This is a genomic window from Achromobacter maghribensis (assembly GCF_057334215.1).
The window spans coordinates 1-56920 of record NZ_JBHFII010000004.1; the positions used below are offsets into that span (position 1 = coordinate 1).

The window sequence follows — 56920 nt, forward strand, 5'->3', positions numbered from 1 at the left end:
GAGGCCTCTGACCGCGTAAACGATGATGTCAAACAAGAGTACCGGCAGAACCAGGCGAAAGATGCGGCGGTCGCCGGGATGGTGGTGGGCGGCTCCCGGCAGCGTCAGGATCGCCGCGAGACGGCGCAGACCAATGCGGCCGTCTCCTCCGCCTATAGCAGTTGCATGCAGCAGCGCGGGTATCAGGTCACCACGCCCTGAGCGGCCTTCTCGCAATGCCGTAGCGCCTGGCGCAGGGCGGTGTCTACCGACCGCAACGACATGCCTAGCCATTCTGCGGCATCGGCGCGGCTGCGCCCTTCCACCCGCAGGCGATCAGCACGGCGCACTGCCGGCGGGGCAATCCCTCCATGACGTGCGACAGCGCCGACAGCGCCGACCGGCCCTCGGTCACGGCCTGGGGGGCCCGGCGTCTCGTCGATCAACTCGGGAAGCCCCGCGCCACAGGCTTGCTGAACGCAAGCGCATCGCGTCAAACGGCTGACCAGGCGGGTTTCGCCCCGCAGGCCTAGAAGCCCTTTGGTTTCTGTTATTTCTGTCTTGACAGAAATAACAGAAACCTCCTACAGTGGCCCCATGAAACTGACTCCGATCGCCGAACGATTCATCCTCCACTGGGGCGAGATGGGCTCGCGCTGGGGCGTGAACCGCACCGTCGCCCAGATCCACGCCCTGCTCTACCTGCTGGGCCGTCCGGTGCCCGCCGAGGAAATCGCCGACACGCTTGGCGTTGCGCGCTCGAACGTCAGCAACAGTCTCAAGGAATTGCAGGCTTGGCGCCTGGCCCGGGTCGTCCACGTCATGGAAGACCGGCGCGACCACTTTGAAACGTCCACAGATATCTGGGAGCTGTTCAAGCTGATCGTCGAAGGCCGCCGGCAACGCGAAATCGATCCCACGCTGACCATGCTGCGCGACAGCCTGGCCAGCCCGGAAATCGAAAACGAAAGCCGCGCCACCGAACAGCGCGTGCGGGAAACACTGGAATTCCTGGAAATCCTGACGACCTGGTCCAACGAGATGCTTCGCATGAAACCCGAGACGTTGATGAAGACGCTGGGCATGGGCGCAAAGATCAGCAAGACCATGCGGCGCACCAAGGCTTGATCTCCGGGGCGGGACCAAAAGTCCCGCCTTTTTTTCAGCGTCAATTTCTGTCTATACAGAAATAGCAGAAACAAGAGAAAGACATGAACGACTTACCCATCAAGGCGGCGGCATGAACATCCTGGTCTGCGGCGCGAACGGATTTGTCGGCCGGGCGCTTTGCGACGCCTTGGCGCGCGACGGCCACCGGGTGCTGAAAGGCGTGCGGGTAGCCGCCCGGCCGGACGAAATCGCTATTGATTACATGAAGGACACGCATCCGGCTGCCTGGACAGACCGGCTGCGCGGCATCCATGTGGTTGTCAACGCCGTCGGCATCCTGATCGAGAACGCGGGTGCCACCTTCGACCGGGTCCACCGGGCGGCGCCAATCGCCTTATTCGACGCCGCCCGCATTGCCGGTGTCCGGCGCATCGTGCAACTGTCGGCATTGGGCGCCGAGCACGGCGAGACGCCCTACTTCCAAAGCAAACGCGCGGCCGACGATCACCTGCGGTCGTTGCCTGTGCCGCACCATATCTTGCGTCCGGCGTTGGTCTATGGCGAGCAAGGCGCGTCGGCGCGGTTCTTCCGCGCGCTGGCCACATTACCGATACATCCGCTGCCGGGCGGCGGCCGCCAGTTACTGCGTCCGATCCTCGTGGACGAGCTGGCCGAAATCGTCGCGCGGTCGCTGCGCGCTGACGATGTCGACCCTTCCGTGCTGAACCTGGTCGGCGGCACCGAGGTCGAGTTTCGCCAGATGCTGGCCACCTACCGGGGCGCCATGGGCTTTGCACCGGCGCGGCAAATTTGCGTGCCGGCATGGCTGGTATCGGCCGGCGCGGTGCTGCTGAACCGATTGCCGGGGTCCTTGTTGACGCGCGACACCTGGCAGATGCTGCGCGCCGGCAATACGGCCGCCAGCGCGACGACGACCCGGGCGCTGGGGCGTCCGCCCGCCGGCCTCGAATCCTTCATCGAACCCGCCAATGCGCTGACCCTGCGCCATCAGGCGCTGGCGGCATGGCGCCCGGGCCTGCTTCGCGGCGCATTGGCGCTGATCTGGCTATGGACGGCCCTTTGCAGCGCCTTCCTCTATCCCGTGGCCGGCAGCCTGGCGTTGCTTGAACCGGTTGGCGTGCAAGGCGCCGCAGCACTTGCGGCGCTGTACCTGGCCGCGGGGCTGGATTTCGCGCTGGGTGTCGCCACGCTGTGCAAGCCCGGCCGGCGCCTGTGGGCCGCGCAGTTGTGGCTGGTGTCGGGCTACACGGCCGTGATTGCCGTCGCCTTGCCCGAGTTCCTGTGGCACCCGTTCGGCCCGGTCCTGAAAAATGCCGCCGTCATTGCGCTGTTACTGCTTCTGCTTACCGAGGAACCCAAGCCATGAACGTATATCTGACAGTCAAGACCCTGCATATTCTGTCGTCGGTGCTGCTGGTGGGCACCGGCTTCGGCACGGCCTTCTACCTCTTCTTTACCAACCGGACGGGTTCCATCCCGGCGATCGCCGCCGTGTCGAAACTGGTGGTCCGGGCCGATCTGTGGTTCACCACGCCTGCCGTCGTGTTCCAGCCCCTGTCGGGCCTCTGGCTGGCGCATGCCGCCGGCTGGCAATGGACCACGCCCTGGGTCAGTCTGTCGATCGCCTTGTATCTGCTGGCGGGCGTGTGCTGGCTGCCGGTGGTGTGGCTGCAATACGAGATGTCCAAGATGGCCGCCACCGCCCACGCCTCGGGTCAGGCCACGTTGCCGGCACGCTACTGGCGCTTTGCGCGGTGGTGGGAATGCCTGGGCTACCCCGCCTTCCTGGCCATGGTCGCGGTGTACTTCCTGATGGTCCTGAAGCCGGCGTTATAAGCCCGCGCAAGCCTCGTTGTTTAACCGCCGTTGTTCAACCAGCGTATTTGGCCGTCATACGAACAACTCAGGATACCCTCGCCCATGGCCATGACATCCGTCGTGAAGTTCCGGCTGCGCTCGGCGTGAAGCGGTGTGCAGCCGGGCATCGCCCACAGCCGTGTCTGGTTGTCTTCGCCTGCGGACGCAAGCAGCGTGGGGGACAACCACCGCACTCGGCGCACAGCGGCGCCGTGCGCGGCGAACGAACGCAATGTCGTCCAGGTGTCGCCATGCCGCTGCCACAGCACAAGACTTCCGTCGATACCCGCGGTCGCGATGTGCCTCTCATCGTCGGATACGGCCAAGGAACGCAGGGCAACCGGCCCCGGCAATACGTGCAGGCATGCGCCGGTTGCCGGGTGCCAGATCCTGACATCGCCGTCTTCGGACGCCGATGCCAGCCGCCCATCCGGCATCTTGTCCACGGCCCAGACCCAACCGTCATGCCCTTTCAGCGCGCCGCATGCGCCCCCTTTCGCGTCCCACAGGTTGATGTGCCGGTCCGCGCCAGCCGTGGCGATCGTGCCGCCGTCCAGCGCCACCACGCTCAGCAGCGCGGCCGCATGCGCCGAGTCCACAACATGCAGGCAGCGTCCCGATTGCCAGTCCCAGATCCGCAACGCGCGGTCGCGAGAAACCGATGCCAGACACCGGTCGGACAAGCGCGCCAACCCCAGCACGGACTGCGTGTGCCCATTCAGGGTGCGCAGCAACGTGCCGTCCCGATGCCATACGCGGATCGAGGTATCGCGCCCGCCGCTGGCGAAGATTTCCGGGCTTAGTGGTTCCAGCGTCCACACATACCCCTGGTGTCCCGATTCAAAGGTCGCCGCTGCGGCGTGACCCGCCCCTTCCGGTGCGCGATAAACGACGTCGCTGCGCAAGATGTATTTCGTCCCCGCCGTCACGCGCGCGCCAGCATGCCAAAGGCGGTGATCGAAAACGATCAAACTGCCTGCCTGTGGCGTCACCGTGGCGATCGGTTCGCCGTCGCCGGCGTGCGCGGCTTCATAGAACTGGGTGTCGCCTCCCTCGCATGACGCGCCATCGCTGAGATAAACCAGAAAGGTCAGGCGCGATTGCAGGCTCCGGCTGCGATGATGCACGCCATCCTGATGCATGTGAAACACCTGCCCGGGACGATAGCGGCACAAGCGGAACCGTTCATTGATCGAATCCAGCGTCCAGGGCAAGGCCGACGGTTCTGTCTCCGCCAGCGGCATGGACGCGGGCACGAAACCTTGCAACCGCGCGAACATTCGAGAGGCCAGATCCGGGGAATCGAGCACTTGGCGATCGTTGTTCCGGTAGGACGGCGGGTAATCGCTATCGGCTCCTGCGTAGCCCCGAGCCTCGCTTTCCGCGATCAGGCGGTCGCACTCTTCCGTGGAAAGAAAGCCGGGTATCACTTTGCAGAACAAGCTGCCGTAGGGCAGCGGGAAAAAGGGTTTGGCGGCGCGGTGGGCGGATGGGTTAGACATGGCTATGGCCCGATCAATGGCATTGTTTTATAAATTGGTTGAACAACCAATATTGAAAAATTACACCTCTACGGCGCTTCGCGCAACTAAAATTGGTTATCTACCCAACTATGACACCCCCGCCATGGCCCGAAGCCCCAACACCGAAGCACGCCGCGCTGAAATTACGCAAGCCCTGCTCACCGTCATTGCACGGCATGGTTATGAGAAGGCGACGATCCAGTCCATCGCAAGCCAGGCCGGCCTGGCGCCAGGTCTGATCCACTACCACTTCAAGAACAAGCAAGAAATCCTGTTGTCGCTCATCGACATGCTGGCCGAGGTTGCGCGTAGCCGTTTCACGCGTATCTGCGATGCCGCCGCGGCGCCTGGCCTGCGGCTGGATGCCTACCTTGAAGCCCGCCTGGGCAGGGGCGAAGGCGCGGCGCCGGATGCGGTCGCGGCGTGGGTCATGATCAGCGCCGAGGCCGTGCGCCAGGAAGAGGTGCGCGCGGTGTACAGCCAGGTGATCGCGCAGGAACTGGCGATGGTTACGGAATTGGTGGTTGCCGCCTTGCGCGAGCAGCAGCGCGACACTCGGGGCGCACGAACGCTCGCGGCGGGCGTGCTTGCCCTGATGGAGGGGGCATTCGGGCTATCCAGCGCCACCACCGCCGTGATGCCGGCCGGGTATGCCGCGAAAGCGGCCAAGGACTTTGCGCATATGGCTATCGCGGCTGCCCCCCCGGCCCGGCACGCCGGCCGTTAACGCTTCATCCGGCCTTCGCCGCCAGCTTGACCGGCGCATCGACAGCCTGCTCCGCCGGATCGGCATCCACGGAAACCAACCGTTGCTTCGCATGCTTGGCGCGGTAATCGCCCAGGAACTTGGCGATGCGGCCGATGGCTTCCCGCAGATCGGCCTCGTGCGGCAAGAACACAATGCGGAAGTGGTCGGGGCGCGACCAGTTGAAGCCCGTGCCCTGCACCAGCATCACGCGCGTGGCTTCGAGAAGCTGCAGGAAAAACTGGCGGTCGTCCTGGATGGGATAGACCTCGGGGTCCAGCCGCGGGAACATGTACAACGCGGCCTGCGGCTTGACGCAGCTGACGCCCGGGATGGCGGTGATCAGCTCGTAAGCCAATTCGCGCTGGCGGTGCAATCGACCGCCCTCGCGCACCAGGTCATTGATGCTCTGATAGCCACCCAACGCGGTCTGGATCGCCCACTGGCCCGGCACATTGGCGCACAGCCTCATGTTGGCAAGCATATCCAGGCCTTCGATGTAATCACGGGCCGCGCCCTTGTCACCCGAGACCACCATCCAGCCGGCGCGGTAGCCACAAGCCCGGTAGCTCTTGGACAGCGAATTGAAGGTCAGCGTCAGCACATCGGTGGACAGGCTGGCCAGCGCGGTGTGCTGGACGTCGTCGTACAGCACCTTGTCATAGACCTCGTCGGCCAGGATGACCAGTCCGAATTCACGCGCGATGTCGACGATTCCCCGCAGCACGTCATCGGGGTAGAGCACGCCCGTCGGGTTGTTCGGGTTGATGACCACGATCCCCTTGGTGCGCGGCGTGATCTTGGCGCGGATGTCGTCCAGGTCGGGAATCCAGCCGTTCGCCTCGTCGCACAGGTAATGCACGGGCGACCCGCCGGACAGGCTCGTCACCGCCGTCCACAGCGGGTAGTCCGGCGCGGGCAGCAGGAGTTCGTCGCCATCATCGAGCAGCGCGTTGGTCGCCATCGCGATCAGGTCGGAGGCGCCGTTGCCCAGATAGATGTCGTCCAGTGTCACGCCCTGCGTGCCCTGCGCCTGGGTGTAGTGCATGACCGCCTTGCGCGCGGCGAAGATGCCCTTGCTGTCCGAATAACCCGCCGAGTTGGGCAGGTTGCGGATCATGTCCAGCTGGACTTCTTCCGGGGCATCGAAGCCGAACGCGGCCAGATTGCCGATATTGAGCTTGATGAGGTGCTGGCCTTCGTCCTCCATCTGCTTGGCCCGATCCATGATCGGGCCACGAATGTCATACAGGACGTGAGCGAGCTTGCTCGATTTTTTAAGGGTCTTCATGGACGGGTTACCGTGAGATGCGCGCCTCGCAGGGTCGGGCGCTTGATCAACCAGGTCATTAATCACCGGATGGCGACCAATGATAGCCGCCTGACGCCAACCGCCGCTGATGTTCATGGGCCGCGCGGTCCCACACCCTTAAGAATCAATGACTTAGGCACTTTTCATGGTCAATGGTGCGGCCCGCATCGACATGGCGGCTGGCTAACGCGATTCCATGAGCCGTTCGAGAAACCACCGGCCTGCCGGGCCAGGCGGCGTGTCCTTTCGGTAAACCGCGAACATCGCTATTGGCGGCGTGCGAACTTCGAAGGCCGCCAGCCGCAGCCGGACAAGCGCGCCGGCATCCAGGTCAGCCTGCACCATCGCCAGCGGCATGTGCCCCCACCCGAATCCGGCGCGCAAGAACGCGTGCTTGGCACCAAGGTCCGCAAGCCGCCATGTTTGCGGAGAAAAAACGCCGAAGGTCGTGCCGTCGGTCAGCGCCGTGCGGTCGGTCAGCACCAACTGCACGTGCTCCTTCAAATCGCGCGGCTGGATCAGGCCATCACGAGACGCCAGCGGATGTGAAGGCGCGGCAACCGTCACCATGGGCACGTCCAGCAGTTTTTCCGCTTCCATGAGGTCTGGAATAACCGGCATTGAACCGCTGATGCCAATCCGGCACGTTTGTTCAATAACCGGTTGCATGACGGCGCCCAGCGCTTCTACGTAGAGCCGAAGAGGCGTGTGCGGAAACACTTTTCGGAATGCGCCGACCGCATCGGTCAGCGATGACATCGGGTACATGACGTCGACCACTACGGACAGTTCTGGCTCAAGCCCTTCCGCCATCGCGCGCGCCTTCGATTTGAAGCCGTCCATCCCACTGACCACCGTGCGCGCCTGAATCAGTAGCGCGGCGCCTGCTTCGGTCAAGCGTGGATAGCGCCCTGTGCGATCAAAGAGCCGCACGCCCAGCTGACCCTCCAAGTTCGCCAGGGTATGACTGACGACGGATTGGGCGCGCCTTAGCTTCCGGCCCGCTGCCGAAAAGCTGCCCTCGTCGGCGGCGGCGATGAAGGTGCGAAGCTGATCAAGCGAGACGGCGTCGAGCATGTATCTGCCAATTAGATAGATAGCATCGAAAAATATAGGCTTCATGGATAGGAGTCAAGATCCTAAGCTTCGAACATCAACTTCTACAAGGATGTTCACCATGAATTCGGCCCCCAACGCCGCTACCGCACTTCCCTTCATCGGCCGTGTCTTGATGGCCACCATTTTCTTGTTCAGCGCGCTGGGCAAGATCGTGGCTCCCGATGCGAATCTGGCATACATCGCATCGATGGGGCTCCCGGCCCCCGTGCTCGGCCTCGTGGCTGCGGTGATGCTCGAACTGGTCGGTTCAGTCCTGCTTGGGCTTGGCTATCGGACCCGTCTGGTGGCAGCTTTACTCGCGGCGTATGCCGTCGCCACCGCTCTCATCTTTCACCATGCGCTGGCGGACCAGAACCAGTTGTTCCACTTCCTCAAGAACTTGGCCATGGCAGGCGGACTTTTGCAGGTGGTGGCGTTCGGCGCAGGCGCGTTCAGTCTGGACAACCGTCGCACGCCCGTTGCAACGGCCGCCGTTTGATAATCGCTTCTCGGGAACACGATCATGCATAGCGCAGCGACTTTGTTGGAACAACATTTCCAGTGGCTGGTTGACGACAACCAGCAATGGCAAACACTGATCCATGACGACATCGTATGGGACTTGCCTTATGCGCCCAGCCTGGGCCATCCGTTGCAGCTTGACGGCCGCGAGGCGGTCGTCAGGCATGCGAACTGGTTCAAGGGTGCCGTCACCCATTTCCGCTTCTTCGATATTGAAGTCACTGCAAGCGACGATCCGCATAAGGCCGTTGCACGGGTGCGCGCCGAAGGACGGGTCCCCGAAACGGGCCGCATCTACCAGCAAGAGTATGTCGTCTTCCTGACAGCGCGTGACGGACGCATCGCCCATTTGCGCGAGTACTTTGATCCGGTCAAGGCCGCGCTGGCATTCGACGCGCCAATCGCCGGCGTCGCGGCAAAGCGCGGTTGATGTCCCGGCATGCCAAGCCCTTGAAAAGAGCATGACCGCCACGTCCCAGGATGGCTATCCTGGGCGTGGCCCGATAGCAAGAACTTAGCCGCCGAAGCGGACCGCGGGAGAAAGCGTGAATGATTCGCGCATGTCGCGGACTTCATTCAACGGCGTCCGCCCAAACAGGCGCTTGAACTCACGGCTGAACTGCGGCGCGCTTTCGTATCCAACGCGAGCCGCTGCCGCGGCGGCTGTCACCCCGTCACGTATCATCATCAGCCGCGCCTGATGAAGGCGAGTCGACTTGATGTACTGGATCGGCGAGGTCTGCGTCACCGTCCGAAAGTTGGCGTGGAACGCAGGCACGCTCATCCCGGCCTCCTGCGCAAGACCTGCAACGTTCAGCGGCTTTGCGTAATCCGTGTGGATACGCTTGAGGGCCCGCGCCACACGCCCAAATCGGCCGTGGTGGGCAAGCGCGGCACGCATCGCGCCGCCTTGCTCGCCAGTCAGTACCCGATAGCAGATCTCGCGCACCAGGCTGGGCCCCAGCACCTGTGCGTCAAGCGGGTCCGTCAAGGCCTCCAGCAACCGTAACGTGCCGCTCTCAAGGTGCCCCGCCAGCCGCGTGGAGGTAATGCCGGCGGGCGGCGCATCGGGATGATTGCCGGCCGACCCGATCTGTGTGATCAGGTCGCTAAGTTCCAGCAGGTCCAGGCGGATGGACACGGCAAGCATGGGTTCCTCTGGCGAGGCCTGCGTTTCGGTGGAAAACGGTAACGGCACGGACAGCACAAGGTAATGCTGCGCATCGTAGACATATACCTCGTCGCCCAGGAAGCCTAGCTTTCGCCCCTGGCAAACGATCACGATGCTGGGTTCATAAAACACGGGCGTGCGTCCTAGCGGGCGGTCCGACCGCATCAGCCGCACGCTGTCCAGCGCGGACTGCGTGTAGCCCTCGTTGGGCGCCAGCGTCTCCAACAAGCGAACCATCTTGATCGAAGCGGCACTTCGAACCTTGCTCACCGCCTTCTCCCCTTTATCGCGTCACGCGCCATTCTAGCGTTTCCCTGGCGGCCTGCACCAGCCAAGGACGATAGGAATAGGCAATAACGGGATCGGTCCGTGTATTCGCCCAAAGCGCGGAATTCCCTAACATTCATGCACCGGATGATGAATGAACAAGCTGTAGCGCGGATCAAAACCTCTCAGGCGCGACGCCGCCATTCCATCCCGGGTACACCCGAAGATTCCCATCGAAAAATAGGATTATTCAACATGGCACATTCCTCGAACGAATCGAAAGTCATCCTGATCACCGGCGCCAGCAGCGGAATCGGCGAGGCAGCCGCGCGCTTGCTTGCCGCGCAAGGGCATCGGCTGGTTATTGGCGCGCGCCGCACCGAACGGCTGGCCGAGCTGGCGAAGTCGCTGCAGGAAGCAGGCGGAATCGTCCAATACCGCGAGCTCGACGTCACGTCGGCCGAGAATGTCGCGGCGTTCGCGCGCAATGCGCTTGATGCGTTCGGCCGCATCGATGTGCTGATCAACAATGCCGGCGTGATGCCGCTTTCGCCGCTAAGCGCGGTGAAGGTCAATGAATGGGACCGGATGATCGACGTGAACATCCGAGGCGTGCTGCATGGCATCGCGGCCGTCCTGCCGACGATGGAGCAGCAGGGTAGCGGCCAGATCATCAACATTTCTTCGATTGGCGGTCTTGCCGTGTCGCCCACCGCGGCCGTCTATTGCGCCACGAAGTTCGCCGTCCGCGCCATTTCCGACGGACTGCGCCAAGAGACGGACAAGATTCGCGTCACGGTGATCTGCCCCGGCGTCGTGGAATCCGAGCTGGCCGATTCCATCTCCGACGAAACGGCGCGCTCGGCCATGCAAGCGTTTCGCCGTATCGCCATCACCCCCGATGCCATCGCTCGTGCAATCGCCTACGCGGTCGAGCAGCCGGCCGACGTCGACGTCAGCGAGATCGTTGTGCGCCCCACCGCCAGCCCCTTCTGAACGCACGGCGGCCATCGTTCACTTTGACAAGGAAGATCACCATGACTTCACGCAGTACTGAAACCGGCGCCTTCGCGGGCAAGGTCGCCATTGTTACCGGCGCGGCCAGCGGTATTGGCCTGGCCACCACCCACCTGCTGCATGCCGAGGGCGCCAGCGTTATCGCGGTTGATCGAAGCCGCAATATCGAGGCACTGGCACGGCCGGGCATCATCCCTCTCGTGGCCGACGTGGCGCACGAAGAAAGCGCCGTGCAGGCCGCATCAATGGCGGTTGAACGCTTTGGCAAGCTCGACATCCTGGTGAATAACGCGGCCATCATCATCAACAAATCCCTTGTGGATATGTCGTTGGAGGACTGGAATCGCGTTCAGTCGGTAAACGTGACCGGCGCATTCCTGTTCTCACGCGAGGCGATGCGCGCGATGGTCCCGGCGGGAAAGGGCGCCATCGTCAACGTGGGTTCTTACGCCTGCTATCAGGCTTTCCCGCAGATCTCGGCGTATGCCGCCTCCAAGGGCGCGTTGGCGCAGCTGACGCGCGCCCTGTCGCTGGAAGCCATTGAGCACGGCATTCGCGTCAACGCGGTGGGCTCCGGTGACGTCATCACCAACATCACCAACCATATCCACGCAGACGGTCAGGCGTTCCTTGCCGAGCATGGCAAGAAAGCGCCCATCCGCCGCGCGGCGCAGCCGCAGGAAATCGCGGAAGTGATCGCGTTCCTTGCTTCGGACAAAGCCAGTTTCATCCTTGGCGCCGTCGTCATGGCTGACGGCGGCATGAGCGTGGCGCTTGCCTGAATCCCCGCTGGGTCATCCTCATGAATACGCCCCGCGGCCGGAATCCACCGGTATCGCCGACTACAGCGCCGCGGGGCTTCCCTTCAGCTTGATCTCGGCCACGGTACGGTCACCGCGCTGATCCAGCGAGAACGCGTATCTGTCGGCGTACCGCAGGGCCAGGCGGCGGCAGAGATTGCCCAGCCCGCCCCCGCTCTCGACCAGATCGAACGGCGCCTGCAACTGACCCGGGTTATCCACCTGGATGATCAGCTCGTCGCCATGAAGCCGGGTGCGGATGTGGATCACGAACCGGTCATGCTCGGCCCGCATGCCGTGCTTGACCGCGTTTTCCGCCAACCCCTGCAGCGTCATATGGGGAATGTTGATCTGCAGCGTGGCCGGGTCGATCTGGCATTGGCAATCAAGCTGCTTGTCAAAGCGCAGGGCCTGTATCCGTATGTAGGCTTGGGCGGCCTCGATCTCTTCTTCCAGCCGGCTCAGCCCGCGCCCGCGCCGGTCCAGCGAATACCGCAGGTAGTCGGCCAGGCGGCGCGTCATCTCTTCGGCGATGGCCGGGCGTTCGGCGATTTCGGCGACGATGGTGTTGAGCGAATTGAAAAGAAAATGAGGCTCGATCTGCCGCTGCAGATGCTCCAGCTCCAGCTGCAGCGAGCGGGTCTCGGCCTTCATCTTGGACATGCGCTCGGTGCGCGCGGCCAGCTCGGCCGACACACCGAAGTAGATCAGCGTCCAGATGGAGAGTATCCCCATGTAGTAGATGAATCCCAGGCGGTACTGATTGCCTGGCAGCACCCGCATCGATCCCGGCGGGAACAAGTGATGGATGGCGTAGGCGACCGAGCCCAGCAACGCCGAAGCGGCCAGGCACAGCAGCACCGCGCAGGCAAGCACCAGGATGGGCGCGTCGCCCTTGCCCGACCGATGGCCATGCAGCGCGGCCGCGGCGCTAGTCAATACGAATGCCAGCGGCTCCAGTGCCAACGTCAGCCAGAACGCGGCGACGGCATTGCCGAACACCGCCAGGCGGATGGAATACCCGACCAGCGCAAGAAAGATCCACCCGACGATCTGGGCACGCCAGAAGCCCGGCGAAGACTCCCCTTGGCTCAGCCCCTGGCTGACGGATGTGAAGATCATGGACACGGCTGTGGCCTTATATTTACCCGCGTATCGGACCGAGAGAATATACTCGCCCCAACCCGGGCGCCTGAGAGGAACATGCTACGCGTGCTTATCGTCGACGATGAAGCCCCGGCGCGACGCTACCTGCGCCGGCTGCTCGAAGCCGCGCCCGGCGTCCAGGTGGCGGGCGAAGCCGCGACCGCCGAGCAGGCCCGCGGGCTGATCCGGGACCACAATCCGGACGCCCTTTTCCTGGATATCGAACTGACGTCCGGCACCGGATTCGATCTGCTGGACAGCCTGGACCCCGCGCCCGCCGTGGTCTTCGTCACCGCCCACAACGACTACGCCACGCGCGCCTTCGACGTCGAGGCGGTTGACTACCTGCTCAAGCCGGTCAGCCCCGACAGGCTTGAACAAACGCTGGCGCGGCTGCGCCCGCGCGCCACCGGCTACCTGTCCATGCGGACACGGTCCGGCACAAAGCTGATCAAGGTTGAAGAGCTGACCATCGTGCAGGCGCAAGGGGACTATGTGCGCCTGTGCAGCGCCGCCTACGCGAACGAGCTGATGCACATCACGCTCAAGCGCCTGGCCGCGCAGCTTCCCTGCCCGCCCTTCTGCGCCCTGTCGCGCTCGGTCATCATCAATCTGGCGCATATCTCGCATTTATCGCAACTCCCTGGCGCGCAGACCGAAGTGATGTTCATCAACGGCGTCGCACCCATCATCCTGGGCCGCGTTGCCTCGCTGCGCCTGCGGCGGGCGGTGGCCCAGGCGTAGGGCCCGCGCCGTCGCGGCGGCCCACCGCCCCCGCGTGCGCTCAGAACGGCACCATCACCTTCAGCGCCGCGCTGTGGCTGCTTACGTGCTCCGAGAAGCGGCCTTCGTATTGCAAGCGGAAATTCACGCTACCCGCCTTCATCACCTCGAGCCCCGCGCCTACCTTGCCGACCACGTCATCGACCGGCAGCGAGGTGTCGAAGGCGCCAGTGCCCTGCGGCGCGCCGCGCAGGCGCGCACTGGAAGTCCAGTCGTCCTGCGACAGGAAGGACGCGCCTGCATACAGGAATGGACGCAGCATCGCGCCGTTCTTCAGTTCCGCGCGGCCACCGATTTCGATCATGGGCGACAGGCCCATGACGAACTGGTCGCTGCCGTCGACCGCCAGCGCCAGCGGATTGGAACCCGACTCCGTGTACGCGGGCATGCGGCTGTAGCTGAAGTCCAGGTCCACGTAGGGCTTCACATACATATTGCTATGCGCGAAGGTGCGGGCGGCACGCAGGCGCGCATTGAAGCCGTAAACGTCGGGCCGGCTGGTCAGGGTCTCCTGATAGCCGGCAATGTCGATGCCGCGGTCCATCCGATAGCTGCCATAGCCGCCGCCCAGGGCCGCCGAGAAGACCCACTGTCCCGCTTCGCGCTTCAGCACTACGCCCGCGTAGCCGCTGTCGCCATTGCCGCTGACGTTGCCGTCGCGGGCGCGCACATGGCTGCTTTCGTACGCCATGGACCCGCCAAGGAACCAGCCGGGGCCAAGGCTGCGCTGGCCGCCGAATTGATACGTGACGGTGTCGAAACTGAAGCCCGAGGTGCCGCGGCTGCCATCCTGATTGGTGGCGCGGCCGCTCACCTGGCCCCAGAAGCAATTCTGCTCGCCGGTCATCGCATCGGCGCCCGTGAAAGTGGGGCACGACATCATGGTGTTGGTGAACTGCCCCAGGTTGGCCGCGGACTGCGCTGCTGGCGCGAGGGTCACGCCCGGCGACAGGTTGGCGACGCTGTCACGGTAGGCGCCAGCGCCCTGGCGCGAGGCCAGGTCCAACTGCGCGAACAGCGGTGCCAGCGCCGAGTTTCCGCCCGCGTCCCAAATTCGCTGCAGATTGTTCGCGACCTGCCCCTGGTTCGCTTTCAATCCCATGGAAGAGGCGTTGAAATCCGCCGATTCGACCCGAATGCGGGTTTCCGGCCCGACCTGGCGCGTTTCGTAGTCAAAGACCGGGCTGTCCACCGCCGTAAGCGTCCCCTGCGAGCGCCCCTGCACCGTCAGCACGGACAGTTCGCGCTTGGGCAGCAACGCCTGCGGCAGCACGTCCATGCCGCCGGCAAGGTTGGCGTCGCCCTCAACGACCATGTGCGAGGCGCGTAGCGTGTCGAAGTCCACGTCGGCACGCAGCACGCCGCTGCCGGACTGGGTCAGGCTGCCGCTGACCGTCAGGGTCTGAAACTGGCCAGGCTTGCCGATCACGATCAGCCCGTCGTTGCGGACGTTGGCGTTGTAGGCAACGGCGTCGGTGGCCAAGGCGCCGGCGTTATTGTTCAGGACGCAGGCATTGCTGCCGTCGGCATTGGCGCACAACGTGCTGCCGGACAGCGTGCCGTAGTTATCGATGGTCAGCATGGAACCCGATCCGGTGCCGTACTTTCCGTCGTAGCGCGCGGCCACGCCCGACAAGGCGCCCAGCGAGGCGCCTGCATTCACGACCAGCTGGTTGCTTTTTCCGGACGCAATCCAGACGCCGCTGCCGGATCCCGTGCCACCCAGCACGTCGCCGCTGACGACGACGGAAACCGCGCTGTTGGGGGCAGTGCCGCTGTCGCTTTGGGCGAATATGCCCGCCGACCCCGCGCCCGTGGCCAGCAAGGCACCCGACTGCTGGACCTTGACACTACTTGAATAGCCGCCCTGCTGCCCGATGGATCCCGCGAATCCGCCTTGGGGTCCCCCTGCAAGACCGCCGCCGCCACCGATTGATTGCGCGATGATGCCATGCGAATTGGCGCCGGCCGTCGTCAGGCTGCCATTGAAAGCAACGCTGACCCAGTTGCCCCCGCCGCCATTGGCGTTGACCGTAAGCGACTGCCTGGCGAACCCCGCCGGATTGAATTGAATCGCTTGGGACACGTCGCCCAAGATGCCCCCGCCCCCGCCGATGGATTGGGCGACGATGCCGTGCCCGCCGGCGCCTCGCGTCGCAATGCTGCCGTTCAGATCAAGCTGCACCGGGCTGGCGTTCGCGCCAGCGGAGCTGTTCAGCAGGCTGCCCAGCTGTATCGTGCCCATGCCGCTTGCCGCGCCCGTGGTGGCGATGCCGCCGCCGGCGCCGATGGACTGCGCGACGACGCCCATCGCCCTGGCGCCATAGGTGTTCAGGTTCAGGCCAGCGGAAACCGTAACGGAGCCGCCGATACCGTAACCACTGGCGTTGCCCGCGATCATGCTGAACTGTTGGGTGCCGGGATTGGCCGCCGAACTGGCGCTGCCCGCCATGGCGATGCCTCCGCCGCCGCCGATCGATTGCGCGACCAGGCCGTAGGCGCTGTCGCCCTTGGTCACGATGGAGGCCCAACTCCCGCTGGTGACGGTGATGGCGCCGCCGTTGCCCTGCACGCCGCCCAGCAGCATCTGGCCGCGCGCTTGCGGCGAACCCGAACCCGCCATCCCGCCACCGCCGCCGATGGACTGCAGCACTACCCCCGCCGCGCCATAGCCTTCAGTGTTGAAGGCGTTGACGCCGTCGCCGTTCAACCAGGCCGTGATCGCGCCGCCCGTGCCGCCGCTGCCGCCGCTGCCCCCCACCGCCAAGGTCACATTGGACCGGGAGACGCTGGAGGACACCGTGGATGCGCCGCCCACGCCGCCGCCGCCGCCGATGGATTGCACCACCGCCGCGTCGGCATAGTCGCCATAGGTCTGGGTCGAGGCGCCCAGGATGGCGGGCGCGCTGCTGCTTCCGATGGCGCCGCCGTTGCCGCCCGCTCCGCCCGTTCCGCCCACGGCCACATTGAACTGGTAAGTGGTTCCGGAATCGTTCACCCGGGGCAGCGAAGAGGACGCGCCGCTATCGCCGCCCACGGCGCCGCCCAGGCCGCCGGAGCCGCCAATGCTCTGTGCCAGCAGGCCGTCGGCGTCGGCGCCATAGGTAGTGATATTGCCGTCGCTGTTCAAGTTGACGGCGCCCCCGCTGCCACCGGCGCCGCCCCCGCGGCCGACGGAGACCGAGCCGTGGACGTCCGTCGTGCTGTCCTCTTCAGTGGCGCTCACCTCCAGGCCCACCTGGCCGCCCTGTGACGCCCCGCCGCCGCCGCCGATGGACTGCACCAGCGCGGCGCGCGCGCCGTCGCCATGCGTGATGACCGAGCTGGTCGGGTCTATCGTCAGGCCGGCGGTACCGCCATTGCCGCCCGAGTTGCCGGTGCCGCCCAAGGCCAGCGTCATCGATACATTGGCATCGGTGTTGACGCTGCGCCCGGTGGCTGATCCCACGCCTCCCGCGCCGCCGCCGCCACCCACGCTTTGCACCAGGATCGCATTGGCGGAATCGCCCGATGTCGTGATGTTGCTGCCCTGCATGACCAGCGTGGCGGTGCCGCCCGAGTTGCCGCTGCCTGCGCTGCCGCCCAGCGCCGTCTGCAGCGATCCCCCGACCGAATCGCCGGTGCCAATCACCGTCGACGTAGCGGAAGCGCTTCCCCCCGCGCCACCGCCACCCCCGATGGATTGCACGATCACGCCCTGCGCGTTCGCGCCGCCCGTCGTAACGCCGGCATTGGTCAGCGTGGCCGTGGCCGTGGACCCTGCCCCGCCCGTGGCGCCCGAACCGCCCATGGCGAAACTGACGGCGACGCCGAACGAGGCGTCCTCATCGGGAACGGCAACGGTCAAGGCCTTGGCCACCGACGCGCCGCCCGCGCCGCCGCCGCCGCCCAGCGATTGCACAAGCACGCCATGGGCGTCGCTTGCGCCGGTCGTCACGCCAGCGTTGGAAATGTTGGCGACTGCGGTGCCACCGGCGCCACCGTTGCCGCCCGTGCCGCCGATCGCGACCGCCATGGAAAATCCCACGCCGGCATCGTAGGCGGACGCGGCGCCACCTGTACCGCCGCCTCCTCCGATCGCCTGCGAAACGATGCCGTAGCCATGATCGCCCCAGGCATAGATGGAATTCCCGGTCAGGTTGACCGTGGCGTGGCCGCCCGCGCCCCCACCGCCGCCCGTGCCACCGATCACGGCCACGCCGTTGGCGCTGCCGCCGTCGCCGCCGCCCCCGCCAATGGATTGGGCCAGCATGCCGATGGCCGCCGAACCGTTGACGCTCAGGCTCCCGTTCTGAGTGATGGTCACCGTGCCGCCGGCGACGGCGCTGCCGCCTCCGCCCCCCACCGAGACAAGCCCGGCGCTGGCGCCCGCCGTGCCCCCGCCCCCGCCGATGGCTTGCGCCACGATGCCGTGCGACGAGGTGCCAAAGGTGGTGATGGCGGTGCGGCTATCGATATTGACCGTGCCGCTGTTGCCGCCGTTGCCGGCATCGGCGCCGGCATTGCCGAACATCTCGAAGTTTCCCGTGGTGGTGCCACCGATGCCCCCCATCGACTGGCCGAGGATGCCAATCGAATAGTCTCCCTGGGTTCTGATCGTGCCGCCGGCCGCTCCCGTCGAGGCATCGCCGGTCGTCACACTGATCGCGCCGCCGGCGCCGCCCACGCCGCCGTTTTCCGGCGTGAAGTCGACCAGGCCGCTGCTGGTCTCCACGCCGCCGCCCGTGCCGCCCACGCTGCGCGCGGCAACGCCGTGGGATTGCGTGCCATCGGTGGTGATGCTGGCGCTGCCATTCAAGCCGACCAGGACGCTGCCGCCGTTGCCGCCATTGGCGCCGTTGCTGTTTTCGCGTCCGGGGCCGCCGTTGCCGCCCTGGCTGATCACGCTTACGCCGGGCAGGTAGTTGCCGCTGGTCGTAATCGACGAGCCGTTGTTCAGCGTGACGGTCGCCGACGAAAGCGCCGCGCCTCCGTTGCCGCCGCGCTCGCCCGTGGTGTTGGTGCTGGTCATTGGCCCGCCGCCGCCGTCTCCCCCCAGGCCCACCATCACGATGCCGCCAGACAGCGACGCCAAGGTCGTCGGTTGCGACAGGGAATAACTGGTGACCGAAATCTGGCCGTTGTTGACGGCCGCCATGGTGCCGAACCCGCCCCCCTGCCCGCCGTTGTCGCTGCCATCGCTGGAGGTAAACCCCGCATTGCCCTGGCTTGCGACATACAGCCCGCGCACGCCATTGGTCAGGAGGTTGCTGGTGGCGCCGCCAGAAACCCCCACATTGACCAGTACCTTTCCGCTGTTCGTGATGATCGTGGCGGCCGCCGGGTTTCCGCCGCCGCCCGTGCCGCCCCAGCCGTTATAGACGCCCCCCGCGCCGCCCAGCGATTCCGCGCCGATGCCCCAGGCGTAGCGGCCCGCGCTGCCGGACGACACCGAAACCGAGCCGGTATTGGTGATATTGACGATATCGCTGTTGCCGCCGTTGCCGCCCACCTGATCGCTGCCCACCGCGCTCATCTGCGTACCGCCGGCGCCTCCGATGCTGGCCCCGTAGATGCCCACGCCGCCATAAGGCAGGTTCTGCATCTGGACCTGTCCGCTGTTGCTGATATTCACGGCCGATCCATTGCCGCCGCCGCCCCCGCTGCCACCACCGAAGTTATCGGGCGGCGTGCCACCCGTGCCGCCCACCGACGCGCCGTAGATGCCGAACTGCGCGCTGTAATCGTCCCAGACACCCGGCGCGGTCCCCTGCGGGGTCTCCGCGGGAGAAACGTTGGTCTCGGCCGATCCGTAGTTGGTGATGGTGATCGCGCCGCCCCAGCCGCCAAACGTGCCGGCGTCCTTGCCATCCGGTGACCCTGTGCCGCCCTTCAGGCGCACCAGCAGCGCCGCTTGCAAGGGGTTAGGCCCCAGGTAGCCGCTGTTGACGACGATGTAGTTGCCGCCATAGCCGCCGTTGTTGGTGCCGGTGCCCGTGCCCCCGGTGTAGTCAACGGTCAGGTTGCCGCTCTGGTTCGAGGCGACCGTGCATGTCGTCGTGCTGGAAGAGGACGAACTTGGCGACGGACAGGAAATGTCGGCCATCGCCGGCTGGGCCAGAATCAGGCCGATGGCGGTCATCGACATCGAAGAAAGCAGCCCAAGAGCGGAGCGCGCGGGCCGCGCGGGCCGCGCGGGCCACGGGCTCGGCTCGAATACGGCGGCGACACTTCTGCGCGCCGTCAGGTTGGCAGTCAGCTGCTTCATCTCTGGTCCTTTGCGGGCAGCCGCTCGGCACAATCGGACCGGCGGCTATTTCAAATTAAGTCGAAGACGTGTCGATTTAATTCGGGGCCCAGAGATAAGGCATTATTTTTTCGACGAATCGTGGATTTTCTTCGTCGGAACGGATCGCCGCCGCAGCAAGCGCAGGCGTTGGCGGAAAATTCGTACGTATGGATTCAATTGCGCGTCAACGCAAGTAATCGAATACGACTGGTCTTGGGCGGAGCCCGGCCAGGAAATTCGATCCATGCTCCCGCTTTGAGTCACCCGCCAGTCATAGGCCGTCAAGAAGTAGTGCTTGTCGCAAACATTCGAATATCTGTTCGACTTGAACAGGGCTGATGATCAGCGGCGGCGAAATGACGATCATGTCACCGGATGCGCGCACGAGCACGCCGTGGTCAAAGCAATAGCGTGCGACATCTGCGCCCCGCATGCCGGCTGCGCCGGCTCGCGGCGCCAGGTCTACAGCGCACAACAGGCCGATGCTACGCACGTCGTTGACATGCGGCAGGCCTTTGAGCGCCAGCGCGCAAGACTGCCAGAAGGGACTGATCTCTTGCACCATGGCGTTGATGCCCAGTTCCTGATGCAAACGCAGCGTCGCCAGCCCGGCGGCGCAGGCCAGCGGGTGGGCGGAATAGGTGTAGCCATGCATCAATTCCACCACTTGCGGCGGGCCGGCCATGAAGGCCTCATAGACGCCGCCGCTGACGATGACGCCCCCCATGGGCACCGCACCGTTTGTCAGCCCCTTGGCCACCGTCATCAAGTCGGGCGTAACGCCAAAGACCTGCGAGGCGAAGTTGCGGCCAACGCGCCCGAAGCCGGTGATCACTTCGTCAAAAATCAGCAACACGCCGTGCTGGGTGCACAGCTCGCGCAAGCGCTGCAGATAACCGACCGGTGGCGGATAAACGCCGCCCGAACCGGTTACCGGCTCGACGATGACGGCGGCAACCGTGCTCGGGTCCTGGATATCCAGCAATTGCGCGAGCGCTTCCGCATAGCTGGCGCCCTGCTCGGGTTGCCCGGCGCTAAAGCGCATGCTGGCGTCATAAGGCAGCGGCAAATGGCTGACTTCACCCAGCAGCGGGCCGAAGTCGCGCTTCTGGCGGCCGATACCCGAGACGGAAAGGCCGCCAAAGCCCATGCCGTGATAGCCCTTGGCCCGGCCGATGAACTTGATGCGGCGGCTGTCGCCGCGTGCCTGATGGTAGGCGCGCGCGATCTTCAAGGCCGTGTCGACGGCTTCGGAGCCAGAGTTGGTGAAGAACACCCGGTTCATGCCTTCGGGCGCCAATTCAATCAGGGCGTCCGACATGGTCTGCGCCGCCGGGTGGCTCATCTTGAACGAGGACACAAAGTCCAGCCGAGCGGCGGCCTGTTGAATGGCCTGCACGATGCTGGCCTGGCCGTGACCGGCGTTGACGCACCACAGGCCGGCCATGGCGTCCAGAATCTGGCGGCCGTCGGACGTGCGGTAGTACATGCCGTCGGCGCTATCGAACATCATGGGCTGCTGTTGAAACTGCCGCATGGGAGTGAAAGGCGCCCAGAATGCATCGGAAACGGAACTGGCGTCGGTCATGGAATCTCCTTGAATGATTGAAACGGGGGCCGGCTCAGGGTTGCGCCGAGCGGATGCGATAGCCACCGTTGGCTAGCCGTTCCAGCGGGCTGGCAGCGGCCAGCAATTTGCGTGTATAGGGGTGTTGCGGATGGTCGAACAAGGCATCGCGGCCGGCGACTTCCACTATTTCTCCCTGGCTCATCACCGCGACGCGATGCGCGATCCGTTCAACGGCCGCCAGATCATGCGAGATAAACAAGCAGGCAAACCCGTATTGCTTCTGCAAGCGCTCGAACAGATCCAGAATCTGCTTCTGGATGGTCATATCCAGCGCCGAAATCGGTTCATCGGCAATGACCATCTTCGGCCGCCGCACCAGCGCACGGCCGATGGCCACACGCTGACGCTGGCCGCCAGACAGCTGATGCGGGAAGCGGTCACGGAACGACGGATTCAAGCCGACATCGTTCAGCGTTTCCGCTACCCGTGTGCGACGCTGCGAGGCGTCCAGGTCATCACTATGACGCAAAGGTTCGTCCAGAATCTGCCCTATTCGCATACGAGGGTCCAGCGAAGAATAAGGGTCCTGAAAGATCATCTGGCATTGCAGGCGGGCGCTGCGGTGGACGGACCTGAGCAGATCCACGCCATCGAACTTGATGCTGCCCGCGCAGGGTTTGACCAAACCCGCCATAGCGCGCCCCAGCGTGGTCTTGCCCGAGCCGCTGCCGCCGACCAGGGCCAGCGTTTCACCTGGCGCGATGCTGAGATCCACGCTGCGCACCACGCGATAGGCGGCGCTACGAGACCAGAAGCTGCGCTGACCGGGGTATTCGATGCACACGCCTTTGACCTCGACCAGTGGTGCGCTGGCCTGGGGCAAAGGGGGTAGAACGCCACGGCGCGGCAGCGCCTCCAGCAACTGACGGGTGTAATCGGCTTGCGGGTTGAGCAGGATGGACGCCGTCGGCCCCTGCTCGACCGCCTGTCCATTACGCATGACAACGACCTTGCTGGCGTAGCGCGCCACCAGCGAAAGATCATGACTGATGAAGAGCACGGCCGTGCCCTGCTCCCGGGTCAGCTCCAGCATCAGTTCGATGACATCCAACTGCGCCAGGCAGTCCAGCGCCGTGGTCGGTTCATCGGCGATCAACAGGGCCGGACGCAGCAGCATGACCGAAGCCAGCATGATGCGCTGGCGCATGCCGCCCGAAAATTCGTGCGGATAGGCGGTCAGGCAGCGCACTGGATCCTTGATACCGATGCGCTCCAACATGGTCAGGCAGCGTTGGCGTATATCGGCGGCGCTGAGTTGGGTATGCAGTTTGAGTGCTTCACTCATCTGCCGGCCTATGGTCAAAGCCGGGTTGAGCGAGACCATGGGTTCCTGGAACACCATGCCGATCTCGGCCCCGCGCACACGACGCAAGGCTCTGGCGTTCCGGGTGTCCAGAGCCTGACCCTTGAAGCCTATGCTGCCGCCAACCACCTGCATGGGAGCGGGCAACAGGCCGATCACGGCGCGGGCGGCCATGGTTTTGCCGCTGCCCGACTCGCCCACCAAGGCCAGGATCTCGCCTGGCGCAAGCTCGAAACTGACATCGTTCACGGCCAGCGGGCCATCCAGGCCGGCACGGATCTTAAGGTTCTTCACAGACAATAGCGGCGCTTTCTCGGTCATGCTCACTTCCTCATGCGCGGATCGAGGCGATCGCGCAAGGCATCGCCAAACAGATTGATACCCAGCAAGGCCATGCTGATCAGCACACCGGGAAACACGCCCAGCCAGGCGGCCGAAGCGATGTAAGGCCGGCTAGCCGCCAACATGCTGCCCCAGGTGGCGGCAGGCGGCGGCACGCCCAGACCCAGAAAGCTCAATGCGCTTTCGGACAGCAGTGCCCAGCCGAACATGCTGGTAGCCAGCACGCACACCGGCGCCAGGCAGTTGGGAACAATGTGGCGGAACATCGTGTACAGCTCGGAATTGCCGATGACTCGGGACGCCTCGATGAACTCGCGCTCACGCAGCGACAACACGCTGCCGCGGACCACACGCACCACCGACGGCGTATAGGCCATGCCCAAGGCAAGCACAATGCTGTATTGGCTGGCGCCCAAGACGGCCATGATGCCCAACGCCAGCAGGATTCCCGGAAAGGCCAGCAAGGCGTCGTTGAACATCATCAGGATGCGGTCGGTCCAGCCACGAAGGTAGCCGGCCAGCATGCCTATCATGGTGCCGCATGCCAAGGCCACCGCCACGGACAGGAGGCTGATCCACAAGCTGGTCGAGGCGCCAATGATCAGACGGCTCAGGATATCGCGGCCGAACTCGTCCGTACCCAGCCAATGAAGCGCGCTCGGCGCCTGAAGGCGGACGCTCAGATCCAGCTTCAGCGGGTCATACGGCGTCCACACCAGGCCCAGCAGGGCCAGCGCGACCAGACCCAGCAGGAGGCCACCGCCGATCAAGGCATTGAGCGCCGGCAGGCTGCGGCGCCGCGCAGGCACTGCCGGCAGAGAGATGGCGTTGCCATTCATAGTTTCACCCTGGGATCAAAGACCGGATACAGCAGGTCGACGATCAAATTCACCACGACATAGATGCTGGTGATCAACAAAAGACACCCTTGCAAGACCGGATAGTCGCGCGCAAAAATCGAATCCACCATAAGCCTGCCGATGCCCGGAAGCGTGAAGACGGTTTCCAGCACCGCGATGCCGCCCAGCAGATTGCCCAGAATCAGGCCCACCAGCGTCCAGGTCGGCGCAAAGGCATTGCGCAAGGCATGGCCCCACAGCACCGCCGTTTCCGACAGGCCCTTGGCGCGGGCGTGGGCGATGTACTCCAGCCGCAGGACCTCGATCGTGCTGGCGCGCGCCATGCGGGCAATCGAGCCAAACTCCACCAGCGTCAGCGTCACCACAGGCAGGACCAGGTAGCTCAGCCCTCGCAAGGGATCTGCGCTGACGCTGACGTAGCCAACGATTGGGAGCCAGCCCAACTGCATGCCGAAGAAGTACAGCAGCAGCAAGCCCAGCCAGAAGGCCGGAATCGACAGCAGCAAGGTCGCGCTGGCGACCAAGCCCAGATCCATCAGGCTGTTCTGCTTCCATGCCGCGTAGAGGCCAACCGGCACGGCCAGCAGCACGGCAAGGCCAACCGAAATCAGGACGATGACGGCGCTGACGCTGAAGCGCTCGACCAGCAGATCCAGCACCGGCTGGCTGCTGCTGATGGACAAGCCGAAATCGCCGCTCAACACGGCCCGGATCCAGATCAGGTACTGGGTCACGATAGAGTGATCCAGACCCAGAGCCTTGCGCATCTCAGCCAGGCTGTGCGCGTCTGCCATATCCCCCAGCATCAGCAAGGCCGGGTCGCCGGGGATAAAGCGGATCAGGCCAAACACCATGATGGAGATCAGCAGCAAAGTGGGCAGCGCCATGCCCAAACGCTGAAGGAAGAATCGCAACATGACGGGCCTATTTCGCGGTCGCGGCCAAAGACACACCCCACAGACGCGGCTTCGATATCGGCCAGGTCCGATAGCCCTGAATGCCGTCACGGAAGGCGCCAATGGCGGTGCCGTTGTAGATGATGACCATGGGCACATCCTGGATCAACATGCCATGCAGCTGATCAAACAGCGCCTGGCGCTTCGCTGGTTCGGCTTCACGCATGGCTTGGCGCAAGACGCCGATGGCGTCAGCGTTGTCCCAGACTTTGCGGGCTTCCTTGGACTTGTCGCCCAGCAATTGCTCAAAACTCAAGGCCGGGTCGAACCGCGGCGAATAGGAGAACGACATCATTTGGTAGTTGCCGCTCTGGTAGCGTTCCAGCTGCGTGCCCCATTCCAGCGTTTCCATCTGGATGTTGATGCCCACGGACGCCAGCATGGCCTGGCTCAGAATGCCCATATCGAACATCTGCGGGTAACGCTTGTTCACGATCATCTTGATCGGCTGGCCGCGATAGCCCGCAGCGCTTAGCAAGGCGCGCGCCTCGGCCAGATCGGTGCCATAGCCCTTGGCAGTGGCCGCGTCATAGTAGGTGCTGCTGCTGGGTACGGCCGAGTTGTTGACCTGGGACAGTCCGCTGGACAGCGTGGCCACCATCTGGCCGTAATCCAGCGACAGCGCAATGGCGCGGCGAATGCGCACATCTTTCAGCAGCGGGTCACGGGTCTGGAACAGCAAGCCGTTGATGGACATGGCAGGGCTGACCTGGATGGTCACGCCCTTGGCCTGCTTCAAATCAGCCGCGTCCGTTGCCGTCACGTCGGGCAGCAGGTCGACGCCACGTGCCATCAGCGCGGCCTTTGCCGTGGCACTGTCAGGAATCACGACAAAGCGCACTTGGTCCACCAGCGCCTGCTTGTTGCCGGTATAGCCATCCGGCATGGCCTCGGCGCGTACGGCGTATTCGGCAAAGCGTTGCAGGTCAATATATTGCCCGCGTTGCCACTGCCCCAGTTTGAAGGGCCCGGTACCGACCGGCGCACGCCACGCCCCCTCGGGCGTCAGCGAGTCCGGATGCAGAATGCCGGTGCCGCCGCAATCGGTCCTGGCCATGGTCGCCAGAAACAGGGCATTGGGCTGCTCCAGCGTGAAGACCACGGTCATCGAATCCGGGCTGCTGATGTCCTGCACCTTGAGCAGGCCACGGCCATCAAAGTCGGCCAGGCAGCGCCATTGCGTCTTGGGATCCAGGTAACGGTGCCAGGTCCACAGGACCTCGGCCGCTGTCAGCGGTGCGCCATTATGAAAGCGCACGCCGTCGCGCAATTTGAAGCGATAGCTGCGTCCATCGTCGGAAACGCTGATCGACTCGGCCAGCATGGGGCCCACGGTCGCGTCTTCGCGGTAGGCCACCAGGCCCTCCACCACATGCATGACGACGGCGTCGGTGTTCTCGTCCCGGTTGACGCCAGGGTCGGTGCTGCGGATATCTCCGTTGATGCCGACCTGGATGCGTGATGGCTCGGTAGCGTGAGCCCCGGCCGCCGCCAGCGCCAATGCCAGCGTGGCGCAGCTCAGGGCGGCTTTTACAGTGTTGTGCATGAAGTACTCCTCCTTCAATGGGGTGGGCTGCATGGCCAGTGTCAGGCCATGCCGCTTGTGCTTATTGCTGCACTTGGCGGGCCCGCCGTTCGCGCAACACCGCGGCGAAAAATTTCTGCGCGGCCGGCATGACTTTGATGCCCATGTGGGGCACGTTGGGAATTTGATCCAGCGTGGCCTTCACTCCGGCGGCTTCAAAGCTGGCGCGCAGACGTTCCAGCCGCTCGGGTCGGGTGCGGCCGGCGTCATTGGCGCCTTCCATGTAGTGCTTGCCACCGGGGCGATGGGTGATCTCCCAGGTTTCAAGATCGGCAGCGCCCACCACCATGTGGATGGGCACCTGACGCAAGGCGTCCAGGTTCAGCGCCTTGCCAAAACGCGTCTCCATATCGGCCACGCCCACCCACCACTTGCGATCGGTGTCCAGTAGCGTGACCGAACCGGGCGCGCCTATCGACGCGGCCCAGAGCCGGTCGGGGTGCAGATAGCAGAAGCGGTTGGTGAATTGGCCGCCGCCCGAATAGCCGAAGAGCCCAAAGGTGTCGAAGTGACGGCCGTATTTCTTGCCGACCTCTGCGACCATATCCAGCAGGATCTGGTCATACCGGATATCGCCTTCAAGAATTTGCTTGTAGCCGTCGCCATTGCCATCGCCCTGCACGCCCACCGGAAACAGCGGCGCCAGGATGATGCAGTCGTTCCAGCGGCCGAACTCGGCAAAGCTGTTCCGGTAGGTCTCCATCGCGCGGTTTGAGCCGTGCACCACAACCACCAGGTCCACCGGACGCGTCGCATCTTCGATGGACTCGGGCACGTAAAGACAGTACGAAAAACGCTTGTCGCCCACATGGGAGTAGACCGTCGTCGGCCCTTGATCGTAGAGACGCCGCGCGGTTTGTCGCGCCAGCAGTTCGGCCTGGGATTCCGGGGTAGCAGTGCTCATGGTCTAAACCACTCAATGAGAAAGACCCGCAGTATCCGTCAGCGTCTAAACAAAGAAAATCTAATTTAATTTTAATTAGGGTAAAGTAAACCTTTACCTGAAACCTACGCGACATGAGCAGCATCCGGTTCCTCAGAACATTTATTGCTGTCGCCGAGGAAGGCAGCTTTGCTGCCGCAGCCGATCGGGTCGCGTTGACCAGCGCCGCTGTCGGCCAGCAAATGCGCGCGCTTGAAGATGAAATGCGGCGAGCCCTGTTTGAGCGCAACCACAGACAAACGAGTTTGAGCCGCGAAGGGCAGCTGTTGCTGCCGCGGGCCAGACGCTTGGTTGCCGATTACGAAGCGATGCTGGAAGACCCCGATCGCGACTTGCGCATGGAAGGCGAAATCACGGTAGGCGGCATCATTTCGGCCATGGGCCTGCTGGCCAATTGTCTGGTGCAGTTGAAGGCCATTCATCCCAAAGTGTCGGTCACGCTGACCAGCGCTCGTTCAGATGAATTGGCGCCACTGTTGCTGGCCGGCGAGTTGGACGCAGCCGTGGTGGTGACGTCGCCCCGACAGGACTTCAAAGGCCTGAGCTGCTCGCGGCTATATGACGAACCCCTGATCTTGCTGGCAAGCGCCGAGGCTCATGCCAGAACGCCGGACATCACGGAGCTGCTGGCTACCCAGCCCTATATTCGCTATGACCGCAATACGGCCACCGGTTCCAAAGCCGACCGGGTGCTGCGCCGCTTGCGAGTCAAGCCGCAAGAAATCCTGGAGCTCAACTCGATCCTTGGCATTGCGGCGCTGGTGCGCCAACAAGTGGGTGTCAGCTTGGTGCCCTTGCTGCAAAACGTCTATTGGAACGAGGACCGAGCCTTGAAAGTGCTGTCATTGCCGGGGCCGCAAGAATTCCGCAGCATCAGCATCGTGGAACAGGGCCGAAAACGCCATCTGACTGGCGAAATCAGCCGGTTGCTGCGCGTCGCTTTCGATTTACGCGGCCGCCCTAGAGAGCGCAAGAAATAAGGCGAATGGACATTTGATCAGCGCCCGGCGCACTCAACTGGTCGCCTCGCCCGTCGATACTCCCTGACGGGCATGGACGGGCTTGACCCCGTCGTGCCCTTCCCGTCCGATGAACCAATACAGCGCCACCGCAGTCACCACGGTCACGCCGCACAGCACGTAGAGCAACGCGGCAAACGCCTGTCCCGACGCCAGCGCCAATGCGGTTTGCTGCACCGACGGCAGCAGCGTCATCGCCCCGGCCACATCGCCGGCCACCAGCCGCTGAGCCGCCGTCCCCACCGATGCCGCCCCTTCCTGCGCGACGGCCGCAAGATAATGGGACGTCAGCCCGGCCAGTATCGCGCTTACGATCGCCAGGGCCAGGCCCTCGCCCGCCACCCGCGAGGTGCTGAAAATGCCAGCCGCCATGCCGGCGCGCTCCTTGGGCACCACGCTCACCGCCAGCCCGTCCATCAGCCCCCAGGGCAGACCAATGCCCACGCCGATCAGCAGCATCGGCCAGACCATGGCGGACACCTCGGCGTGCCCCATCACGTGACTCAGCCAGGCCAAGCCCGCGGCGTTCGCCAGCAATCCAACGGCGCACAGGCTCGCTGCCGAAAACCGTTGAACGAGGCGCCCCGCCAGCATCGGCACCACCATCAACGGGGCCGACAACGCCATCATCAGCAGGCCCGCATGCACCTCGTCCAGGCCGGACACCGCGATCAGACGCACCGGCAGAAGAATCAAGAGCACCACGAACCCATACGCCGGCGCCGCGGCCAACAGTTGCACGCCGACGAAGCGCGGATGACGGAACAGCGTGAGATCCAGCAACGGCCGCTTGCTGCGCAGCTCGATTTTTACGAAGGCAATGAACGACAGCACGCAACCCGCCAGCAACCCCAAGGTGCCGCGATCCGCCCAACCGGCGGCTGGCACGCGCAGCGCCATGCATGTCAGCAACGCCAACGCGCCCGAGAACGTGAAGGCTCCCGCCCAGTCCAGCCTGCCCGCATCCGGATCGCGCGATTCGCGTAGATAGCGCCATCCCAATCCCCACGCCGCCAGGGCCATCAAGACCGTCAGGCCGAACACGCCGCGCCAGCCGAATTGCGCTACCAGCAAGCCCGACAGGATCGGCCCGAATGAAAGTCCCACGCCGAAACTCGTGCCCATCAAGCTGAAGGCCCGCGTGCGCGCCGCGCCATCGAATTCCTGCGCCAGCGCCGCGGCGCCTGCCGACAAAATCGCCGCGCCGCCCAGCCCCTGCGCGGCCCGCAATAGGTTGAACACCGCCATTCCCGGGGCCGCGATCAGCGCCAGCGACGCCAGCACGAAAAGGGCCGCGCCCCACAGATAGACCCGCCGGCGCCCATGCCGGTCGGCCAGCCCGCCGGCGGCCAACAAGGTACTGCCAAACGCCAGCATGAACGCATTGGTCACCCAATTGAGCGCCTCCGGGCTGGCAGGCAGCGCCTGCGCCAGCGCAGGCAGCGCAACCGCCGGGCCGGTAAAACTAAGCGGCATCACCAGCGCGCCAAGGCAGACGGCGGCAAGCACCAACCGCCGCGAGGCGGAAGAAGACGAAATGGGCGTGGTCATGGTCAATGCGGAATCCGAAAAGGGATTTCAAGATAACGGGGCAGCCTTGACCGATAAATGGGGTAATAATCCGATCATTACGGAATAACATTCTTGAATAGACATGGACCGCCTTGCCGCTCTTATGCCCTTTGTCTGCAGCGCGGAGCTGGGCAGCTTCGCCGCCGCAGGCCGCAACCTTGGCCTGTCGCCCTCCGCCGTGGGCAAGGCCGTTGCCCGCCTGGAACAGGACCTTCAGGTGCGCCTGTTCCAACGCAGCACGCGCCGCATGCAGCTCACGGAAGAAGGTCGCCTGTACTTCGAGCGCTGCAAGCGCATCCTGGACGATCTCGATGACGCCCACGCCATGCTTTCGCGCACGCGGGACGAACCGCACGGCCGCCTGCGCGTCAGCGCGCCGCTGATCAGCTATCACTTCCTGCTGCCGGTATTGCCCGACTTCGCGGCGCGTTATCCCGGCGTCGAGCTTGATCTGGACTTCAATGATCGCGTCGTGGACCTGATTGGCGAACGCATGGACGTCGCGATCCGCAGCGGCGACCTGCCGGACTCCCGACTGATGGCCCGGCCGTTAAGCCGGTTTCGGATGTTGCTATGCGCCTGTCCGGAATATCTGGCGACGCACGGCACGCCGCAATCGCCGGATGACCTGCACGCGCATGCCGCGGTCCGCTTCCGCTTTCCAAACTCTGGACACCTGCAACGCTGGCCGCTGACGGACCCCGACCCTGCACTGCGCACCGCGCTCACCTGCAACAACATGGAAGCGCTGCGCGGCGCGGTGATACAGGGTTTCGGCATCGGCTGCATGCCGGATTTCCTGGCGCGCGATGCGCTGGCTGCGGGCGTTCTGGTAGAGGTGCTGCCCCAGCACACCGAAGGCGCCGGCCGGTTTCAACTGGTGTGGCCGTCGAACCGGAACCTGTCGCCCAAGGTGAGGGTGTTCGTGGACTTCATGGGGCAGCGCTGCGGTGATGCGCAGGCGGCCCTATGAATGCAATGGCGCCGGGCCTTATTGCAGTTCGATATTCGCGTTCTTCACGATTTGCGCGTATTTTCGGGTCTCGCTCTTGAAGTATTCGACCGTATCGGCGGAATCCCGCATGGTGATCCTGTTGCCCTGCAGGTCCATGGCCTTCTTTGTTTCGGGGTCGCGGTACGCCGCCTCGAAGGCCTTGTACACGCGCCGCACTTGATCCGCCTGCAACTTCGCGGGGCCAATCACGGCAAACCAGCCTTCCACTTCGTAATCGGGCATGCCCTGTTCACGAATAGTGGGAATGTCCGGCGCTGCCGGACTACGTTCCTTGCTGCCCACGCCAATGGCTTTCAGCGCCCCGCTTTTCAGGTGCGGCAAGATGGACGGCAGCGAGGTCACGCCAAAGTCAACCTGCCCGCTCATGATGTCGGTAACCATGGGGCCCGTTCCCTTGTAGGGAATGTGGCGAATTTTCAGTCCGTTTTGCTGCAGGAACAGCTCGCAACCCAGGTGCAGGATGGTGCCATTGCCCGATGATCCGTAGTTATAGGCGTCGGGCTTCGCCCGCAAGGCCGCGACCAGATCGCGCACATTGCTGTAGGGCAGCTTTGTCGGATTCACGACCAGAAGCAGCGGCGTGGTGCCGATGACGGAAATGGGCGTGATGTCCTGGATGGGGTCGAACGGCACGGATTTCAGCACGCTGGGAAAAATCACGTGGTTATTGGACACGACGCCCAGGGTGTGGCCGTCGGCCGTGGCGCGCACAATGGCCGAGGTGCCCAGGATACCGCCAGCACCCGGCTGGTTTTCCACCACCACCGACTGCCCGAACGCCCGATTCAACGCCGGCCCGGCGGAACGCACGATCGTGTCCACACCAGAGCCCACGCTGATGGGCAGAATCAACCGTACTGGCCGGGCACTGTCTTGCGCACGCGCCACGCGCAGCGGCAGAGCGGCCCCCAGCATGCCCGCCCCCAAGACGCCCAGCATCCCACGCCGAGTACAAGATATGTCGTGTGTCTTCATGATGCTGTCTCCTCTGGTTTTATAGGTATTGGCACGGCCAGGCGGTCAGTGGATGACGCCTTGCTCGCGCAGCTTGTGAATACTCTCGTCGGGGTAACCCACGTGTCTCAGCAATTCCGTGGTGTGTTCCCCCATGATGGGCGGTTGCAGCCGCACATCCAGCCGGGCGCCGTCCATGGTGATCGGAAACAACGTCACCTTCGCTTGCTGCCCGGCGCGTTCGCCATCGGTCAACCGTATATTGGCCAGCCCACCGGTGGCGCACAGATGCGGGTCGTCAAAAAGCGCTTCCGGCCGGACGATGGGCGCGAACGGCAAGCCGTTCTTTTCGAAGACGCGCGCCAATTCGTCTACCTCGTACCCCTTCAAGCGCGTCCGCAGATCGGGCAACAGTTCCGGGCGCGCTCGCACGCGGTCGTTGTTCGTTTTGAGATGCGGCGAGTGCTTAAGATCGTCAAACCCGAAGGCATCGCAGAACGTGATCCATTGCGCGTCACTGACGGCTGCCAGGAAGATCTGGCCCTCGTCCTTCACGGTAAAGACGTCGTACAAGGCCCAGGCGGAAATGCGCTCGGGCATGGGCGCGGCGGCCTGGCCGGTGACCGCGTATTGCAGCATGTGTTGCCCGACCAGGAAGACGTTGTTTTCGAACAGCGCCGATTGCACTTCCTGTCCCTGGCCCGTCACCGCGCGTTCCTGTAGCGCACCCATCGCGCCTATCGCGCCAAACATGCCGCCCATGATGTCGTTCACACTTGAGCCGGCGCGCAAGGGGTCGCCCGGGCGTCCCGTCATGTAGGCCAAGCCGCCCATCATTTGCACGACTTCGTCCAGCGCGGTGCGTTGTTCATACGGGCCGGGCAAGAACCCTTTGCAGCTGACATAGATCAGGCCGCGATTTCGCTGACTTAACGATGCGTAATCCAGACCGTATCTGGCCATGACGCCGGGCCGAAAGTTCTCGACCACGATATCGGCGCTGGCGCATAGCTTGCGCGCGGCGTCGGCCCCGGCAGGGCTGCGCAGATCCAATGAAATGGACTTCTTATTCCGGTTGAACATCGGGAAAAAACCCGCGCCCGCGCCCAGCAGATGACGGGTACGGTCGCCCTCGATGGGTTCGACCTTGATCACCTCGGCGCCCAGGTCCGCCAGCACCAGACCGCAGGTGGGCCCCATCACCATGTGGGTGAATTCCACCACACGGATACCGGCTAACGGCAAACGGCGTGTCCTGCCAACCGCCGGTGCGGCGGGCGCAGAGGCGTCGCCGCACGAAGCGCCGTTATGTTCTGGCGCGTGTGCTGGAGCGGCGGCAGCGTCGTCCGCGGCCGGCGCCGCGCCTTTCCAGATCTTCGGCAACCCTGCTTGCGCAATCGAGCCGCGCAGCGTTTCCCCTTCCAGCCAGACGCCGGCCTGTTTACGCAAGGCCAGCAGCTGCGGCAGGTCCAGCCCCGTGTCCACGCCCATGCTTCCCAGCAGATAGGCCAGGTCTTCGGTGGACACGTTGCCACTGGCGCCCGGCGCATGGGGACACCCGCCGATTCCCGCCAGACAGGCATCGAATCGCGTGATGCCGGTTTCCAGCGCCGCCATCACATTGGCCAGCCCCAGGCCCCGCGTGTCGTGAAAATGCGCGCACGTCAGGCGGTCGCCGGCAATGCGGCGCGCGGCTTCAAACAGCCGGCGCACCATCAGGGGATCCGCATACCCCACGGTGTCGGCCAGGCTGACACAATCAACGCCCGCATCCAGCAACGCCTGCATCAATCGCAGCACTTCCGCCGGCTCCACATGCCCCTGCAACGTGCAGCCGAACGCAGTGCCCACGCCGCCTTCAAGCAACATGCGGGAACCGGCGGCATCGCGCGCCGCGCGAATTCTGGAGACTTCCTTGACCACGTCGTCGGGCGTCTTGCGCAGATTGGCCAGACTGTGGGCATGGCTGGCCGACAACGGCACGACCATCAGGTCCGCGCCAGATTCGATGGCGCGTTCCGCCCCTTTCAGGTTGGGCACCAGCACCGTCGCCCGCAAACCGGGAAACGTCCGGGCATAGGCCACCAGCTCGGCCGTGTCGGCCAATTGCGGCAGCAGGCGCGCCGGTACAAACGAGCCGACCTCGATTTCGCGGAGCCCCGCGGCATAGGCCTGCGCAATCCACTCACGCTTGATGGCGGTGGGCACCACCCTTGCCAGGCTTTGCAGGCCGTCGCGCAAACCCACCTCACGCAAGATCGCGCGGGCAGGCCAGCCAGTAGGAAGTTCGGTAGCAAACATGAATGGCTTCGTCCGATAAGGCAGGAATAGACGTAGTGTAGATTTCACATATCGGCCGAATAACGATCATTTGGAATGCAAAACGTTCCAAAACGGAATATCTTAGGCAGGGTTTGATGACTTTCCTGTAACGGGACTTCCCATGCGCGACCTGGACCTGACTTCATTGCGGCTATTCGTGGCCGTTTGCGAAACCCGCAACATTGCCCGGGCGGGCGAGAACGCCAACATCGTCGGATCCGCCATCAGCAAGCGTCTGGCCCAGTTGGAAAGCGCCGTGGGCGCCAAACTCCTGACCCGACGCAAACACGGCATGGAGCCCACGCCAGCCGGGGAAACGCTGCTGGAACATGCCCGCGCGATCATGACCAGCACGGCCCGGATCGAACGCGACATGTCCGCCTATTCCCATGGGCTGCGGGGCCAGATCCGTGTACTGGCCACGTCCTCCGTGCTGGCCGAATCGCTAGCCGAGGATGTGGCAATGTTCCTGCAAGACCCGCGTCATCGGAGCATCCGCGTCGACATGGAAGAAGGCTTGAGCCACCAAGTGATCCGCGGCATCAAGGAAGGCGTGGCGTCGTTGGGCATCTGCTGGGACGCATCGCCTCTGGATGGATTGCAGTCCCGCCCATACCGCAACGATCACCTGGCGATGGTCGTGCACCCCGCCCATCCCCTGGCACGGGAATCCACGTTGCAGTTCAGCCAAACGCTAGATTACGAACATGTGGGCATGCCCGTCGCAAGCTCCGTGCAGGTCATGTTGCACAGGGCCGCCGCGCAAGCCGGAAAACCTTTATTGCACCGGGTGATCGTGTCGAACTTCGATTCGGCCTTGCGTGTGGTTCGCGCGAACCTGGGCATAACCATCGTTCCCCGCGAAGTCGCGCAGCCCTATGCGCACGCAACGGGATTGATCGTGATTCCGTTGACCGATGCCTGGGCCGAGCGGCGTTTCACCTTGTGCTTTCGCGACGAAGAAAATCTGTCGCCCGCCGCGCAGGTGCTTCTGGAACACCTGGCCAATGTGGCGCGTCACGACAACACCGCCGCGGCGCTCAAGCCATGAATCATCCCGCTGTGTACCATCGACAGTTCGAAGGTATGGAGGTAAGTGTGGGATGAAGTGGCGAATGATCCGCCACATCACGGTCGTCACCCGGTCCAGTCCTTGCAGAACGGCGCGCTGTCTTCGCGTATCGCTCGATCAAATCGACTGACCGCCCGAGACTTCGATGCGCTGGCCGTTGACCCAGCGATTATCCGGGCCCAACAGGCTGGCGATCATGGGGCCAATATCATCCGGCACCCCCACACGGCCAAGCGCGGTCAGGTCGGCGAAGGCCTTGTTGTAGTCGGGGATATCGCGCACCGCGCCGCCAAGGAAATCGGTTTCGATGGCGCCGGGCGCAACGGCGTTAACGGTGATGCCTCGGCTGCCCAGTTCCTTGGCCATGTACACGGAAAGCGTTTCCACGGCGCCCTTGGCGGCGGCGTAGGCCGAAAACCCGGGAAAAGACACGCGGGTGAGGCCCGACGACAGGTTCACGATGCGGCCGCCGTCCGCCAGCAGCGGCAGCAGCGCCTGGGTCAGGAAGAACACGCCCTTGACGTGGGTGCCAAAGAGCGCATCGAACTGCGCCTCGGTGGTCGACGCGAAGTCCGCCATCTCGCCGTGGCCCGCGTTGTTGATCAGGTGATCGAACCTGTCACGGCCCCAACTGCTGCTCAACGCCTCGCGCAGGGCGGCCAGGAAACCCGCAAAGGACGCCACGTTGTTCGTGTCCAGTTGCAGCGCGATCGCCTTGCGGCCGAGCGCTGCGATGTCGGCGACCACCGCATCCGCCGAAGCCCTGTCGCTGCGATACGTGATGATCACGTCGCCACCATGGCGCGCGATGCTCAGGGCCGTATTGCGGCCCAGACCTCGGCTAGCGCCGGTAACGAGAGAAATGGTTGTCATGGAAAGCTCCTGAATCGTTGAGCGTTCATGTTAGGAGTTGCCGCGTCAAGCAGGTTGCCCGATCATATTGGCCACTTGCCTATTTGTTTTATCGTAGAGAACCGGAAACGCCAGGCATACAATTTCCAGACGATTTCCTCTACGCGTGTTTGCCCAAGACAATGAATTCACTTGCCCAATCTGCTGAATCTTGCGTGGCAACGGCCGACCCATCCAGGCATGTCGGCGTAACCGACGCCTTGTTGCAGGTAGCGCGGCGCTACGCCGATGCACATGTCAACGGCGAAGGCTTCGCGGCCACTTCCATCGACAGCGTAGCCCTCCTGCGTGAAGCCTCGCCCTCCCCCCTGCAACACGCCATCACCAAACCCTTGGTTGCCTTGGTTTTGCAAGGCCGAAAGCGCGTGACCATGGGCGCCAGGACCTTCGAATTTGGCGCGGGCGAATCCTTGCTGATCACGATGGACGTGCCGACGGTCAGCCAGATAACCACGGCCAGCGCGGCCGCGCCTTACTACTCGTTCGTCATGCAATTGGACTTGGGCGTGATCACGGATCTGCTCAGCGAAATGCGTGCCCTGCCGGCCGTGCCCGATCAACCCGTGCGCGTGGATCCCACCGAAACGGAAGTGGCGGAAGCCGCGTTACGGCTGATCAGATTGCTGGACCGGCCAGGCCCGATCGCCTTGCTGGGCCGCCAACTGGTACGAGAACTGCACTACTGGCTGCTGGTTGGCCGGCATGGCAACGCGATTCGCGCACTGGGTGTCACGGACAGCCACGCGCATCGCATTGCACGCGCCGTTGAAATCCTGCGGAAGAAATTCACCGAGCCCTTGCGCGTCGAAACCCTTGCCAATGCCGCCGGCATGAGCCTGTCGGCGTTTCACACGCATTTTCGTAGCATCACCACGCTCACCCCGCTGCAATTCCAGAAGCAGCTGCGCCTGCTTGAAGCTCGCCGACGCCTGCTTGCAGAAGGGGCCGCAATCAGCTCCACCGCCTATGGCGTCGGGTATGAAAGCGTGACGCAGTTCACGCGGGAATACGCGCGGATGTTCGGCCAGCCACCGGGACGCAGCATCCGTGAAGCCCGCGCGCTGGCGCATTCGCACGAGGTTTTGTAGGATCCAGGGCTGAACCCGTCGGTTCGGCTTTTACACAGGAATATATTCAATGAGCAGCATTTTCCCAGGCGATCTCTGGGCAGTGGGTGAAACCCGCATCAATGGTTTTTCGGTCATCGTTCGCTTTCGTACCGGACTGCCGTCGGCGCCTGATCGTCAGGTCAACGAGAACTTGATCATTGTCTCTTGGCCATATACCGGCATGGAGTCCGGCATGCCCAATGACGAAGACAAGAAAAGCACCGACAGCTTTGAAAGCGCCATCGAGAAGGGCTTCGAGAACTCCAATGTGGGCGTGCAGGTGGTTGGCCTGACGGGCAATAACCTGAAAGAGTGGCGTTTCTACACCCACGACGTGGATGCCTTTATGGAGGCATTCAATCAATGCCTGGCCGGGCACCCGGCCTACCCCATCAATCTACGCGTGTTCAAGGATCCGGATTGGAATGGGTTGTCGCAATTGCAGCCCAAAGGCTCGGAACAGCTCCATTGAATGATGGACCAGCGGCGCCCGCGCGCCGCAGCCCGCGCAAGCCCCGGCTTACGGCGCGTGCGTCGCTCAGGCACTGGCCAGTGCCCGCCTGACCGGAGACGGCGCGATTCGCTTTGGCGCCGGCGCATCAGACAGCTGGCTGCCTTGCAAGCGAAACACGCTAACCGCTTGCAGCAATTGGGCGGCCTGGGCTTGCAGGGCCGTGGACGCGCTTGCGGCCTCTGCGATCAGGCCTGCGGTTTGCCGGGTCAGTTCGTCCATCTTGGCCACCACCTGATTAACCTCTTCGATATCCGCGCTTTGGGCGCGGCCGGCGTCGCCGATCTGGCCGACGATGCCCGCAACCCCGTCAATGCTGGAAACGACTTCACGGATCACGCCGGCCGCGTTGTCGGCCTGACGGAATCCATTCGTGGTCTTTTCCAATGACCCCTCGATAAGGCCGCGAATCTCGCGGGCGGCGCCGGCGCTACGCTGGGCCAGCGCGCGGACTTCGGTGGCCACGACCGCGAAGCCCTTGCCGCTTTCACCCGCGCGGGCGGCCTCCACGGCCGCGTTCAAGGCCAGGATATTCGTTTGAAACGCGATGCTGTCGATCACGCCGATGATCTCCGAGATCTTCTTCGCTTCCTGCTGGATTTCTCCCATCACGGTCGCGACGCCGGCCACCGCCGTACTCCCCGTGCCCACGATCTGCCGCGCCTGATCGGTCAGTTGCCGGGCCTGCATGGCGTGCGCCGCGTTGTCATGGACATTGGCGGCCAGGCCACGCATCGACGCCACGGTCTGTGCCAGCGAATCGGCCTGCGCGCGCGAACGCTCCTCCAGCTTCTGGTCGCCCTGCATCATTTCGCCAGACGCGGCCGATAGCGTCGTCGCCGTGGCGCGCACTTCGCTCATGGTCCGGTGCACCGCGTCCATGGTTGTCTTGAAGCTGCGGCCCAGGCCGCTATTCATGCTCAAGCCGCCAAATCGCAGGTCGAATACCCCCGGCTCGCGTCCGATATGCGCGCTAAGCCGGGCCAGCTCTTCGGCGGCGATGCCGGCGCGTTCCATCTTCCAAGCCAGCCATCCCAGCGCCGTAGCCTGCACCACGACATAAGTGGCATGCAACAGCACCATTCCCAGGCCGGGTTCCGTGAAGCAGATCGTTCCGTATCCCCATTGCTGGAGGAAATTGAAAGACAGGTGATGTACCGCGATCACCAGGGCCGCGCACAGAATGGTCCGCCAATCCCGGTACGCCAGCAGCACGGAGAGCAGCACGAAGATGCCGAAGTGCATCTCGGCCATGCCGGACATGAGGTGAATATGAAGCGCGGCCAACACCATCAGGCTACAGGCCACCGCCAGGCGGGTGGACAAGCTACCCGGCCGCCACAGGATCAGCAGCGTGGGAATGCCCGCCGCCACCGCGCCTACCGTGACAGCGGCGCCCCATCGGCCATATTGCGGCGCCAGGCATAGGCCAACGATGAATAGCAGCCAGAGCAGCGGCAACATCGCACGGTCGGTCCGGCGATACGATTCTTCCAGCAAGCGGCTTGCGGTGCGCATGGGCAGATCCTTCGGCAGGGGCGCGAGGGGTCCGCGCAAACGCAATTTTGATAGAAAAATTGCAGTTTGTGAATATTTGTTCCAAATAATTCATGACGGAGGCCGACAGGCGCCCGCCCGTCCATGAGCGGAAACTGAAGAGAGCCCGGCATTGCCCTATGACTTCTTGGCGCCGGAAGGCGCCTTCCACCGCAGCGCATCAAGAACCAGCGAAAAGGCATGGGACGGTTGCTTGCGGCTTGGGTAGTACAGGTAGTATCCGGGGAATGGTGGGCACCAATCCTCCAATACGCGCACCAACCGCCCTTCCTGAAGGTGCGGCGCGAACTCTTCTTCAGGCAGGGACGCTATCCCCAATCCCGCCACCGCCGCATCCACGATGCTGGGCGAAGTGTTGAAGACCAGTTGACCATCCACCCGAACGTTCAGTGATTGGCCGCGACGATCGAAGTCCCAGGTGTAGAGCCCCCCTGCCGTCTGCATGCGCATGTTGATGCAGTTGTGGTTGAGCAGGTCGCGCGGCACCTTGGGAATTGGATGCGTCTGGAAGTATGCCGGCGAAGCCGCGATCGCCATGCGCAATTTCGGCCCCACGGGCACCGCGATCATGTCCCTGTCGATGGTATCGCCCATCCGCACGCCCGCATCGAAGCGGTCGGCCGCGATGTCCCGGAATCCGTAGTTGACGTCGAATTCGACTTTGATGTCTGGATATTCCAGCAGCAGGGGCGTCAGCTTGGGTAGCAGCGTGGTTCGAAGAATGTGCTCGCCGCACGTGATCCTTACCGTGCCGGCCGGCTTGTCCCGCATCTTGGTCAGTTCATCGAGTTCCGCGTCGATCTCGTCAAATCGGTTCCCGATGGCATTAAGCAGGCGCTCGCCGGCGGCCGTGGGCGACACACTGCGCGTGGTGCGCGTAAGCAGCCGGATCGACAGCCTGGACTCCAGGCCGCTGATGGCCTGGCTGAGGGCCGACTGCGTGACGCCCAGCAACGAGGCGGCGCGCGTGAAGCTGCCTTCCCGCGCCACGGTCACGAAGTACAGAAGATCGTTCAGGTTGCGTTTGACCATGGCAGGAGTCTCCCATGAACTATTAATTAGTGGAACTAATATACCTTTTAAGATTTCATTAGCTAGTCAAGTGGCTTTCCGTGCCCCAAGATTCACGGCATGAAAAAACAGTATCGATCCCATGGCGATCCGAACTGGAGCGGCGTGTTCGCCATGTCGCTGTGCGTCTTTGCGCTGATTGCCTCCGAGTTCATGCCCGTCAGCCTGCTGACGCCGGTCGCGGCCGACCTGCGCGTCAGCGACGGAATGGTCGGCAAAGGCATCGCCATCTCTGGCGCGTTCGCGGTACTGACCAGCCTGTCCATCTCGCGGCTTGCCGGCGACATGAACCGCAAGACGCTACTGCTTGCGTTGACGGCGCTGATGGCCCTCTCCGGCGCCGTGGTGGCACTGGCGCCAAGCTACCTGATCTACATGGTGGGGCGCGCGCTCATTGGCATGGTGATCGGCGGGTTCTGGTCCATGTCGGCCGCGACGGCCATGCGCCTGGTGCCTCCCGAGCAGGTGCCGCGCGCACTGGCGATTTTCAACGGAGGCAATGCGCTGGCGACGGTGATCGCCGCACCGTTGGGAGCCTGGCTGGGCGCTATCCTGGGTTGGCGTGGCGCTTTCTTCTGCCTCGTGCCGGTGGCGGCGGTGGCGCTGGTCTGGCAGTGGATCAGCCTGCCGGACATGGCGGCCCAAAAGCGCGCGCCGGGTTCCAGCAACGTCTTCAAGGTACTGGCAAGCCCACCGGTGGCCCTGGGAATGGCCGCTTGCGGCGCGTTCTTCATGGGGCAGTTCGCCCTGTTCACCTATGTGCGGCCGTTCCTGGAAACCGTGACGATCGTGAACGTGACCACGCTGTCGCTCATCCTGCTGGCAATCGGCGTGGCTGGCGTCATCGGCACGGCGCTGATCGGCTCGGTCCTCAAGCGCAGCCTGTACGGGGCGCTGATCGTCATTCCCGTCCTCATGGCGGTGATCGCGTTGACGCTGATTCCTTTCGGTGCGCGGGTCGCTACCGTGGTCGCGTTGCTGGCCCTGTGGGGCCTGATGGCGACCTCGGCCCCGGTAGGCTGGTGGAGCTGGATCGCCGACGCCATGCCTCGCGACGCGGAGGCCGGCGGCGGCCTGATGGTGGCGGTGATCCAGTTGGCCATTGCGCTGGGCTCCACCCTTGGCGGCCTGCTGTTCGATTCGACAGGCTACCAAGGCACCTTCATGGCAAGTGCCGTGGTGCTGCTGTTCGCGGCATTCCTCGCCTTCCTGACCTCGCGGTCGCAAGCCCGGACAAGCAGCCGCTGACCCGGCCTGCGCCGCACCCGTTCACGCCGATCGAACCACCGTGCGCACTGGCAGGCTGCGCACGTGCTTGCCGGTGGCAGCAAAGATCGCGTTGCAAAGCGCGGGCGCCACGGGCGGCACCGGCGGCTCGCCGACGCCGCCAGGCGGCAGGGCGTGGTCGTCATTGACCAGGTGGGTCCGGATGACGCGCGGCGACGCATTGTGGCGCAATACCTCGTAATCGTGGAAATTGCTCTGCTTCACGCGGCCCTTCTCGAAGGTGATTTCGCTGGTAAGGGCCAGGCTCAGGCCCATGACGGCGCCGCCTTCCATCTGGGCGCGGATGCGCTCGGGGTTGATCTGCGGCCCGCAGTCCATCGCCATGTCCACCGCGATGATGCGCACTTCGCCCTTGTCGTCCACGGCGACCTCGACCACGGTGGCGGTGTAGCTCATGAAGCTGTAGCAGAATGCCAGTCCCAGGCCGTGGCCCTTGGGCAGCGTGCGGCCCCATCCGGCGCCTTTACATGCCGCCTCGATGACCCCGCGCAGGCGGCCGGTGTCGTAGGGATAGCGTTCGGGTGATTCGGAGTAGTTCCAGGTGTCGGCCAGGGTGCCCGGGTCGATGCGTCGCGCCGGACCGATAAGGTCCAGCGCGAAGTCCTTGGGATCCTTGCCTGCGCGGTCGGCCAACTCGGCGATGAAGCATTGCGCCGCGAAGGCATGCGGAATGTTGGCGACAGAGCGGAACCACCCGATGCGGGCATGAGCCTCGACTTCGGCCGTTTCCACCTGCACGTTCGGAATGCGGTAAGGCATGTTGATCGCCGACATCGCCGACTCGAACATCTGCTGGCCTTTGGCGCCTTCGGAAAAAAGAGAGGCGATGGTGGGCGCGGCGCTGCGGTGCAGCCAGGATTGAACCTGTCCGTTCTTGTCCAGGACGGCCTCCAGCCGTTCGACCGAAACGGTGTGCAGGTAATCATGGCGGATGTCGTCCTCGCGCGTCCATACCAGCTTGACCGGCGTGCCGTCGGGCATGGCGCGGGCGACGATGGCGGCCTCATCCACGAAGTCGGGCTTGGACTTCCGTCCGAAGCCCCCGCCCAGCAGCAAGACGTTGACCTTGACGTTGGCGGGTTCAAGCTTAAGGCGGGCAGCCACGGCGTCGCGCGCGGCCGCGGGGTTCTGAACGGACGTCCAGACCTCGGCTTTGCCCCCTTTGATCAGCACCGTGGCCACCGGCGGTTCCATCGAAGCGTGGGCCAGATGCGGCACGTAGTACTCCGCAGCCACGCGCTGGGCTTCGGGCGCCTTGGCCCAGGCCTGCGCGGCGTCGCCTTGATGGCGTATCGCCTTGCCGGGCCTGCGCGCCGCCGCCTCTAGCGTCTGGCGGTAGGCGCCGGAGTCGTAGCCGCCATTTGGGCCATCGTCCCATTCGATTTCCAATGCGTCGCGCCCCTGGCGCGCGGCCCAGGTGTTGCGGGCAACGACCGCCACGCCGCCCAGTGGCTGGAAGGCGGGCGCGCCCGTCATCGCAGGAATTTCCACGACCTTCAGCACACCCGGCACGGCCAGCGCCTTGGCGCCGTCGAAGCGACGCAGCCGGCCGCCCACGACGGGCGGGCGCGCCACCACGGCATAGACCATGCCGGGCAGGCGCATGTCCATGCCGTAGGTCGCCTGGCCTTTCCCGATGGCCTCCAGGTCAACCAGGCGCACACGGTCCTTGCCGATGTACCGGAACTCGGTCCGGGCCTTCAACTTGAGCGCGTCGCCCGTCGGCACCGCCTGCTTGGCCGCGTCCGCCGCCAGTTCGCCATAACTCAGCCGGCGTCCAGTGGGCGGGTGCAACACCTCGTGTTGCACGGCCTTGACCTCAAGCACCGGAACGGACCAACGCGCCGCGGCCGCGGCTTCAAGCATCTGGCGGGCTGCCGCCCCCACGCGCCGCATGGGCATCAGGAAATGACGGACGCTGCGCGAACCGTCCACATTCTGGTTGCCATAGCGGGTCTCGTCGGCGTCCGCCTGCACGACCTTCACCCGCGCCCAGTCCGACTCCATTTCGTCCGCCACCACCATGGGCAAGCTGGTGCGCACGCCGGTGCCCATCTCGGCGCGGTGTGCCACGATGGTGACGGTGCCATCCGGCGCGATAGAGACGAAAACCAGCGGATCATCCACCGTGCCGCCGGGCATGGAGTCGGCGCCATATTTCTGGACGGCGGTGTCGGCCGCCCAGGCGGCCGTGACCACGCCCTTGGCAGTGACTGCGAGGGTCAACGCGGCGACGGTGCCTTGCAAGAATCCGCGCCGGGAGAGTTGAGCAATGGCGGTCATTGCTTGTCTCCCTGTGCCAGGCGAAGGGCAGCCTGCTGGATGGCGGCGCGGATGCGCGGGTACGTGCCGCAGCGGCAGATGTTGCCGCTCATGGCGTCGTCGATCTGCTGTTCGGTGGGGTTGGGGGTTGTCTTGAGCAGGCTTACCGCCGTCATGATCTGCCCCGCCTGGCAGTAGCCGCACTGCGCAACGTTGTTCTCGACCCAGGCCTGTTGCACGACCTTGCCCAAGCGGTCCGCCTCCATGCCTTCGATCGTCGCGATCGCATGGCCGACGGTAGCCGAGACCGGCGTGACGCACGAACGGATCGGCGAGCCGTCCATGTGGACCGTACAGGCCCCGCACAAGGCCATGCCACAGCCGAATTTGGTGCCGGTCATGCCAAGCTCGTCGCGCAGGGCCCACAGCAGGGGCATCTCATCAGGCGCGCTGATCTCTTTGGTCTGGCCGTTGACTTGAAGACGCATCATGGACGAACTCCTTGGGTCAGAGCCAAGAACATTGTGCGATGCCCCGAACGAGGGGAATTGGCTCGAAAGTAAGTCATTCTGGTGGAAAATTCCGCCGCAGACAATTAGCCGGGCTAATAGGCACTTTAAGCGTTCACGGGGTAATCGTGCGCTAATTGGCTCGCCTTGGCGTCAGCGCGCGCGCCGGTAGTGCATGGCGACCACACCGCCACGGAGCGGCTTGGCAGAGACCAAATCGAGCAGTCGCGTACTGGGCAGCCCGCCCTCGAACAGCGTCGGGCCGTGCCCGGCGATCCTAGGGTGAATAAGGAATTGGTACTCATCGACCAGATTCAGCCGGTCCAGCTCGGCCGCGAGCTTGCCGCTACCGACCAGTACACCCCTCGGGGTCTCGTCCTTGAGCTTCTGTACGCCAGTGCGCAGGTCGTCTGCGATGGGGTGGGTGTTGATCCACGAGTAGTCCTTTCGCGTCGAGGACACCACGTATTTCGGCTTGGCATCCAGCTTGACGGCCCACTCGCGCATCGCCGCTGAAGCCTCGACGTCGCCGCGGGCGACGGCCGGCCAATAGGCCTCCATCATCTCGTAGGTGACCCGCCCCCACAACACCGCCCCGCACGCGTCCATGAGCCGGGTGAAGAAGGCGTGCGTGTCGTCGTCGGCAATCCCTTCCTGATGGTCTACACAGCCGTCAAGGGTGACGTTCATACTGAAAGTCAGGATTCCCATGATGTCGTTCTCCCGAAATTCTCAAATCCAGCCCGACCTTTGCGAATAAATCTGCGGATTAAAGATACATCAGGCCGGGATGGACTTGAATAAAATTCGACACCTGGCTGGCAATGCCGCCGCTTTAGAATTGCCAGCGTGCAGTCGCGCTAACCGAATGTTCCCGACTGTCGCTGGCATACTGCCCGGCATACCCCAGCCTTACCGACGCCGTGCGCGCAATCGCCATCTCCGCACCTAATTCCACCAGCGCGGCATCGCGCCCGAGAGGCGCGCCCGCGACGGTGAACGGCTGCCCGGCGCTGAACGCCAACACCGATTCTGGCTTTACGTCGCCGAACACGTGGCGCCAACCCACCGTGCCGAACACCCTGCCCTGACGGCCACCAGCATCGAATTCCTGGGCGGCTCGCAGACCCAACGTCGTATAGGTTTGCTGCGTGCTTCCAGACTCGCCCGACAGCGCGGCGTTGCCGCCGCTTTCGGCAAAACCGCGCGTGCGCAAATCGCTCCAGGCCAGGCCGACGAACGGCTCCAGCGTGGTACGTTCCCCCAATGGCCTTGCATAGGACAATTCCGTGAACACCTGACTGGTGCTGGCGCCATAGTCGGCCGTCAACGCGGCGGTTTGGCTGTTGGCGTAGCGCCGCGTCGAAATGTCATGCCAGGTGTACCCCGCGCCCGCCAGGACTTGCCAGGCGCCGGACCCGGCGGCAAAGGCTTTTCCACCGTAGACGAGAGCGCTGTAGCTGGACACGTTCGCCTGCGAGGAACGCTCGTCGACACGCGCCTTGCTGTCGGTGTAGCCCAGGGCGCTGCCGACACGCCAGCCCGCGCCCACGGCACGATCGGCTCCCACGAACAGTCCGCCAACATGCTGGCGGATTTGCGCGGCATTGCCGTCCGTATCAACCGTCTGCCAATTTCCCACAATTTCGGCCCAGGCTGGCAAGGCGCTGGACGCTGGCATCTCGCCGGTCAGGACCTGGCCATCAGATACGCCCACAGCGGCGGTGTAGCTACCCGCCCGCGCAGTCGCCTGGAGGTTCGCGCGCAACTTGGCCAAAGGCGTCTGGCGCACCTGCGCCGCGCCCTGAAGCAGGGTGCTTGACACGCTGGCGTGTATTTCACCCGACAGGCTGTCGAAGGCGTCTTCGGTCTGCCCCACCGCCAGCGTCGCTGCATACTGACGCAACGCGCTGTCTGCATCCATGCTTTCCAGGGCGCCGGCCACGGCCCGCTGGTTTGGCGTATTGGCACCAGTGGGGAAGGCTCGCGTCTGTAGCAAGCCCAGTCTCACGTCGGTAGCGCTGTAGGACAACCGGGGATCCAGGAACGCATAGTTCGACGAGACGCTTTCGAACCGACCTTCTACCGAATTGGCGCTAAGAACGGTGTAGCTCAGGTTAGGGGCGAAGTTGCCGTCCGGCCCAACGTGCAGCACCGACCCCGCCAGCCGTGCAATGCCGTTCACCACGACCCGATCGCTATTGGCCGATGCCGGCGTCGCTTCGACGCGGTAGGTGGCTCCAGGCGCAAAGGTCAGGTCACCATTGACCGTCAACGTGCCGATCGAATTGCCGGGGCTCAAAACCGACCCACTGGCCAATGTGGTCGCCCCCACCGAACCCGACCCGCCCAGCGTGGCGCCCGCGCCCACGCTGACCGGGCCCGCCAGCGTACCGTTGACCGTAAGCGAGCTTCCCGACACCGTGGTCACGCCGGTGTTGCTGCTGTTACCGGTCAGGATCACGTTACCCGACAAGATGTTGACGCGACCATTGCCTTGAATGCTACCGCCATAGGTCAGGGCCGGGCCGACAAAGTTGAACAGCAGTTCGCCATCGCCCGCGCCAAATCGCAGCACCGGGGCATTCAACACGCCGGCGGGCGCCGCGCCAAAGTCCGCAGGCGTGCCCATGACCAGCGTGCCCTTGGAACCCGCGGCGTTCGCGATGACGACTTCACTTGCGTTCAGCGCGCCTCCAAACATCAACAACAGCCGTCCTTCGCCTGCATCGCCCACGGTCACCGGGCCGGTCGACGTCCAGTTCGAACCATCGCCCATAATCGTCACGTTGCCGTAGGACCCGGCCCGCCTGCCCAACGTGCCGTTCATGCTGGTCAGCTGGCCGCCACTCGAAACACCCAAGCCGCCGCGCGCACCGTTGGCGTCGCCAACCACAAAGATCCCATCGTTGCTCCACAACGATCCCGCTCCGCCAATCGAGGCGGTGCTGACGCTGCCTGAACCGACGCCGACGAAGCCGGAGGTTCCGCTGAGCGTCGCGCCGTCGGCTAGCAAGAGCGTGCCGCTGCCTTCTTTGCCGATTTCCACTGGCCCCGAACTGGTCCAGGACGAACCGGCGCCCATCAGCGAGACGCTGCCGGTCGATCCCGCCTGGTCGGCCGCGATCAGACCACCGCTCTGTACGCGCCCCGCATTGCTGACCTCGAACAAACCGCCACCATGATGTCCCACCTTCACGGGCAATGCAGAATCCACGGACGATCCCGTTCCGCTCACCTGGAAAAAACCGGTGGATAGCGCCGAGTCAGCAACATTGATCTCGGTGGCAATAAGCGACGCGCCCGCCAGCACGCGCACCGCGCCGCGAGCGCTCGTGCTGGGCGGCCCGAACGTATCACCGCCGACCAGCAAGGTCCCGGCCTGCAACGTGGAGCCGGCGTCGGTCACCTGGATCTCCCCCCACGCGTCCCCGCCACGCCCCGCTGCCAAAACGCCCGCCTGCACCACCCCCCCATTTTTGATGGTCAACGCAGCGGTTCCCAGTTCCCCCACATACAAGGTAGACAGTACTTCGAGCCGACTCCCCGGATCCGACACGGTCACCGATCCAGTGCTGTTGACGCCCTTGGCGATCGTGCCGTACATGGAGTTCCAGACACTGCCGACGCCAACTCCTCCCAGCACGGCTGCCCCGTTTGAGCCGCCATCGTTGCCCAGCACGAAGCTGCCGGTGGTTAGGCTCCCGCCTGACCGAAACACCAGTGTGCCAGCCGCGGTGTCGCCGACCAGCAAGGTGCCCGCTTGGCTCATATTGTCGAGCTGTACCGTGCCGGCAGCGACATGGGCATCATCCGCAATGCTGGGCAGAGCACCGCCCCAGTTCGCGGGGACACCCCAAAATCCTCCCCCTGCGCCGACCCACGTGAGCGTGGCAGCATCTGCCGATGGCAGACCAAGAGCGGCGACCGCCATGGCAACCGCCGCTGAAAGCGGACGCACAGGCATATGGGAAATCATGGGTGACAGGCGCATCGGCTTCATTCTTGGCTTCCAGGTTTTGGCTACCGGGCGTTCGGATCCCGGCGCGGCGACGAGGAGTATAGGAATTTGCAAGCGCCTGAAGCTGAGCAAGTATGAGCATTGGCACTGAGAAAATCTGAGCGCACACACTGGATTTCTGGCGCCGCTGCACTCAAAAAAGCGCTACGCACAGAAATCAAGTCTGGTTAAACTGAGCGCCACCCCACCCCGCCCGGGTGCGCGTCTACCGTTGCACCGATACCCACCCCCAGATCCTAATGTCCGCTACGCCGCTTGCCGATCTGATGCCCATGCTCCTGGACGCCGTGTGTGTCGTGACCGAGTCGGGCAGATTCCTCAGCGTGACCGGCGCCTGCGAGCCGATCTTCGGCTACACGCCGGAAGAGATGGTGGGACGCCCGATGATGGACCTTATCCACGAAGCCGACCGGTCCGCGACGCTTGCCGCGGTCGGCCGGCTGATGCGCGGCAAGCTGCAATACGATTTCGAGAATCGATACGTGCGCAAGGACGGACGGATTGTCCACATCATGTGGTCAGCGCGTTGGTACCCGGACAAGCAGATACGCGTTGCGGTGGCCCGGGACGTCACGGCACGGCATGTCCAGCGCAACGACTTGGAAGATAAGGGGGCGCCACCGCAAGCCTTGCCATGGCAACTCTGCGATTCGCCGCCCAGCCTGGTGCCTCCCGGCGCATCGCCCATTCCCTTGTCCCACCAGGACTACACCGTCCTGGCCACGCTTGCCACGCACGCCCAGGGCGCCAGCCGAAGAGCCATCGTGGAAGCGCTTGGAAAGGACTACTGGACCTACGACCGCCGCAGTCTGGATACACAAATGCGCCGCCTGCGCAGAAAGGTCGAACAAGCCTGCGACCGTGCACTGCCGGTCGCGACGCTGCGCGGAATGGGGTATCGGTTCTACGACCCGATCGAATACCGGCGGAGCGGCGAGGTTAGACGCCAACGTCCAGAGCGATACGGTGCTCAGGAAGAAGATCCCGCCCAGCTCGCGAGCACGCGGTCGCAAATAGACTGCGCTTCACCCAGGTAGTTGGCGGGATCGCCCAGGCGGTCAAGGTCGTGGTCGCCCAGCAACGCCCGTGTCGCTTCATGCTTGGCTAATGCCTCGCGTACGCTTGCTTTTAGCGAGCAGTTTCGGCGCACGGCTTCCTGTGATGCCTGTTCGATCAGTTCGTGGGCCTCTATGCGGCCGATTCGAGCGCCCAGCGCAAGCGCATAAGCCTCGGCAAGGATCAATCCGTTTGTTGCGTCTACATTGCGCGCCATGTTGGCGGCGTGGACTTCAAGGCCGTCCAGCATGCCTGCCACGTGGCGTAGCGCGCCACCGGTCAGCGCGCAGATTTGCGGCAGGACGTCCCATTCCGCCTGCCAGCCGCCCAACGCGCGTTCGTGTTCTTGCACCATGGAGGAGAGCATGGTGGACACCAGTGGCGGCACGCGAGTGGCGGCGGCCAGGATGGCGGCGCTGCTGACGGGATTGCGCTTGTGCGGCATGGTGCTGGAGCCGCCCCGCCCCGGGCCGCCGGGTTCGGCAAGTTCGGCGATTTCGGTCTGCGCCATCAACGACACATCGCGGGCGATCTTGCCCAGCGTGCCCGTCAGTACGCCCAACGTCGCGGCCATATCGGCCAACCGGTCGCGATGCGCGTGCCAGGGCATATTGGGCAGCGCCAGGCCCAGTTCTTTGGCCAATGCGCTTGCGATGGCGGGTGCGGCGTCACCCAGGCTGGCCAACGTGCCGGCGGCGCCGCCGAATTGCAGCAGAGCGGCTTGTTCGGCGTCGTGCCGCAGGCGTCGCTGCGCCCGCGCCAAGGCTTCCAGCCAACCGGCCGTCTTAACGCCAAACGTAGTGGGCAGCGCGTGCTGCAACCACGTGCGCGCGACCATGATCGTGTCGCGGTGCGCCGCCGTCAGTCGCGCACATGCGCGCTGCGCCGCGTCCAGATCCTGGTCCAGCTGCGCGGCGACCTGTTGCAGCTGCAAGACCAGCGCGGTGTCCAGCACGTCCTGGCTGGTGGCGCCCCAATGCACGAAACGTGCCGCCTCGGGATCCACCCGGCGCACGGCGGCGGTCAGTTGCTTGACAAAGGGAATGGCAATGTTGCCGGCCAGCATTGAGGCCGTGGCGATCGCCTCCAGATCCAGGATGGCGTCAATGTCCTCGGCATGGCAGACGTCATGGATGCTGCGGGCCGCGCGGTCGGGGATGACGCCACAGTGCGCCTGGGCGCGGGCCAACGCCGCTTCCACCGCCAACATCCGCCTGATGGTGCCGGGCCCGGAGAACAAACCCATGATGTCGCGGTCGGAATAGATCTGTTCGGTCAGGCCGGAGAGAATGGTCATGTGGCGCGTCCGTTGCCGTGGCGATCAAACATCGAAAAATACGGTTTCGCCCGCGCCCTGCAAGACGACATTCCAGCGCAGTACGCCGTCGTCCGACGCCTGTGCGACCAGCGTTTCCCTGCGGGCGGCCGGGGTCTGGCGCAGTACCCAATCCTGTTCGTTGGCCCGGGCTTCATCCGGAAAATACAGGCGCGTCGATAGGTGTTTAAGCAGGCCGCGCATGAATAGCGAGACCAGCAGATGGGGCGCTTGCAGCGTGCCGTCCGGCGCGGGCACGCTGCCGGGCTTGATCGTGGTGAAGCGGAACGAGCCGTCCGCTTCCGTCGGCACGCGTCCAAACCCCGTAAAGCCCGGCGTACTTGTGGCGGGCTCGCCATGGCGCGGGTCGTCCGGATGGCGGTAAACGCCGCGGGCGTCGGCTTGCCAGATTTCGATCATGCCGTCGGGCACCGGATTGCCCTGGCCATCAATGATCCGTCCTTCGATCACGACCGAGGCCACGGCCAGGTCGGGCTGGCCCGCGGTCAAGTCCGCACAGTTCAGGCCCGACAGGCCGATGTGCAGGTAGGGGCCGACGGTTTGCGAGGTAGTGGGGTAGAGCATGCGTTACTCCATCGGGGTAGCGTTGCGGCCGCGCAGCACGATATCGAAGCGATAGCCCAGCGCGTATTCGGGCACGGTGGTTTCCCAGTCAAGCGTGGCGACCAGGCGGGCGCGCGCCTTGGCGTCCGGCACGCACTGGAAGATGGGGTCGAATTCCAGCAACGGATCGCCCGGAAAGTACATCTGCGTGACCAACCGCGTGGCGTAGGCGCGGCCAAACAGCGAAAAGTGGATATGCTGCGGCCGCCAGCCGTTGTAATGATTGCCCCACGGGTAGGCGCCGGGCTTGATCGTCTTGAACTGATAACGGCCATGTGCGTCCGTCACCGTCCGGCCCTCGCCGCTGAAGTTCGGGTCCAGCGGCGCATCATGCTGATCGCGCTTGTGCAGGTAGCGGCCGGCGGCATTGGCTTGCCATATTTCGATCAGCGCGTCGGGCACGGGGCGGCCGTTTTCGTCCAGCACGCGGCCCGACACGATGATGCGTTCGCCGATGGCCTGGGCGCTGGCGATGCGCGTCAGGTCGTTGTCGCCCTGCTTGACAAACGCGGCGCCGAACGCCGGGCCAGTGATTTCCGACAGGGTCTGCGGCAGCGCGATCAGCGGCTCGTTTGGCGAACGTAGCAGCGTGGAACCATACGCGTCAAAGCGGTAAGCGGGCTGAGTGTCCCAGAACGGACGCCGGTATTGGGCAAGCTTGGACATTGCTGGAATTCTCCTTTGAATAGCGGTTCGCGCCTGCCCCGTTCAGCAATGGGAGCGAGGCGCGAACGAGGCATGCGTATCAACCGCCGAACCAGCGCGCGGGCACGATGACCAGCGCCGGGAAGACGACCATCAGGAACATGACCGCGAATTCGGCGGCCATGAACGGCATGACCCCTCGGGTGACGTCGTCCATCTTCATCTTGCCCACGCCCGCCACCACATTGAGCACGGTGCCCACGGGCGGCGTCACCAGGCCGATCGAGTTGTTGATGATGAACAGCACGCCGAAATACACCGGGTCGATGCCAGCCGCGCGCACCACCGGCATCAGCACGGGCGTCAGGATCAGGATGGTGGGCGTCATGTCCATGGCGGTGCCCACCACCATCACCAACACCATGATCGCCGCCATCAGCAGGATCTTGTTGCCGATGTAGGGCTGAAGCATGTCCACGACTTTGGCGGGCAGGTCGGCCACGGTAATCAGCCAGGCGCTGACCATGGCGGCGGCAATCAGGAACATCACGATCGCGCTGGTCTTGGCGGCCGACACGAACACCGCATACAACTGATTCAGCTTCAGTTCGCGGTAGACCAGCGTCGATACCAGCAGCGCGTAGGTGGCCGCGACCACCGCAGCCTCCGTTGGCGTGAAGACGCCCATTCGCAAGCCCACCAGGATGATGACCGGCAGCATCAGCGCCCACAGCGCCTTGCGCGCCGCCGTGCCGATTTCCTTGGCGGATTTGCGCGGTGGCGGCACCACTTTTTCACGGCGAACCAGCCAGGCCCAGGTCAGCCACAAGGCCCCGCCGATCAGCAGCCCCGGCACGATCGCGGCCATGAACAGCTTCGAAATCGACACGTTCGCGGCCACGCCGAAAATCACCAGGCCGATGCTGGGCGGGATCACCGGGCCGATCACGCCCGTGGCGGCGATCAAGCCGCCGGCCGTTGATTTTTTGTGGCCGGCGCTGACCATCATCGGCAGCAGCAACGCCGTCAACGCCGCCGCATCCGCCACGGCGGAGCCGGACAACGCCGACAACAGGCAGCCGGCCATGATGGTCACGTAGCCCAGCCCGCCCTTGACGTGCCCGACCAGCGCCAGGGCCAGGTCCACGATGCGCTTGGACAGGCCGCCCACGTTCATGATTTCGCCGGCCAGCATGAAGAACGGCACTGCCAGCAGCGGAAAACTGTCGGCGCCACCGATGACGTTCTGCGCCAGGATCTGCGAATCGAAGATGTCCAGGTGCCACATCAGCGCCACGCCGCTGGCCAACAGTGCAAAAGCGATGGGCACGCCCAGCGCCATCACGCCCAGCAGCGACCCGATGAATACGAAGATAGTCATGCGCTTCTCCCCGGCGCGCCGTGGCTGGCGTCGTCCAGAATCTGCTTGAGTTGCACGGCTTCTTCGGACTCCTGGACCATGATCAGGTCCTGGTCGCGCAGCTTTCCAGTCAGTACGCGGTACAGATCCACGGCGATGATCAGCCCGGCCAGGGCCGAGAACACCAAGCCCGCCGCATACACAATCGCCATCGGCAAGCCGCTGACCGGCGCGCTGACGTCCGCATTGATCACGGCCTGTTCCCAACTGCCCTTGAACATCAGGCCCACGATGTACAGCATGATGATCTGGCCCACGACCAGGCAGATCTTCTTGCCCGCCGTCGGCAGCTTGGCCACCACCATGTCCATGCCCAGGTGGCCGCGTTCCTTCAACGCGATGACCGCGCCCAGGAACGTCAGCCAGATGAACATCCAGCGCGATAGCTCTTCCGACAACGTGATGCCGGAATTGAAGCCATAGCGTGCAACGACGTTGCCGAAGACCAGCACCACCATCGCCGCCAGCAGCAGCGCGATGGCCATTTCCAGCACGCGGCACGCCGCCGCGATGCACCCATCTATGAAAGCCATGGAGCGGCCTCCTTCGGCGTGGAAAGAAGAGTGCCCCGTGTCATGCGCGTGCTTCTTGCAGGATGTCGACCAACCCACGCAGCGCCGTCAGGTACGAATGCGGCCCCAGCCCCTGCACGGTGCCGCGCACCGCCGGCGAAATGATCGAATGCGCGCGCCACGTTTCGCGCGCGGCGATGTTCGACATATGCACTTCCAGCGTGGGGAACGGCATGGCCTTGATGGCGTCGTGCAGCGGCACGCCGTGCTGCGTCAGACCGGCCGGGTTGACCAGCGCGCCCTGCGCCGCGTCGATGTTCTCGTGCAAGAAATCGATCAGCGCGCCTTCGTGGTTCGATTGCAGCGTGGCCAGTTCCACGCCCAGTTCGGCTGCCAGGGCGGCCAGGCGCTGATTGATTTCGGCCAGCGTGGTGGTGCCATAGATGTGCGGCTCGCGGCGGCCGAACAGGTTGAGGTTCGGGCCGTGCAGAACAAGAATCTTCATGATGGATACGCCGGTGCGTTTACTTGCGGATGCGTGCGAGTTCGTCGTTGTAGAGCTTGACGATGGCGGGGTCGTAGCTGCCGGTGAAGTGTTCGATGACCGGCTTGACGACCTGCTGCATGCGGACTTTCTGGCCCGGCTCGATCGTGTTGTATTGGATGCCCTTGGCTTGCAATTCCGCCACGGCCTTTTGCGCGGCTTCGCGGCTGACCTTGCGTTGGTAACCGCGCGCTTCGTCGGCCGCCTCTTGCATCATGCGCTGTTCGGTGGGCGACAACTTGTCCCAGAACTTCTTGCTGACCAGCACGATGTTGGCCGCGTAGACGTGGTTGGTCGCGCTGACGTACTTCTGCACTTCGTAGAACTTGTTGGACAGAATCACCGAGTACGGGTTTTCCTGGCCGTCCACCGCTTTGGACTCCAGCGCGCCGTACAGCTCCGCAAACGGCATGGGCACGGGGTTGGCCTTGAACGCCTTGAACGTGTCCAGGAACACCGGATTGGGAATAACGCGGATCTTCAGGCCCGCCAGGTCTTCCGGCTTGGTGATGGCGTGCTTGGAGTTCGTCACGTTGCGAAAGCCCAGGTCCCAGAAACCCAGCGCCACCAGGCCTTTTTCGGGCAGCTTGGCGGTCAGCGCGCGGCCCAGCGGCCCATCCAGCAGCGCGTCCGCCTGACCAAAGTCGGTGACCGAAAACGGTAGATCGATCAGGCCGAATTCCTTGACGATGCCGGCCAGCGAGGTGGACGCTGGCGCGGACATTTCCTGCACGCCGCCTTGCAGGCCGGACTGCTGCTGCATCTCGTTGCCCAGCTGCGATGCCGGGAATTCCTTCACCTTCAGTTTGCCCCCGCTTTTGCTGGACAGGATCTCTGCAAACTTCTTCACGCCCGCGCTCACGGGGTGGTCGGTGTTGTTCAGGTGGCCGAAGCGGATGGTGCGTTCCTGAATGTCCTGCGCGTGGGCCGTCATCGCGGCCGAGCATAGAACGCCCATCAAGCCCAAGCAGAAAATGCGGGTCTTCATCGTTGTCTCCTTCCGGGTTTTTTTGGAATGTTCTCGATGTCTTGGAGGACTCGGTAGTGGAATGTAATTCCGAGTGGAATAGTTTTCCACCTAGGGTTATCATCCATTACCCCACTACTTGTTGAGATGACATGGCCGGAGTCCTCGAACGCGCGCTTGCCGTCATGGAGCACCTATCCTCCAGACCCGAAGGCGTGCCGCTAGCCTCGCTTGCGCAGCAGCTGGAGATCCCTCAAAGCGCCGCCCACCGCCTGCTGACCGACCTGTGCCGTTGCGGCTACGTCAGGCAGATCCGCGACCACGGCGACTACGCGTTGACGGCCCGCGTGGCGTCCATCGGCCTGAGCTATCTGGCCGCCACGGGCATCGTCGATATCGCCCAGCCCCTGGTCGACCGCCTGGCCGATATCTCGGGCGAGTTGGTGCGCCTGGCCATCGTCGACAACGAACGGCTGACGTGGGTCGCCAAGGCGCAGGGCGCGCGTCACGGTCTGCGCTATGACCCCGAAATGGGATCAGACGCCAGACTGTCGTGCAGCGCATCCGGGCACGCGTGGATGTTGACGATGTCGGACGAGCGCGCGCTGGATCTGGTGTCGCGTCAGGGCTTTGGTTCCCCCGCCGAATATGGGCCCAACGCACCCACGACGATTGCAGCCCTGACCAAGATGCTGCATGCGGGCCGCAAACGCGGCTACGCGATGATCAATGAAGTGTTCGCGCCCGGCATGACGGCCATGGCGGCGCCCGTGCAGCGCAAGGGCGAAGACGCGATTGGCGTGCTCAGTATCGCGGGGCCGGCCATGCGCCTGACCGAAGCGCGTATGTTGGAACTTGGGCCTCAGCTGCTGGCCGCCACCGAAGAGCTGGCGCTGGCAAGCCTGGCATCGCCCATGTTCCGCAAGCGCTTTCCCATGCAGGGCCGCAATGCCGGCGACGAAGCATCCCCACAATAAGCAGAGGAGACAATCATGAACGAGCACCAGCGATTCGAGCAGGGCCTGGCGGTGCGCACCGAGGTCCTGGGTGAAGCGCACGTCAGCCGCTCGCTGGCGTCATCGACGGAATTGAATCGCGAATTCCAGGACCTGATCACGCGCTATGCCTGGGGCGAAATCTGGACGCGCCCGGGGCTGCCGCGCCACACGCGCAGCTTGCTTGTGATTGCGACCATGATCGCGTTGAACCGCGAGACCGAACTCAAGCTGCATCTGCGCGCCGCCGCCAACAACGGCGTCACGTTGGACGAGGTGAAGGAAGTGCTGCTGCAATCCGCCATCTACTGTGGCGTACCGGCGGCCAATTCCGCGTTCCACACCGCGGCCGAAATCTTCGCCGAAGAAATCGGCCATTGAATGACGGTTATCCGCCCGGATTGCTCAGAA

At 64.2% G+C, this 56920-nt stretch carries 48 protein-coding genes and 3 pseudogenes (1 of these 51 cut by a window edge); 20 read left to right on the forward strand and 31 right to left on the reverse strand.

Translation table 11 applies throughout. The features are described 5' to 3' along the window. The 4 genes and pseudogenes from ACE039_RS00770 to ACE039_RS00785 form a co-directional block, all read left to right on the forward strand. A pseudogene (locus ACE039_RS00770) lies at window positions 1-201 on the forward strand (hypothetical protein); the annotation flags it as partial. Between the two features lie 375 nt (window positions 202-576). Continuing rightward, the gene (locus ACE039_RS00775) at window positions 577-1107 is read left to right on the forward strand and encodes a GbsR/MarR family transcriptional regulator (protein ID WP_485821385.1); all 531 of its coding nucleotides are present in this window, start codon (window positions 577-579) and stop codon (window positions 1105-1107) included. 112 nt (window positions 1108-1219) lie between these two features. After that, window positions 1220-2476 carry an SDR family oxidoreductase gene (locus ACE039_RS00780; RefSeq protein ID WP_485821386.1) on the forward strand — a complete coding sequence of 419 codons (1257 nt, stop codon included), beginning with the start codon at window positions 1220-1222 and terminating at the stop codon, window positions 2474-2476. Continuing rightward, complete coding sequence (locus ACE039_RS00785) at window positions 2473-2946, forward strand: DUF2269 family protein (RefSeq protein WP_105556153.1); 474 nt, start codon at window positions 2473-2475, stop codon at window positions 2944-2946. Before ACE039_RS00780 ends, ACE039_RS00785 begins: the two co-directional genes overlap by 4 nt. A gap of 20 nt (window positions 2947-2966) precedes the next feature. On the opposite strand, the gene ACE039_RS00790 is transcribed toward ACE039_RS00785, so the two are convergent. Continuing rightward, window positions 2967-4469: a 2OG-Fe(II) oxygenase gene (locus ACE039_RS00790; RefSeq protein ID WP_485821387.1), complete on the reverse strand. Its 1503-nt coding sequence runs from the start codon at window positions 4467-4469 to the stop codon at window positions 2967-2969. Here ACE039_RS00790 and ACE039_RS00795 point away from each other — a divergent pair. Next, window positions 4468-5217 (forward strand): TetR/AcrR family transcriptional regulator, encoded by a 750-nt coding sequence (locus ACE039_RS00795; RefSeq protein ID WP_485821388.1) that lies wholly within the window; start codon window positions 4468-4470, stop codon window positions 5215-5217. The two genes, ACE039_RS00790 and ACE039_RS00795, sit on opposite strands and share 2 nt — an antisense overlap. 4 nt (window positions 5218-5221) lie before the next feature. Here the strand turns inward: ACE039_RS00795 and ACE039_RS00800 are convergent, their stop codons facing one another. Beyond that, window positions 5222-6526, reverse strand: a complete 1305-nt coding sequence (locus ACE039_RS00800) for a pyridoxal phosphate-dependent aminotransferase (RefSeq protein ID WP_485821389.1) — start codon at window positions 6524-6526, stop codon at window positions 5222-5224. Window positions 6527-6730: 204 nt separating this feature from the next. Continuing rightward, entirely contained in the window at window positions 6731-7624 is an 894-nt protein-coding gene (locus ACE039_RS00805) for a LysR family transcriptional regulator (RefSeq protein ID WP_485821390.1), read from the reverse strand. A 91-nt stretch (window positions 7625-7715) separates the two neighbouring features. On the opposite strand from ACE039_RS00805, the gene ACE039_RS00810 reads away from it, so the two are divergent. Together ACE039_RS00810 and ACE039_RS00815 are read left to right on the forward strand one after the other, a co-directional pair. Continuing rightward, entirely contained in the window at window positions 7716-8144 is a 429-nt protein-coding gene (locus ACE039_RS00810; RefSeq protein WP_485821391.1) for a DoxX family protein, read from the forward strand. A gap of 42 nt (window positions 8145-8186) precedes the next feature. Further along, complete coding sequence (locus ACE039_RS00815) at window positions 8187-8597, forward strand: nuclear transport factor 2 family protein (RefSeq protein ID WP_485821392.1); 411 nt, start codon at window positions 8187-8189, stop codon at window positions 8595-8597. Window positions 8598-8681: 84 nt separating this feature from the next. On the opposite strand, the gene ACE039_RS00820 is transcribed toward ACE039_RS00815, so the two are convergent. Further along, window positions 8682-9575 carry an AraC family transcriptional regulator gene (locus ACE039_RS00820; protein ID WP_448713163.1) on the reverse strand — a complete coding sequence of 298 codons (894 nt, stop codon included), beginning with the start codon at window positions 9573-9575 and terminating at the stop codon, window positions 8682-8684. Window positions 9576-9860: 285 nt separating this feature from the next. Between ACE039_RS00820 and ACE039_RS00825 the strand changes: the two genes are divergently transcribed. Beyond that, complete coding sequence (locus ACE039_RS00825) at window positions 9861-10601, forward strand: SDR family oxidoreductase (RefSeq protein WP_485821393.1); 741 nt, start codon at window positions 9861-9863, stop codon at window positions 10599-10601. A 41-nt stretch (window positions 10602-10642) separates the two neighbouring features. Beyond that, a complete protein-coding gene (locus tag ACE039_RS00830) occupies window positions 10643-11404 on the forward strand; it encodes an SDR family NAD(P)-dependent oxidoreductase (protein WP_485821394.1) in 762 nt (253 codons plus the stop codon). A gap of 60 nt (window positions 11405-11464) precedes the next feature. Here the strand turns inward: ACE039_RS00830 and ACE039_RS00835 are convergent, their stop codons facing one another. Continuing rightward, window positions 11465-12544, reverse strand: coding sequence for a sensor histidine kinase (locus tag ACE039_RS00835; protein ID WP_485821395.1), 1080 nt, complete (start codon window positions 12542-12544; stop codon window positions 11465-11467). An 81-nt stretch (window positions 12545-12625) separates the two neighbouring features. Here ACE039_RS00835 and ACE039_RS00840 point away from each other — a divergent pair, with 81 nt between their 5' ends. Beyond that, the gene (locus ACE039_RS00840) at window positions 12626-13312 is read left to right on the forward strand and encodes a LytR/AlgR family response regulator transcription factor (protein WP_485821396.1); all 687 of its coding nucleotides are present in this window, start codon (window positions 12626-12628) and stop codon (window positions 13310-13312) included. 40 nt (window positions 13313-13352) lie between these two features. Here ACE039_RS00840 and ACE039_RS00845 read toward each other — a convergent pair whose 3' ends face one another. The 7 genes from ACE039_RS00845 to ACE039_RS00875 all read right to left on the reverse strand — a co-directional run bounded on the left by ACE039_RS00845 (window position 13353) and on the right by ACE039_RS00875 (window position 27199). Beyond that, complete coding sequence (locus ACE039_RS00845; protein WP_485821397.1) at window positions 13353-19598, reverse strand: autotransporter outer membrane beta-barrel domain-containing protein; 6246 nt, start codon at window positions 19596-19598, stop codon at window positions 13353-13355. A 292-nt stretch (window positions 19599-19890) separates the two neighbouring features. Continuing rightward, on the reverse strand, window positions 19891-21207 hold the full coding sequence (gene aptA / locus ACE039_RS00850) for an omega-aminotransferase AptA (RefSeq protein WP_485821398.1): 1317 nt from the start codon (window positions 21205-21207) through the stop codon (window positions 19891-19893). Window positions 21208-21241: 34 nt separating this feature from the next. Continuing rightward, entirely contained in the window at window positions 21242-22873 is a 1632-nt protein-coding gene (locus ACE039_RS00855) for an ABC transporter ATP-binding protein (RefSeq protein ID WP_485821399.1), read from the reverse strand. A gap of 2 nt (window positions 22874-22875) precedes the next feature. After that, on the reverse strand, window positions 22876-23733 hold the full coding sequence (locus ACE039_RS00860; RefSeq protein ID WP_485821400.1) for an ABC transporter permease: 858 nt from the start codon (window positions 23731-23733) through the stop codon (window positions 22876-22878). Next, window positions 23730-24671: an ABC transporter permease gene (locus ACE039_RS00865; protein WP_485821401.1), complete on the reverse strand. Its 942-nt coding sequence runs from the start codon at window positions 24669-24671 to the stop codon at window positions 23730-23732. Before ACE039_RS00865 ends, ACE039_RS00860 begins: the two co-directional genes overlap by 4 nt. Window positions 24672-24678: 7 nt before the next feature. Beyond that, window positions 24679-26256, reverse strand: a complete 1578-nt coding sequence (locus tag ACE039_RS00870; protein ID WP_485821402.1) for an ABC transporter substrate-binding protein — start codon at window positions 26254-26256, stop codon at window positions 24679-24681. Between the two features lie 61 nt (window positions 26257-26317). Further along, a complete protein-coding gene (locus ACE039_RS00875; protein WP_485821403.1) occupies window positions 26318-27199 on the reverse strand; it encodes an alpha/beta hydrolase in 882 nt (293 codons plus the stop codon). 113 nt (window positions 27200-27312) lie between these two features. Here ACE039_RS00875 and ACE039_RS00880 point away from each other — a divergent pair. Together ACE039_RS00880 and ACE039_RS00885 are read left to right on the forward strand one after the other, a co-directional pair. After that, window positions 27313-27489 (forward strand): annotated as a pseudogene (locus ACE039_RS00880) (helix-turn-helix domain-containing protein); the annotation flags it as partial. A 36-nt stretch (window positions 27490-27525) separates the two neighbouring features. Beyond that, window positions 27526-28218 carry a LysR substrate-binding domain-containing protein gene (locus ACE039_RS00885; RefSeq protein ID WP_485821485.1) on the forward strand — a complete coding sequence of 231 codons (693 nt, stop codon included), beginning with the start codon at window positions 27526-27528 and terminating at the stop codon, window positions 28216-28218. Window positions 28219-28251: 33 nt separating this feature from the next. On the opposite strand, the gene ACE039_RS00890 is transcribed toward ACE039_RS00885, so the two are convergent. Then, window positions 28252-29808 (reverse strand): MFS transporter, encoded by a 1557-nt coding sequence (locus tag ACE039_RS00890; protein WP_485821404.1) that lies wholly within the window; start codon window positions 29806-29808, stop codon window positions 28252-28254. Window positions 29809-29911: 103 nt separating this feature from the next. On the opposite strand from ACE039_RS00890, the gene ACE039_RS00895 reads away from it, so the two are divergent. Continuing rightward, window positions 29912-30802: a LysR family transcriptional regulator gene (locus ACE039_RS00895; RefSeq protein ID WP_448713151.1), complete on the forward strand. Its 891-nt coding sequence runs from the start codon at window positions 29912-29914 to the stop codon at window positions 30800-30802. Window positions 30803-30820: 18 nt separating this feature from the next. On the opposite strand, the gene ACE039_RS00900 is transcribed toward ACE039_RS00895, so the two are convergent. From ACE039_RS00900 to ACE039_RS00910, 3 genes and pseudogenes are all read right to left on the reverse strand, one after another. Further along, on the reverse strand, window positions 30821-31819 hold the full coding sequence (locus ACE039_RS00900; RefSeq protein WP_105556133.1) for a Bug family tripartite tricarboxylate transporter substrate binding protein: 999 nt from the start codon (window positions 31817-31819) through the stop codon (window positions 30821-30823). Between the two features lie 45 nt (window positions 31820-31864). After that, complete coding sequence (locus ACE039_RS00905; RefSeq protein ID WP_485821486.1) at window positions 31865-33043, reverse strand: CaiB/BaiF CoA transferase family protein; 1179 nt, start codon at window positions 33041-33043, stop codon at window positions 31865-31867. A 210-nt stretch (window positions 33044-33253) separates the two neighbouring features. Then, window positions 33254-34099, reverse strand: a pseudogene (locus ACE039_RS00910) (hydroxymethylglutaryl-CoA lyase); the annotation flags it as partial. 142 nt (window positions 34100-34241) lie between these two features. Between ACE039_RS00910 and ACE039_RS00915 the strand changes: the two are divergent. After that, complete coding sequence (locus tag ACE039_RS00915) at window positions 34242-35171, forward strand: LysR family transcriptional regulator (RefSeq protein ID WP_448713154.1); 930 nt, start codon at window positions 34242-34244, stop codon at window positions 35169-35171. A gap of 138 nt (window positions 35172-35309) precedes the next feature. On the opposite strand, the gene ACE039_RS00920 is transcribed toward ACE039_RS00915, so the two are convergent. Next, window positions 35310-36065 carry an SDR family NAD(P)-dependent oxidoreductase gene (locus ACE039_RS00920; RefSeq protein WP_485821405.1) on the reverse strand — a complete coding sequence of 252 codons (756 nt, stop codon included), beginning with the start codon at window positions 36063-36065 and terminating at the stop codon, window positions 35310-35312. Here ACE039_RS00920 and ACE039_RS00925 point away from each other — a divergent pair. Then, window positions 36059-37192 carry an AraC family transcriptional regulator N-terminal domain-containing protein gene (locus ACE039_RS00925; RefSeq protein ID WP_485821406.1) on the forward strand — a complete coding sequence of 378 codons (1134 nt, stop codon included), beginning with the start codon at window positions 36059-36061 and terminating at the stop codon, window positions 37190-37192. The two genes, ACE039_RS00920 and ACE039_RS00925, sit on opposite strands and share 7 nt — an antisense overlap. A 49-nt stretch (window positions 37193-37241) precedes the next feature. Continuing rightward, window positions 37242-37685, forward strand: a complete 444-nt coding sequence (locus ACE039_RS00930; protein ID WP_485821407.1) for a DUF695 domain-containing protein — start codon at window positions 37242-37244, stop codon at window positions 37683-37685. 66 nt (window positions 37686-37751) lie between these two features. On the opposite strand, the gene ACE039_RS00935 is transcribed toward ACE039_RS00930, so the two are convergent. Both ACE039_RS00935 and ACE039_RS00940 read right to left on the reverse strand, forming a co-directional pair. Then, window positions 37752-39242 (reverse strand): methyl-accepting chemotaxis protein, encoded by a 1491-nt coding sequence (locus tag ACE039_RS00935; RefSeq protein ID WP_485821408.1) that lies wholly within the window; start codon window positions 39240-39242, stop codon window positions 37752-37754. Between the two features lie 156 nt (window positions 39243-39398). After that, entirely contained in the window at window positions 39399-40313 is a 915-nt protein-coding gene (locus tag ACE039_RS00940; RefSeq protein ID WP_485821409.1) for a LysR family transcriptional regulator, read from the reverse strand. Window positions 40314-40412: 99 nt separating this feature from the next. Here ACE039_RS00940 and ACE039_RS00945 point away from each other — a divergent pair, with 99 nt between their 5' ends. Next, window positions 40413-41600: an MFS transporter gene (locus ACE039_RS00945; protein ID WP_485821410.1), complete on the forward strand. Its 1188-nt coding sequence runs from the start codon at window positions 40413-40415 to the stop codon at window positions 41598-41600. Between the two features lie 21 nt (window positions 41601-41621). Here the strand turns inward: ACE039_RS00945 and ACE039_RS00950 are convergent, their stop codons facing one another. From ACE039_RS00950 to ACE039_RS00965, 4 genes are all read right to left on the reverse strand, one after another. Beyond that, window positions 41622-43922: a xanthine dehydrogenase family protein molybdopterin-binding subunit gene (locus tag ACE039_RS00950; RefSeq protein WP_485821411.1), complete on the reverse strand. Its 2301-nt coding sequence runs from the start codon at window positions 43920-43922 to the stop codon at window positions 41622-41624. Next, complete coding sequence (locus tag ACE039_RS00955; protein ID WP_485821412.1) at window positions 43919-44392, reverse strand: (2Fe-2S)-binding protein; 474 nt, start codon at window positions 44390-44392, stop codon at window positions 43919-43921. The genes ACE039_RS00950 and ACE039_RS00955 overlap by 4 nt, the downstream gene beginning before the upstream one ends. Window positions 44393-44563: 171 nt before the next feature. Then, complete coding sequence (locus ACE039_RS00960; protein WP_448713161.1) at window positions 44564-45121, reverse strand: dihydrofolate reductase family protein; 558 nt, start codon at window positions 45119-45121, stop codon at window positions 44564-44566. Between the two features lie 124 nt (window positions 45122-45245). Continuing rightward, entirely contained in the window at window positions 45246-48413 is a 3168-nt protein-coding gene (locus ACE039_RS00965; RefSeq protein ID WP_485821413.1) for an autotransporter outer membrane beta-barrel domain-containing protein, read from the reverse strand. Between the two features lie 257 nt (window positions 48414-48670). Between ACE039_RS00965 and ACE039_RS00970 the strand changes: the two genes are divergently transcribed. Continuing rightward, window positions 48671-49468, forward strand: coding sequence for a PAS domain S-box protein (locus ACE039_RS00970; RefSeq protein WP_485811190.1), 798 nt, complete (start codon window positions 48671-48673; stop codon window positions 49466-49468). On the opposite strand, the gene ACE039_RS00975 is transcribed toward ACE039_RS00970, so the two are convergent. The 7 genes from ACE039_RS00975 to ACE039_RS01005 all read right to left on the reverse strand — a co-directional run bounded on the left by ACE039_RS00975 (window position 49402) and on the right by ACE039_RS01005 (window position 55535). Next, on the reverse strand, window positions 49402-50784 hold the full coding sequence (locus tag ACE039_RS00975; RefSeq protein ID WP_485821414.1) for a 3-carboxy-cis,cis-muconate cycloisomerase: 1383 nt from the start codon (window positions 50782-50784) through the stop codon (window positions 49402-49404). The two genes, ACE039_RS00970 and ACE039_RS00975, sit on opposite strands and share 67 nt — an antisense overlap. 24 nt (window positions 50785-50808) lie before the next feature. Then, window positions 50809-51387 carry a protocatechuate 3,4-dioxygenase subunit alpha gene (gene pcaG / locus ACE039_RS00980; protein WP_485821415.1) on the reverse strand — a complete coding sequence of 193 codons (579 nt, stop codon included), beginning with the start codon at window positions 51385-51387 and terminating at the stop codon, window positions 50809-50811. A 3-nt stretch (window positions 51388-51390) separates the two neighbouring features. Continuing rightward, the gene (pcaH, locus tag ACE039_RS00985; protein WP_485821416.1) at window positions 51391-52092 is read right to left on the reverse strand and encodes a protocatechuate 3,4-dioxygenase subunit beta; all 702 of its coding nucleotides are present in this window, start codon (window positions 52090-52092) and stop codon (window positions 51391-51393) included. Between the two features lie 79 nt (window positions 52093-52171). Next, complete coding sequence (locus ACE039_RS00990; RefSeq protein WP_310031363.1) at window positions 52172-53452, reverse strand: TRAP transporter large permease; 1281 nt, start codon at window positions 53450-53452, stop codon at window positions 52172-52174. Then, window positions 53449-54024, reverse strand: a complete 576-nt coding sequence (locus ACE039_RS00995; protein WP_485821417.1) for a TRAP transporter small permease — start codon at window positions 54022-54024, stop codon at window positions 53449-53451. Before ACE039_RS00995 ends, ACE039_RS00990 begins: the two co-directional genes overlap by 4 nt. Before the next feature lie 40 nt (window positions 54025-54064). Further along, entirely contained in the window at window positions 54065-54508 is a 444-nt protein-coding gene (locus tag ACE039_RS01000) for a type II 3-dehydroquinate dehydratase (RefSeq protein WP_310031366.1), read from the reverse strand. A gap of 19 nt (window positions 54509-54527) precedes the next feature. After that, a complete protein-coding gene (locus tag ACE039_RS01005; RefSeq protein WP_105556110.1) occupies window positions 54528-55535 on the reverse strand; it encodes a TRAP transporter substrate-binding protein in 1008 nt (335 codons plus the stop codon). Window positions 55536-55666: 131 nt separating this feature from the next. Here ACE039_RS01005 and ACE039_RS01010 point away from each other — a divergent pair, with 131 nt between their 5' ends. Both ACE039_RS01010 and pcaC read left to right on the forward strand, forming a co-directional pair. Further along, window positions 55667-56491, forward strand: a complete 825-nt coding sequence (locus ACE039_RS01010; RefSeq protein ID WP_105556109.1) for an IclR family transcriptional regulator — start codon at window positions 55667-55669, stop codon at window positions 56489-56491. A 15-nt stretch (window positions 56492-56506) separates the two neighbouring features. Further along, a complete protein-coding gene (gene pcaC, locus ACE039_RS01015; protein WP_313459768.1) occupies window positions 56507-56890 on the forward strand; it encodes a 4-carboxymuconolactone decarboxylase in 384 nt (127 codons plus the stop codon). A 7-nt stretch (window positions 56891-56897) separates the two neighbouring features. Here the strand turns inward: pcaC and ACE039_RS01020 are convergent, their stop codons facing one another. Beyond that, window positions 56898-56920 carry the final stretch of a LysR family transcriptional regulator gene (locus tag ACE039_RS01020; protein WP_485821418.1) on the reverse strand. It continues 880 nt past the right edge of the window, so 23 of the gene's 903 nt are visible here — the last part of the coding sequence; its start codon lies off the right edge, out of view — the gene reads right to left on this strand; its stop codon occupies window positions 56898-56900.

Excerpts from the sequence above, each read along its gene's own strand:
- ACE039_RS00840 (WP_485821396.1), top strand. The coding sequence starts at position 12,626 with ATGCTACGCGTGCTTATCGTCGACGATGAAGCCCCGGCGCGACGCTAC.
- ACE039_RS00790 (WP_485821387.1), bottom strand. The coding sequence starts at position 4,469 with ATGTCTAACCCATCCGCCCACCGCGCCGCCAAACCCTTTTTCCCGCTG.
- ACE039_RS00835 (WP_485821395.1), bottom strand. The coding sequence starts at position 12,544 with ATGATCTTCACATCCGTCAGCCAGGGGCTGAGCCAAGGGGAGTCTTCG.
- ACE039_RS00970 (WP_485811190.1), top strand. The coding sequence starts at position 48,671 with ATGTCCGCTACGCCGCTTGCCGATCTGATGCCCATGCTCCTGGACGCC.
- ACE039_RS00920 (WP_485821405.1), bottom strand. The coding sequence starts at position 36,065 with ATGACAACCATTTCTCTCGTTACCGGCGCTAGCCGAGGTCTGGGCCGC.
- ACE039_RS00930 (WP_485821407.1), top strand. The coding sequence starts at position 37,242 with ATGAGCAGCATTTTCCCAGGCGATCTCTGGGCAGTGGGTGAAACCCGC.
- ACE039_RS00975 (WP_485821414.1), bottom strand. The coding sequence starts at position 50,784 with ATGACCATTCTCTCCGGCCTGACCGAACAGATCTATTCCGACCGCGAC.
- ACE039_RS00915 (WP_448713154.1), top strand. The coding sequence starts at position 34,242 with ATGCGCGACCTGGACCTGACTTCATTGCGGCTATTCGTGGCCGTTTGC.
- ACE039_RS00960 (WP_448713161.1), bottom strand. The coding sequence starts at position 45,121 with ATGGGAATCCTGACTTTCAGTATGAACGTCACCCTTGACGGCTGTGTA.
- ACE039_RS00820 (WP_448713163.1), bottom strand. The coding sequence starts at position 9,575 with ATGGTTCGCTTGTTGGAGACGCTGGCGCCCAACGAGGGCTACACGCAG.
- ACE039_RS00810 (WP_485821391.1), top strand. The coding sequence starts at position 7,716 with ATGTTCACCATGAATTCGGCCCCCAACGCCGCTACCGCACTTCCCTTC.
- ACE039_RS00875 (WP_485821403.1), bottom strand. The coding sequence starts at position 27,199 with ATGAGCACTGCTACCCCGGAATCCCAGGCCGAACTGCTGGCGCGACAA.
- ACE039_RS00895 (WP_448713151.1), top strand. The coding sequence starts at position 29,912 with ATGGACCGCCTTGCCGCTCTTATGCCCTTTGTCTGCAGCGCGGAGCTG.
- ACE039_RS00830 (WP_485821394.1), top strand. The coding sequence starts at position 10,643 with ATGACTTCACGCAGTACTGAAACCGGCGCCTTCGCGGGCAAGGTCGCC.
- ACE039_RS00785 (WP_105556153.1), top strand. The coding sequence starts at position 2,473 with ATGAACGTATATCTGACAGTCAAGACCCTGCATATTCTGTCGTCGGTG.
- aptA (WP_485821398.1), bottom strand. The coding sequence starts at position 21,207 with ATGACCGACGCCAGTTCCGTTTCCGATGCATTCTGGGCGCCTTTCACT.
- pcaH (WP_485821416.1), bottom strand. The coding sequence starts at position 52,092 with ATGTCCAAGCTTGCCCAATACCGGCGTCCGTTCTGGGACACTCAGCCC.
- ACE039_RS00870 (WP_485821402.1), bottom strand. The coding sequence starts at position 26,256 with ATGCACAACACTGTAAAAGCCGCCCTGAGCTGCGCCACGCTGGCATTG.
- ACE039_RS00805 (WP_485821390.1), bottom strand. The coding sequence starts at position 7,624 with ATGCTCGACGCCGTCTCGCTTGATCAGCTTCGCACCTTCATCGCCGCC.
- ACE039_RS00990 (WP_310031363.1), bottom strand. The coding sequence starts at position 53,452 with ATGACTATCTTCGTATTCATCGGGTCGCTGCTGGGCGTGATGGCGCTG.
- ACE039_RS01000 (WP_310031366.1), bottom strand. The coding sequence starts at position 54,508 with ATGAAGATTCTTGTTCTGCACGGCCCGAACCTCAACCTGTTCGGCCGC.
- ACE039_RS01005 (WP_105556110.1), bottom strand. The coding sequence starts at position 55,535 with ATGAAGACCCGCATTTTCTGCTTGGGCTTGATGGGCGTTCTATGCTCG.
- ACE039_RS00945 (WP_485821410.1), top strand. The coding sequence starts at position 40,413 with ATGAAAAAACAGTATCGATCCCATGGCGATCCGAACTGGAGCGGCGTG.
- pcaC (WP_313459768.1), top strand. The coding sequence starts at position 56,507 with ATGAACGAGCACCAGCGATTCGAGCAGGGCCTGGCGGTGCGCACCGAG.
- ACE039_RS00800 (WP_485821389.1), bottom strand. The coding sequence starts at position 6,526 with ATGAAGACCCTTAAAAAATCGAGCAAGCTCGCTCACGTCCTGTATGAC.
- ACE039_RS00950 (WP_485821411.1), bottom strand. The coding sequence starts at position 43,922 with ATGACCGCCATTGCTCAACTCTCCCGGCGCGGATTCTTGCAAGGCACC.
- ACE039_RS00965 (WP_485821413.1), bottom strand. The coding sequence starts at position 48,413 with ATGAAGCCGATGCGCCTGTCACCCATGATTTCCCATATGCCTGTGCGT.
- ACE039_RS00995 (WP_485821417.1), bottom strand. The coding sequence starts at position 54,024 with ATGGCTTTCATAGATGGGTGCATCGCGGCGGCGTGCCGCGTGCTGGAA.
- ACE039_RS00935 (WP_485821408.1), bottom strand. The coding sequence starts at position 39,242 with ATGCGCACCGCAAGCCGCTTGCTGGAAGAATCGTATCGCCGGACCGAC.
- ACE039_RS00775 (WP_485821385.1), top strand. The coding sequence starts at position 577 with ATGAAACTGACTCCGATCGCCGAACGATTCATCCTCCACTGGGGCGAG.
- ACE039_RS00855 (WP_485821399.1), bottom strand. The coding sequence starts at position 22,873 with ATGACCGAGAAAGCGCCGCTATTGTCTGTGAAGAACCTTAAGATCCGT.
- ACE039_RS00865 (WP_485821401.1), bottom strand. The coding sequence starts at position 24,671 with ATGTTGCGATTCTTCCTTCAGCGTTTGGGCATGGCGCTGCCCACTTTG.
- ACE039_RS00825 (WP_485821393.1), top strand. The coding sequence starts at position 9,861 with ATGGCACATTCCTCGAACGAATCGAAAGTCATCCTGATCACCGGCGCC.
- ACE039_RS00780 (WP_485821386.1), top strand. The coding sequence starts at position 1,220 with ATGAACATCCTGGTCTGCGGCGCGAACGGATTTGTCGGCCGGGCGCTT.
- ACE039_RS00940 (WP_485821409.1), bottom strand. The coding sequence starts at position 40,313 with ATGGTCAAACGCAACCTGAACGATCTTCTGTACTTCGTGACCGTGGCG.
- ACE039_RS00890 (WP_485821404.1), bottom strand. The coding sequence starts at position 29,808 with ATGACCACGCCCATTTCGTCTTCTTCCGCCTCGCGGCGGTTGGTGCTT.
- pcaG (WP_485821415.1), bottom strand. The coding sequence starts at position 51,387 with ATGCTCTACCCCACTACCTCGCAAACCGTCGGCCCCTACCTGCACATC.
- ACE039_RS00955 (WP_485821412.1), bottom strand. The coding sequence starts at position 44,392 with ATGATGCGTCTTCAAGTCAACGGCCAGACCAAAGAGATCAGCGCGCCT.
- ACE039_RS00845 (WP_485821397.1), bottom strand. The coding sequence starts at position 19,598 with ATGAAGCAGCTGACTGCCAACCTGACGGCGCGCAGAAGTGTCGCCGCC.
- ACE039_RS00795 (WP_485821388.1), top strand. The coding sequence starts at position 4,468 with ATGGCTATGGCCCGATCAATGGCATTGTTTTATAAATTGGTTGAACAA.
- ACE039_RS00900 (WP_105556133.1), bottom strand. The coding sequence starts at position 31,819 with ATGAAGACACACGACATATCTTGTACTCGGCGTGGGATGCTGGGCGTC.
- ACE039_RS01010 (WP_105556109.1), top strand. The coding sequence starts at position 55,667 with ATGGCCGGAGTCCTCGAACGCGCGCTTGCCGTCATGGAGCACCTATCC.
- ACE039_RS00860 (WP_485821400.1), bottom strand. The coding sequence starts at position 23,733 with ATGAATGGCAACGCCATCTCTCTGCCGGCAGTGCCTGCGCGGCGCCGC.